The 57,671-nt window shown below is 60.5% G+C and carries 43 protein-coding genes, 3 tRNA genes and 2 pseudogenes (2 of these 48 running past the window's edge); 20 read left to right on the forward strand and 28 right to left on the reverse strand.

Going from position 1 to position 57,671, the window contains the following annotated elements; translation table 11 throughout:
• Nucleotides 1-739 carry the 5' portion of an HlyD family secretion protein gene (locus ACYAR8_RS24360; RefSeq protein WP_463581334.1) on the reverse strand. Its footprint begins 377 nt before the window's first position, so only the first 739 of its 1,116 coding nucleotides appear in the window; its start codon is at nucleotides 737-739; the stop codon falls past the left edge of the window.
• Here ACYAR8_RS24360 and ACYAR8_RS24365 point away from each other — a divergent pair.
• Nucleotides 705-887 carry a hypothetical protein gene (locus ACYAR8_RS24365; RefSeq protein ID WP_463581338.1) on the forward strand — a complete coding sequence of 61 codons (183 nt, stop codon included), beginning with the start codon at nucleotides 705-707 and terminating at the stop codon, nucleotides 885-887. The two genes, ACYAR8_RS24360 and ACYAR8_RS24365, sit on opposite strands and share 35 nt — an antisense overlap.
• On the opposite strand, the gene ACYAR8_RS24370 is transcribed toward ACYAR8_RS24365, so the two are convergent.
• Nucleotides 859-2,538, reverse strand: a complete 1,680-nt coding sequence (locus tag ACYAR8_RS24370) for an MFS transporter (RefSeq protein WP_463581300.1) — start codon at nucleotides 2,536-2,538, stop codon at nucleotides 859-861. The two genes, ACYAR8_RS24365 and ACYAR8_RS24370, sit on opposite strands and share 29 nt — an antisense overlap.
• A gap of 107 nt (nucleotides 2,539-2,645) precedes the next feature.
• The gene (locus ACYAR8_RS24375) at nucleotides 2,646-3,818 is read right to left on the reverse strand and encodes an XdhC family protein (RefSeq protein ID WP_463581301.1); all 1,173 of its coding nucleotides are present in this window, start codon (nucleotides 3,816-3,818) and stop codon (nucleotides 2,646-2,648) included.
• 469 nt (nucleotides 3,819-4,287) lie between these two features.
• Here ACYAR8_RS24375 and egtB point away from each other — a divergent pair, with 469 nt between their 5' ends.
• The 3 genes from egtB (at nucleotide 4,288) to ACYAR8_RS24390 (ending at nucleotide 9,108) form a co-directional block, all read left to right on the forward strand.
• Nucleotides 4,288-6,435 carry an ergothioneine biosynthesis protein EgtB gene (egtB, locus tag ACYAR8_RS24380; RefSeq protein WP_463581302.1) on the forward strand — a complete coding sequence of 716 codons (2,148 nt, stop codon included), beginning with the start codon at nucleotides 4,288-4,290 and terminating at the stop codon, nucleotides 6,433-6,435.
• 420 nt (nucleotides 6,436-6,855) lie between these two features.
• Complete coding sequence (locus tag ACYAR8_RS24385) at nucleotides 6,856-7,953, forward strand: enoyl-CoA hydratase/isomerase family protein (RefSeq protein WP_074891187.1); 1,098 nt, start codon at nucleotides 6,856-6,858, stop codon at nucleotides 7,951-7,953.
• Between the two features lie 3 nt (nucleotides 7,954-7,956).
• A complete protein-coding gene (locus tag ACYAR8_RS24390) occupies nucleotides 7,957-9,108 on the forward strand; it encodes an acyl-CoA dehydrogenase family protein (RefSeq protein WP_463581303.1) in 1,152 nt (383 codons plus the stop codon).
• Nucleotides 9,109-9,168: 60 nt separating this feature from the next.
• On the opposite strand, the gene ACYAR8_RS24395 is transcribed toward ACYAR8_RS24390, so the two are convergent.
• Both ACYAR8_RS24395 and ACYAR8_RS24400 read right to left on the reverse strand, forming a co-directional pair.
• Nucleotides 9,169-14,448, reverse strand: a complete 5,280-nt coding sequence (locus ACYAR8_RS24395) for a dermonecrotic toxin domain-containing protein (protein ID WP_463581304.1) — start codon at nucleotides 14,446-14,448, stop codon at nucleotides 9,169-9,171.
• Nucleotides 14,449-14,622: 174 nt separating this feature from the next.
• Complete coding sequence (locus ACYAR8_RS24400) at nucleotides 14,623-15,186, reverse strand: NADPH-dependent FMN reductase (protein WP_108121382.1); 564 nt, start codon at nucleotides 15,184-15,186, stop codon at nucleotides 14,623-14,625.
• A gap of 329 nt (nucleotides 15,187-15,515) precedes the next feature.
• Between ACYAR8_RS24400 and ACYAR8_RS24405 the strand changes: the two genes are divergently transcribed.
• Nucleotides 15,516-15,728, forward strand: a complete 213-nt coding sequence (locus ACYAR8_RS24405; protein ID WP_074891195.1) for a hypothetical protein — start codon at nucleotides 15,516-15,518, stop codon at nucleotides 15,726-15,728.
• An 81-nt stretch (nucleotides 15,729-15,809) separates the two neighbouring features.
• On the opposite strand, the gene ACYAR8_RS24410 is transcribed toward ACYAR8_RS24405, so the two are convergent.
• From ACYAR8_RS24410 to ACYAR8_RS24425, 4 genes are all read right to left on the reverse strand, one after another.
• Nucleotides 15,810-16,379, reverse strand: a complete 570-nt coding sequence (locus tag ACYAR8_RS24410) for a GNAT family N-acetyltransferase (protein ID WP_463581305.1) — start codon at nucleotides 16,377-16,379, stop codon at nucleotides 15,810-15,812.
• Nucleotides 16,380-16,437: 58 nt separating this feature from the next.
• The gene (gene dnaQ / locus ACYAR8_RS24415; protein ID WP_463581335.1) at nucleotides 16,438-17,184 is read right to left on the reverse strand and encodes a DNA polymerase III subunit epsilon; all 747 of its coding nucleotides are present in this window, start codon (nucleotides 17,182-17,184) and stop codon (nucleotides 16,438-16,440) included.
• A gap of 240 nt (nucleotides 17,185-17,424) precedes the next feature.
• Complete coding sequence (rnhA, locus tag ACYAR8_RS24420; protein ID WP_074891201.1) at nucleotides 17,425-17,877, reverse strand: ribonuclease HI; 453 nt, start codon at nucleotides 17,875-17,877, stop codon at nucleotides 17,425-17,427.
• 45 nt (nucleotides 17,878-17,922) lie between these two features.
• A complete protein-coding gene (locus ACYAR8_RS24425) occupies nucleotides 17,923-18,681 on the reverse strand; it encodes a class I SAM-dependent methyltransferase (RefSeq protein WP_463581306.1) in 759 nt (252 codons plus the stop codon).
• 99 nt (nucleotides 18,682-18,780) lie between these two features.
• On the opposite strand from ACYAR8_RS24425, the gene gloB reads away from it, so the two are divergent.
• The 9 genes and pseudogenes from gloB to fabI all read left to right on the forward strand — a co-directional run bounded on the left by gloB (nucleotide 18,781) and on the right by fabI (nucleotide 29,728).
• Nucleotides 18,781-19,560, forward strand: a complete 780-nt coding sequence (gloB, locus tag ACYAR8_RS24430) for a hydroxyacylglutathione hydrolase (protein WP_108121385.1) — start codon at nucleotides 18,781-18,783, stop codon at nucleotides 19,558-19,560.
• Nucleotides 19,561-19,659: 99 nt separating this feature from the next.
• Nucleotides 19,660-19,713, forward strand: a pseudogene (locus ACYAR8_RS24435) (lytic transglycosylase domain-containing protein); the annotation flags it as partial.
• A gap of 123 nt (nucleotides 19,714-19,836) precedes the next feature.
• A complete protein-coding gene (locus ACYAR8_RS24440) occupies nucleotides 19,837-21,273 on the forward strand; it encodes a lytic transglycosylase (RefSeq protein ID WP_463581336.1) in 1,437 nt (478 codons plus the stop codon).
• Nucleotides 21,274-21,484: 211 nt separating this feature from the next.
• Nucleotides 21,485-23,314, forward strand: coding sequence for an extracellular solute-binding protein (locus tag ACYAR8_RS24445; protein WP_463581307.1), 1,830 nt, complete (start codon nucleotides 21,485-21,487; stop codon nucleotides 23,312-23,314).
• Nucleotides 23,311-25,206 (forward strand): extracellular solute-binding protein, encoded by a 1,896-nt coding sequence (locus ACYAR8_RS24450; RefSeq protein ID WP_463581308.1) that lies wholly within the window; start codon nucleotides 23,311-23,313, stop codon nucleotides 25,204-25,206. The genes ACYAR8_RS24445 and ACYAR8_RS24450 overlap by 4 nt, the downstream gene beginning before the upstream one ends.
• 1 nt (nucleotide 25,207) lies before the next feature.
• Entirely contained in the window at nucleotides 25,208-26,281 is a 1,074-nt protein-coding gene (locus ACYAR8_RS24455; protein ID WP_074891212.1) for a microcin C ABC transporter permease YejB, read from the forward strand.
• A 1-nt stretch (nucleotide 26,282) separates the two neighbouring features.
• Entirely contained in the window at nucleotides 26,283-27,302 is a 1,020-nt protein-coding gene (locus ACYAR8_RS24460; protein ID WP_074891214.1) for an ABC transporter permease, read from the forward strand.
• 1 nt (nucleotide 27,303) lies between these two features.
• On the forward strand, nucleotides 27,304-28,914 hold the full coding sequence (locus tag ACYAR8_RS24465) for an ABC transporter ATP-binding protein (protein ID WP_463581309.1): 1,611 nt from the start codon (nucleotides 27,304-27,306) through the stop codon (nucleotides 28,912-28,914).
• A gap of 19 nt (nucleotides 28,915-28,933) precedes the next feature.
• Complete coding sequence (gene fabI / locus ACYAR8_RS24470) at nucleotides 28,934-29,728, forward strand: enoyl-ACP reductase FabI (RefSeq protein ID WP_037013635.1); 795 nt, start codon at nucleotides 28,934-28,936, stop codon at nucleotides 29,726-29,728.
• Nucleotides 29,729-31,281: 1,553 nt separating this feature from the next.
• Here the strand turns inward: fabI and ACYAR8_RS24475 are convergent.
• From ACYAR8_RS24475 to ACYAR8_RS24515, 9 genes are all read right to left on the reverse strand, one after another.
• Entirely contained in the window at nucleotides 31,282-33,156 is a 1,875-nt protein-coding gene (locus tag ACYAR8_RS24475; protein ID WP_463581310.1) for a SurA N-terminal domain-containing protein, read from the reverse strand.
• Between the two features lie 239 nt (nucleotides 33,157-33,395).
• Nucleotides 33,396-33,668 (reverse strand): HU family DNA-binding protein, encoded by a 273-nt coding sequence (locus ACYAR8_RS24480; RefSeq protein WP_003183171.1) that lies wholly within the window; start codon nucleotides 33,666-33,668, stop codon nucleotides 33,396-33,398.
• A 135-nt stretch (nucleotides 33,669-33,803) separates the two neighbouring features.
• Nucleotides 33,804-36,200, reverse strand: a complete 2,397-nt coding sequence (gene lon, locus ACYAR8_RS24485; RefSeq protein ID WP_074892773.1) for an endopeptidase La — start codon at nucleotides 36,198-36,200, stop codon at nucleotides 33,804-33,806.
• 201 nt (nucleotides 36,201-36,401) lie between these two features.
• On the reverse strand, nucleotides 36,402-37,685 hold the full coding sequence (gene clpX / locus ACYAR8_RS24490; RefSeq protein WP_037013640.1) for an ATP-dependent Clp protease ATP-binding subunit ClpX: 1,284 nt from the start codon (nucleotides 37,683-37,685) through the stop codon (nucleotides 36,402-36,404).
• Between the two features lie 115 nt (nucleotides 37,686-37,800).
• The gene (clpP, locus tag ACYAR8_RS24495) at nucleotides 37,801-38,442 is read right to left on the reverse strand and encodes an ATP-dependent Clp endopeptidase proteolytic subunit ClpP (RefSeq protein WP_122537614.1); all 642 of its coding nucleotides are present in this window, start codon (nucleotides 38,440-38,442) and stop codon (nucleotides 37,801-37,803) included.
• A gap of 91 nt (nucleotides 38,443-38,533) precedes the next feature.
• Nucleotides 38,534-39,844 carry a trigger factor gene (tig, locus tag ACYAR8_RS24500; RefSeq protein WP_427685299.1) on the reverse strand — a complete coding sequence of 437 codons (1,311 nt, stop codon included), beginning with the start codon at nucleotides 39,842-39,844 and terminating at the stop codon, nucleotides 38,534-38,536.
• 373 nt (nucleotides 39,845-40,217) lie between these two features.
• Nucleotides 40,218-40,302: transfer RNA gene (locus ACYAR8_RS24505), tRNA-Leu, on the reverse strand.
• A 57-nt stretch (nucleotides 40,303-40,359) separates the two neighbouring features.
• Nucleotides 40,360-40,435, reverse strand: a tRNA-His gene (locus tag ACYAR8_RS24510).
• 59 nt (nucleotides 40,436-40,494) lie between these two features.
• A tRNA-Arg gene (locus ACYAR8_RS24515) sits at nucleotides 40,495-40,571 on the reverse strand.
• A gap of 310 nt (nucleotides 40,572-40,881) precedes the next feature.
• Between ACYAR8_RS24515 and folD the strand changes: the two genes are divergently transcribed.
• Nucleotides 40,882-41,736 carry a bifunctional methylenetetrahydrofolate dehydrogenase/methenyltetrahydrofolate cyclohydrolase FolD gene (gene folD, locus ACYAR8_RS24520; protein ID WP_074892073.1) on the forward strand — a complete coding sequence of 285 codons (855 nt, stop codon included), beginning with the start codon at nucleotides 40,882-40,884 and terminating at the stop codon, nucleotides 41,734-41,736.
• 90 nt (nucleotides 41,737-41,826) lie between these two features.
• Here the strand turns inward: folD and ACYAR8_RS24525 are convergent, their stop codons facing one another.
• The 6 genes from ACYAR8_RS24525 to ACYAR8_RS24550 form a co-directional block, all read right to left on the reverse strand.
• A complete protein-coding gene (locus ACYAR8_RS24525) occupies nucleotides 41,827-43,632 on the reverse strand; it encodes an ABC transporter substrate-binding protein (protein ID WP_074892075.1) in 1,806 nt (601 codons plus the stop codon).
• A 155-nt stretch (nucleotides 43,633-43,787) separates the two neighbouring features.
• Nucleotides 43,788-44,060, reverse strand: coding sequence for a DUF2160 domain-containing protein (locus ACYAR8_RS24530; protein ID WP_074892077.1), 273 nt, complete (start codon nucleotides 44,058-44,060; stop codon nucleotides 43,788-43,790).
• Between the two features lie 11 nt (nucleotides 44,061-44,071).
• The gene (locus ACYAR8_RS24535) at nucleotides 44,072-44,872 is read right to left on the reverse strand and encodes a carbohydrate ABC transporter permease (RefSeq protein ID WP_074892149.1); all 801 of its coding nucleotides are present in this window, start codon (nucleotides 44,870-44,872) and stop codon (nucleotides 44,072-44,074) included.
• Between the two features lie 27 nt (nucleotides 44,873-44,899).
• On the reverse strand, nucleotides 44,900-45,766 hold the full coding sequence (locus ACYAR8_RS24540; RefSeq protein ID WP_074892078.1) for a carbohydrate ABC transporter permease: 867 nt from the start codon (nucleotides 45,764-45,766) through the stop codon (nucleotides 44,900-44,902).
• Nucleotides 45,759-46,889 carry an ABC transporter ATP-binding protein gene (locus tag ACYAR8_RS24545; RefSeq protein ID WP_463581311.1) on the reverse strand — a complete coding sequence of 377 codons (1,131 nt, stop codon included), beginning with the start codon at nucleotides 46,887-46,889 and terminating at the stop codon, nucleotides 45,759-45,761. Before ACYAR8_RS24545 ends, ACYAR8_RS24540 begins: the two co-directional genes overlap by 8 nt.
• Nucleotides 46,889-47,983: an ABC transporter ATP-binding protein gene (locus ACYAR8_RS24550; protein ID WP_074892082.1), complete on the reverse strand. Its 1,095-nt coding sequence runs from the start codon at nucleotides 47,981-47,983 to the stop codon at nucleotides 46,889-46,891. Before ACYAR8_RS24550 ends, ACYAR8_RS24545 begins: the two co-directional genes overlap by 1 nt.
• Nucleotides 47,984-48,338: 355 nt before the next feature.
• Between ACYAR8_RS24550 and ACYAR8_RS24555 the strand changes: the two genes are divergently transcribed.
• From ACYAR8_RS24555 to ACYAR8_RS24565, 3 genes and pseudogenes are all read left to right on the forward strand, one after another.
• Complete coding sequence (locus tag ACYAR8_RS24555) at nucleotides 48,339-50,192, forward strand: sigma-54-dependent Fis family transcriptional regulator (protein WP_463581312.1); 1,854 nt, start codon at nucleotides 48,339-48,341, stop codon at nucleotides 50,190-50,192.
• A gap of 192 nt (nucleotides 50,193-50,384) precedes the next feature.
• Nucleotides 50,385-50,624, forward strand: a complete 240-nt coding sequence (locus ACYAR8_RS24560) for a type II toxin-antitoxin system Phd/YefM family antitoxin (RefSeq protein ID WP_074892151.1) — start codon at nucleotides 50,385-50,387, stop codon at nucleotides 50,622-50,624.
• Nucleotides 50,621-50,999 (forward strand): annotated as a pseudogene (locus ACYAR8_RS24565) (type II toxin-antitoxin system VapC family toxin). The gene ACYAR8_RS24560 and the pseudogene ACYAR8_RS24565 overlap by 4 nt, the downstream one beginning before the upstream one ends.
• Nucleotides 51,000-51,195: 196 nt before the next feature.
• Here ACYAR8_RS24565 and cysS read toward each other — a convergent pair.
• Together cysS and ACYAR8_RS24575 are read right to left on the reverse strand one after the other, a co-directional pair.
• Nucleotides 51,196-52,578: a cysteine--tRNA ligase gene (gene cysS, locus ACYAR8_RS24570; RefSeq protein ID WP_272630987.1), complete on the reverse strand. Its 1,383-nt coding sequence runs from the start codon at nucleotides 52,576-52,578 to the stop codon at nucleotides 51,196-51,198.
• Nucleotides 52,579-52,588: 10 nt separating this feature from the next.
• Nucleotides 52,589-54,286 (reverse strand): glutamine--tRNA ligase/YqeY domain fusion protein, encoded by a 1,698-nt coding sequence (locus ACYAR8_RS24575; RefSeq protein WP_463581313.1) that lies wholly within the window; start codon nucleotides 54,284-54,286, stop codon nucleotides 52,589-52,591.
• Nucleotides 54,287-54,559: 273 nt separating this feature from the next.
• Between ACYAR8_RS24575 and ACYAR8_RS24580 the strand changes: the two genes are divergently transcribed.
• Complete coding sequence (locus tag ACYAR8_RS24580) at nucleotides 54,560-55,063, forward strand: peptidylprolyl isomerase (protein ID WP_074892092.1); 504 nt, start codon at nucleotides 54,560-54,562, stop codon at nucleotides 55,061-55,063.
• Entirely contained in the window at nucleotides 55,060-55,785 is a 726-nt protein-coding gene (locus ACYAR8_RS24585) for a UDP-2,3-diacylglucosamine diphosphatase (protein WP_463581314.1), read from the forward strand. The genes ACYAR8_RS24580 and ACYAR8_RS24585 overlap by 4 nt, the downstream gene beginning before the upstream one ends.
• A 209-nt stretch (nucleotides 55,786-55,994) precedes the next feature.
• Here the strand turns inward: ACYAR8_RS24585 and ACYAR8_RS24590 are convergent, their stop codons facing one another.
• Nucleotides 55,995-57,527 carry a DHA2 family efflux MFS transporter permease subunit gene (locus tag ACYAR8_RS24590; RefSeq protein ID WP_108121402.1) on the reverse strand — a complete coding sequence of 511 codons (1,533 nt, stop codon included), beginning with the start codon at nucleotides 57,525-57,527 and terminating at the stop codon, nucleotides 55,995-55,997.
• Between the two features lie 69 nt (nucleotides 57,528-57,596).
• On the reverse strand, nucleotides 57,597-57,671 hold the final stretch of the coding sequence (locus ACYAR8_RS24595) for an efflux RND transporter periplasmic adaptor subunit (protein ID WP_463581315.1). Its footprint extends 1,191 nt past the window's final position; only the last 75 of its 1,266 coding nucleotides appear in the window; its start codon lies beyond the right edge, outside the window; its stop codon occupies nucleotides 57,597-57,599.

Below are 57,671 nucleotides of genomic sequence, written 5' to 3' on the forward strand. Positions count from 1 at the left end.
GCGCGCCGGAATTGACGTACGCCCCCAGGCGCACCCCGACCTGCCCCAACTGCCCGTCCCGAGGCGCGATGATGCGCGTATTGGTCAGATCGATCCGCGCCAGCTCGATGGCGGCCTCGGCGTTCTTCACCGAGGCTTCCAGCGAGCCGCGATTGACGATCACCGTTTGCAGGTCCTGACGGGAAATCTCCAACGCCGCCCTGGCTTCGGCCAGCGCCGCTTTTGCCTGCGCATCCGCCGCGCGGGTCACGTCGAATTCGCTTTTCGAGACTGAGCCATCAGTGACCAGTGCCTTCCCCCGACGAAGGTCGGCAGCGGCCTTGTCACTCTGCGCCTGGGCATTCGCGATAGCGGCCTGACGTTGGGCAATGGTGGCTTCGGCGCTGCGGCGCTGTTGCAGATTATTGGCCAGCGCAGCCTTCTGAACGCCCAACTGCGCAATGCCCTGGTCGAGATGCTGCTGGTAGATCCGGTCGTCGATGCGCACCAGCAAGTCGCCCTGCTTGACCCACTGAAAATCCTGCACCGGCACTTCGTAGACATAGCCACTCAATTGCGGGCCGATGATCGTGGTCTGCCCGCGAATCAGGGCGTTTTCCGTGCTTTCGATCGGGCTGCTGAACGGCGGCAGCTGCCATGCGTAGAGCACGATGAGGACACCCGCCAGGGCAATGCCACCGAACAGAATCGAGGACACCAGGCGTATGCGCGCCGAACGCGGTTGCGTGGTCGCCGGCATCACCGCCGGCGCGGGCGCAGCGCCACTCGCCTGTGACGGCGAAGCGCTGGCCACAGAACCGCCTGAAGAGCTGCCTGAAGAGCTATCTGGAGCGTTGTCTGAAGGTTTACCGGGTTCTGTCATGAACGTTGAGCGCCAGAAGGTGTGAGAGGAGAAGCCGCAGGAGTCGCCGGAGTAAAAGGCGCGACCGGCTCGGTGGTGATCCACAGCCAAGTGGCGCGGCTGGTGATCCAGATCATGGTCAGCACCGCGATGACCGCAATCAGCATGAATACGTCGTTGTAGGCCAGGGTGTTGGCTTCCCGAGTGGCGGCGGTCGCCAGCGAGCGAATGCCCAGACTGTTGCGCGCCGCCGGGTCGGCGATGGCGGAAATATACGCGCCGCTCGCAGTTTGCAGTCGCGACTGCACCTGAGCATCGATCAGCGTGACGTGCTCGACGATGTGCGCCGAATGGAATTTCTCGCGCCAGACCTGAAAGGTGCCCAGCAGCGCCGAGCCGATCAGGCTGCCGACGTTCTGGGTGATCCCGAACATCACCGAAAAACTGACCATGTTGCGCGGGTTGCTGATCACCCCGCTGATGCCCATCACGAGGGTCGGCCCCAGGAAAAACGTGCCACCGAACGCCAGCAGAAACTGGCTGAAATACATCTGCGGTTCACGGGTCAGGCTGGTGGAAAAGCTGTCCATGCTCGAACCGATCGCCATCAATGCCAACGAAATGATCAGCGGCTTGAACAGATGCTGCGGATTGATCGTCAGCGCACTGACCGCCAGGCCCGCGACGCTGCCCAGCAGCATGAACAGGTACAGCGTGTGCAACTGCTCGGTGCCCTGATTCAGGCCCTGAAGAAAACCGACCGCGCCAGTGGATTGCTCTGACAGCACGATGCGCGTCAGCAGCACGCCGAAGGCGAAGCGGATCATCCGGCCACTGCCCAGCCAGCGAGTGATCAACAGCGGGCGGGTACGGTTGTGCTCGATGCACAGCCCGGCAAGGATCAGCACGATGGACGATGCCAGGGCGATGCCGATCCATGGCTCCTCAAGCCACCACTCGATTCGCCCCAGCGACAACGCCGCGCACAATGCCGCAAAGCCTGATGCGAGCAAGGCGAAGGTCAGGAAGTCGAGTTTTTCGAAGGCTTTGAAGCGATCGCCAGGCGGCAGTTTGAGAATCAGCACGCAACCCAGGGACAGGAGGCACATGCCCAGTTCAAACAGGTAAAGTCCGCGCCACTCGGCAATCTGCAGCAGGTCTTCGGACACCAGTCGCGCCAGCGGTGTCGCCAGCTGCGCCGTGCCGAGGCCCAGCACCAGCGCCTTCATCCGCCACTTCTGCGGGAAGGCCTGGATCATGTAATACAGACCCAGCGAACTCAGCGCCGCGCCGACCATGCCGTGGGCCGCCCGAACGGCAACCGCCGATTCGATGTCGTTGACGAACAGGTGCGCGAAGGTCACCAGCGCGTACAGCACCAGGAACACTTCGGTGAAGGCGCGCAAACCGAATTGCTGGCGAAACTTCACCAGTAGCAGGTTCATCGAAACGTTGGTCATGACATACGCAGCGGGCAGCCAGGCGATCTCGGCCTGGGTGGCGCCCAGGGCGCCTTGCAGGTATTGAAGGTTGGCGACCACCAGCGCATTGCCGAGCCCGCCGGTCAACGCCACGATCACGCCGACGATGGCATACGCCCAGCGCTTGGGCGTCGCGTGCAGGGGCGTCGACGGCGACCCCGGCAACGTCGGTCGCTCGTGGGGGGCCCAGTCGTGGGGTCTGTACTTGTCGTTCATTGAGCGGACCTGATGAATGCCTTGCAGTGCCACTGGGAAGCGATGGGGGCGGGTCTTCCAGGCGCTGCCCCCGTAAAAGCTAGCTGATTATTCTCAGCTGATCATTCTCAGCTGATCATTCTGAGCTCCCGCGCCTGTTCGAGAGTGACATCCACTGCGTGAATGCTCGCTTGCCGGTGTTTGAGCATTGCGCCGGTGCGGCCGTTGAACACTGCGTTGATCTCCGAAAGAATCGACAATGCCACGCTGTGCGGCGCGTCGCCGCCCAGGTCCAGACCGACCGGGTAATGCAGGCTGGCCTGGGCAGCGGCGTCGCGGAGCTGATCCGGCAGCTCGTCGAGCAAACGCTCGGTGCGGCTGCGCGGCCCCAACTGACCGATGTAGCGCGGCGTTGACTCGAGAACCTGCCCCAGCCAGTGCCGGTCCTGGGTCAGGCTGTGGGTCATCACCACCACGGCGGCGTCGGCGACCATCCCGTGCAATTCAGGCATTGGCTGCAGCGGCGCTGACAGCACCCGATCAGCCTCCGGAAAACGCTGGGGCCGGGCAAAGTGCGAGCGCGCATCGATCACCGTGATGTGCCAGCCCTGGAGCCGCGCCATGCTGACCAGCGGCATCGCGTCATGCCCGGCACCGAAGACCACCAGCCGGCGCGGCGCAGCGATGTATTCGAGCAGCACTTCAACGGCGCCGTCCGCGCTTTCGTAGGTTCGCGTGGCCGAGCGGCGAGCATCGAGCACCGTTTTCAGGTCCTCGGCCACGGCCGTCGCCAGCCAGCGTTCGCGCATCTCAATCTGCACCTGCCCTGATGAACGGATCGCCACCCGCTCGCCCAGCGCTGTGTGCCGCTCGCTCTGCGTACCGATCACCGTCGCCAGTGCAGCGCCGGTGCCGCTGGCCTTGACCTCACGCAACACGTCCACCACCAGACTCGCGGCGTGCGGATCTATCCGTTCGAAGAGGATGTGCACCGTGCCGTTGCAGCCCAGGCCGAAGCTGAGCTCGGCGTCTTCGAGCTCGTCGTCGTCCTCGCCGGTGCTGTACGTGCGCATGGACGGCTTGCCATTGGCGGTCAGCCACCAGGCCTTCTTGCTGACGTCGCTTTCCAGGCATCCGCCGCTGACGGTGCCGGTGGCTTCGCCCATCGGCGCAATAATCATGCGCGCACCCGGACGCCGGTAAGCCGAGCCTTCAACCTTGACCACCGTGGCGATCACCACTTCCTGCTGCCCGGTCTGCGCTTCATCGAGCGCCCCCAGCAGACTGGATAGATCATTCATGCGCGTCCCCAAAAACCGGTTCATTCATCTGACGTGATTCACTGTTTAACCTGACACTTGATCTGCAATGCCCTGCCCGCTCGGGCAAACATGCTGTTGTGCTGACTGTCAGTTGCCGCGCAGGTTCAGGTTTTGCCCGCAAGACGTGCGTCATGGGCAGCGCCACTGCGCGGAAAGGCCGGCAGGTTACCGCAGACAGACCGCCGACTGGCCATCGATCACCGACTGCGCGAATCCGCCCGCACCGGAGCTATACCGACGCTACACTCGCTGCGTGCCGTAGCCCCCTGCAAGACGCTGATGATTAAGGGCATCAGCGTACTCGTGGGCAGAGCTGCTCCTTCGTTTGGATATTTCGGTTGAACATTCCGGGCTTCACGAGCCTCAAACCCTGAATCGCCGTACCGCCTGGCTGCGTGGAATCACTCCACCGGGTCCACCGGGCATCGGCAACGCCGGAGAGCACCTGATGACGCGCCAACTACGCCAGCTTCGTGAAACATCCGCTACCCACACCCTGTGCCAGCGCTTTCAAAGTGTGCGGGAACGTACCGAATTTCTGGTCGAGCCACTGAGCGCCGAGGACATGGTGGTGCAGTCGATGCCCGACGCCAGCCCGGCCAAGTGGCACATGGCGCATACCACGTGGTTCTTCGAAACCTTTCTGCTGGCGCCGAACCTGCCGGGTTATGAAGCTTTCGATCCGACATTCGGCTACCTGTTCAATTCCTATTACGAAGCGGTCGGCCCGCGTCATCCCCGCCCCCAACGCGGGTTGATGACCCGGCCCAGCGTCGATCAGGTGCTGGCCTACCGCAGGCACGTCGACGAAAACATGACGACGCTGTTGATGACGCCGCTCAGCGACGAGATGACCAGCCTGATCGAGCTGGGTCTTGCCCACGAGGAGCAGCATCAGGAACTGCTGCTGATGGACATCCTCCATCTGTTCAGCCTGTCGTCCCTGAAACCTGCTTACAGCCCGCGCTGGCCGAAAGACCTGTCGGGCCGTCGCGGTCACTTCAAGCCGCTGAGCGCCGGCCTGACCGAGATCGGCCACGACGGCGGCGACTTTTCTTTCGACAACGAAGGCCCGCGCCACACCACATATCTGCAGTCCTTTGAGATCAGCGACCGGCTGGTGACCAATGGCGAGTGGCTGAGTTTTATTGCCGACGGCGGCTATCACACCGCTGCCTTGTGGCTGTCTGAAGGCTGGTCGCTGGTGCAGGAGAACGGCTGGAATTCGCCGATGTACTGGCAGCACGACGAGAACGGCTGGAAGCGCATGAGCCTGCGCGGCCTTGAGTCAATCGACCCGTCGGCGCCAGTCACCCACATCAGCTATTACGAAGCCGCGGCATTCGCGCTCTGGGCCGATGCGCGCCTGCCCACCGAAGCTGAGTGGGAAGCCGCGGCCCGCGCCGGTTTGCTGGAGCAAGTGGACGACGTGGCCTGGCAGTGGACGCAAAGTGCCTACAGCGCCTACCCCGGCTTCAAGCCATCGGTGGGTGCGGTGGGCGAGTACAACGGTAAATTCATGGTCAACCAGATGGTCCTGCGCGGCGGCGCCAGCGTCACGTCGCCCGAACATTGCCGACTGACCTATCGCAACTTCTTCCATGCCGACAAACGCTGGATGGTCTCGGGCCTGCGCCTGGCCCGTGACAGCCGTCAGCCCGGCGTGGTTGACCCGAACGACAGCGAATTCGCCCGAGACGTGGTGGCCGGTCTTGGCGCTGCTCAGAAAACCCTGTCGCCCAAGTATTTTTACGATGCAGCGGGTTCCGACCTGTTCGAAGCCATCTGCGAAACGGAGGAGTACTACCCGACCCGCGCCGAAACCGGACTGCTGAAAGGCATCGCCGGACAGATTGCCGCGACCATTCCACCTGGCGCAGCGCTGGTCGAGTTCGGCAGCGGCGCCAGCGAGAAGACGCGTCTGGTGCTGGATGCTGCGCCGCACATCGCCGTGTATGTGCCGATCGATATCAGCGCAACCGCGCTGAACAAGGCCGCCCGGTCATTGCGCCAGCGCTACCCTTCGCTGATCGTCGCGCCCCAGGTTGACGACTTCACCCGGGTGCTCACGCTGCCTGAAGAAGCCGACGGCCACACCCGCGTGGGTTTCTTCCCGGGCTCCACCATCGGCAACTTCAGCCATGAGCAGGCCGTGGATTTCCTCCACAGCGCCCATGAGGTGCTGGGTGAAAACGCGCACTTCATCGTCGGTGTCGACATGGTCAAGGATGAGCAGACACTGGTGGCGGCTTACGATGACGCCGAAGGCGTGACCGCGCAGTTCAACAAGAACCTGCTGACCCGCATCAATCGCGAACTGAACGCCGACTTCGATGTGTCCGCCTTCGATCATCTGGCCGTGTGGAACGCCGAACAGGCCTGCATGGAAATGCACCTGGTCAGCCGCAAACAGCAAAGCGTCACCGTGGCCGGCCACACCTTCCGCTTCGCCGCCGGGGAACGGCTGCACACCGAGAACTCCCACAAGTTTACGGTTGAGTCGTTCACCGAACTGGCGGCGCGCGCGGGATGGACCGTCAGCGAATGCTGGATCAGCGACGCACCGGAAATGGCCTTGTTCAGTTTGCAGGCGTAATGACAGCGGCCTGCGGGCGGCTGTGGTACGGCAGGCATCGGTTCGCGCCTGTATTCAGGTCAGGCACGAACCTGTAGGAGCGCGCTTGCCCGCGAATGCGGTGTGTCATCCACCGTTGATGCCACTGATATACCGCCATCGCGGGCAAGCGCGCTCCTACACCGATCTATGCCAGGCGCTGGGCGTGCGGCGTATTCAAATCATCTGTAGGAGCGTGGCTTGTCCCGCGATCCGGCGAACAGCGGCAGTAACCCTGCTAACCCGTCGCCCGTCCTACAGTCCATATCTGTGCTTGGCAAACCTGGCAGGATTCTCCGGTGTCATTTGCAAAATGGCGCTGGTAGCATCCATTGGCACCCTCACGGATCCCGGCTGTTCATCCGGGTATTGAGTACAACAATAATCAACAGGGAGTCAGCGATGACGGCTCAGGTACTACCTGCCGAATACGCGGGCCAGCAATCAGCCTGCGACAGCATTCTGTCCGACGTACGCAATCACATTGGTCACCTCACCCTCAACCGCCCCCAAGGCCTCAACGCCATCGACCTGCACATGGTTCGTCAGCTGCAATTTCAGCTCGACGCCTGGGCAAAGGATGACAACGTTTACGCCGTGGTCCTGCGCGGGTCCGGCGAAAAGGCGTTCTGCGCCGGCGGCGACATCCGCTCGCTGTACGACAGTTTCAAAGCCGGCCGAACCGAGCACCTGGATTTCTTCGCCGAAGAATACGCACTGGACCTCACCCTCCATCATTACCGCAAGCCCGTTGTCGTCCTGATGGACGGCTTCGTGCTGGGCGGTGGCATGGGCCTGGCCCAGGGCGCGGACCTGCGCGTAGTCACTGAACGCAGCCGCCTGGCAATGCCGGAAGTGGCAATCGGTTATTTCCCCGACGTGGGCGGCAGCTACTTTCTGCCCCGGGTGCCCGGCGAACTGGGGATTTATCTGGGCCTCACCGGCGTGCAGATCCAGGCCGCCGATGCGCTGTATTGCGGGTTGGCGAACTGGTATCTCCACAGCACGCGCCTCGATGACCTCGACCTGCAGCTGGATAACCTGAAGTGGAGCCTCACGCCGCTCAAGGATGTGCAGGGCGCACTGGCGAAACTGGGCGTGCAGCACCTCCCTGCCCCGCCGCTGGCCAAGCTGCGGCCGGCCATCGATCATTTCTTTGCCCTGCCGGACGTCCCGAGCATCATCGAACAACTGCTGGAAGTGAGCGTCTACGACACCCATGCCTGGGCCATCGACACCGCGCACCTGATGCAGACCCGTTCACCACTGGCAATGGCGGTCACCCTGGAGCTGCTGCGTCTCGGCCGGCATCTGCCGATTGAGCGTTGCTTCGCCCTGGAGCTGCATCTGGACCGCCAGTGGTTTGAACGCGGAGACCTGATCGAGGGCGTGCGCGCCTTGATCGTCGACAAAGACAAGAAACCGCAATGGAGCCCTTCCAGCGTGCAGGCCCTCGATGCCGAGCACGTGGCAAGCTTCTTCAGCGGTCATGAGGCGTGACCTATGCAAGATCTTGAACTGACCGAAGAACAAGTGATGATTCGTGACATGGCGCGGGACTTCGCGCGCAATGAAATCGCGCCCCATGCCCAGGCCTGGGAGAAAGCCGGCTGGATCGACGACGCGCTGGTGGCCAAGATGGGCGAGTTGGGCTTGCTCGGCATGATGGTCCCGGAGGAATGGGGCGGCAGCTACATCGACTACGTCGCCTACGCGCTGGCCGTCGAAGAAATCTCCGCCGCCGACGGCGCCGCCGGCACGCTGATGAGTGTGCACAGTTCAGTGGGCTGCGGGCCGGTGCTCAACTATGGCAGCGACACGCAGAAACAACAGTGGCTGGAAAAACTCGCGAGTGGTCAGGCCATCGGTTGTTTCTGCCTGACCGAACCCCAGGCTGGCTCCGAAGCCCACAATCTGCGCACCCGTGCCGAACTGAAAGACGGCGAATGGGTGCTCAACGGCGCCAAGCAGTTCGTTAGTAACGGCAAGCGCGCGCAGTTGGCGATCGTCTTCGCGGTGACCGACCCTGAGCTGGGCAAGCGCGGCCTGTCAGCCTTTCTGGTGCCTACCGACAACCCCGGCTACAGCGTTGATCGCATGGAACACAAGATGGGTATCCGCGCCTCCGACACCTGCGCGGTGACCTTGAGCAACTGCCGGATTCCGGCGGAAAACCTGTTGGGTGAGCGCGGCAAGGGGCTGTCCATTGCCCTGTCCAACCTGGAAGGCGGGCGCATCGGCATTGCCGCCCAAGCCCTGGGCATCGCCCGCGCGGCGTTTGAGGCTGCGCTGGCCTATGCCCGCGAGCGTGTGCAGTTCGACAAGCCGATCATCGAGCATCAGAGCATCGCCAATCTGCTGGCCGACATGCACACCCGCATCAACGCCTCGCGGCTGCTGGTCTTGCACGCCGCGCGCCTGAGAACGGCCGGTAAACCCTGCCTGTCGGAAGCGTCCCAGGCCAAGCTGTTCGCCTCGGAAATGGCTGAATGGGTCTGCTCGAAGGCTGTGCAGATCCATGGCGGCTACGGCTATCTGGAAGATTACCCGGTGGAAAGGTATTACCGGGACGCGCGGATCACCCAGATCTATGAAGGGTCCAGCGAAATCCAGCGCCTGCTGATCGCCCGCGAACTGCGGCACTACGCACTGTAAGCCTGAACCAGTCGGCGCTGAGCCTTGCCAACGCTCAGCGCCTGCTGGTCAGCCCATCACTTAATGGCCCGGCACGACAAAGTTGTGCCGGCCCAGCCGCAGAATGAGCAAGGTCACCGAGTCAGCGTTCTTCATCAGCACCCGACTTCGTTTTGTCGCATCGTGCAGGAACTCATCCCGCGCCTCGTCCAGCGTCATGGATTTAGTAAGATCAAGCACCGCAGTGCACGCCTCACCGTCTTGCGAGTCCAGATCCGACCACTCACCATCTTTCATGTGCAAAAACAGGTCGTCCCTTTCGCTGAAGTGTGACAGCCCCTCACGTTGCAAACGCTCCAGGTCGGACTTGAACTTGATCGTGTTGGTACTGTTGGCCAGCAGCAGGTCCGGAAATGGCGCGTTGGTTTCCAGGTACGCGATGTCGTGGGTGCGCAGCACCAGGTGGGACAGTTCGTGGATGAGCACTGCCGAACGGTAGTGCGCAGGCATGTCGAAGCCTTGCGGGGCATTCGAGACCCTGTACGCCGGCACTTGAAAAAACCGCTCGGTCAGAAACAGGCGCTTCTTGGGGTCCGACTTGATGATGAACCCCAGCGTGCTCTCATGACCGGGACGAGTGGATCCGACGACAAACCGCGGCGATGAGTAGGGCGACAACGAGGCGTCCATCACTTCATCGAACAGTGCCTTGACCGCGCGCTCGGTCTCGATCAACAGATCCTGGCCGGGCGGGTTCACACCGAAAAAGTCACCCAGGATCTCAAGCACTCGAGGGTCGGGCGGCGTTCCCGGCGAATGTACGTTGAGATTGTCCAGGCAATTTTCCAGGTAACGCTTGGCCTGAAGATGCGCCTGACCAATGGCCAGCGCTCTGTCCCGATACAACGTGCGGATTTCCTGCATCCCCGTCGCCTCAATGATCAAGGCATCTTCGGCGCTTCGCTGCGCACCCTCCGCGCGCATTCGGGTCACCAGCCCGCCTCCGCCCTTCAGGCCAATATCCAGTTGCCAGCGCTGACGACCATCAAGCCGCACGAGCGGGCCGGGCGTTCCGTCCTCGCCCACAATCATCCACTGCGCGTCTTCGCTGCGGCGCCGGATCTGGTAAACCGTGCCCCCAACCGCCGCGTAAAGCGTCTGGGTCTTGCTGTCGCGGTAAAGGCTCAGCAAGTCATCTCGCTTGAGGTCATTCAACGAAACATTGCGGGCTTCCAGGGCACGCAGCCGCTTCAACTGGTCGGCGGTCAGTGTCACGCCTGCCCACTCGAACGTTGTGGCCGACGACTCTTCGCCCGTCGCCGGCTCGCCTTCTACCAGGTCATCCTTGTCGGCCTGTTCCCTCGCCGTGACCATCACACCCAGCGCGGCGGAAAATTCGGAAATCGCCTCGCCCCAGCGGCGGCCCGAGGCTGACGCTGCCGACGCTTGCAACAGGCTATGACTCTGCCAAAGCGCCACCATCGTGGCCAACTTGCCAGGCATTATGCTCAACACCTGTTCGAGGCCCAGCATGCCGAGAAACTTCAGCGATGCCTGATCGGCCTGGGCGCTGCTTACCGTGTTCGCGACTCCAAGGTCGACCAGCAGATTGACGGTGTGGGTCAGCAGCAACTGCAGGGCGTTGCCCTTCACTTCCGCCAGCGACACGGTCACCGGCCCCGGCGTGTGAGTGGGCACGTCACCGAAACTCTCGGCAGCGAACGGCAGGTGAGGCTCAATGAAACCACCGTGTTCATAGCGTTTTCGGACCTCTGGGTCCAGCCGCTCCAGCAGCATCCGCTGCAAGGCCTCGTCGCTGCGGATATCGGCCAGGAGTGCTGCCATGTCGGGGTATTCACGGAAAACGAATGCCGGATGAATGATCGCGTGCAGGATCACCGGCCCTCGGCCGGCCCCGCGTGGGCAGATCAGATACGCGCCTTTGACGGTATCGGGAGTCATGCCTTCGTCAGCGATCAATCGTAGAGGGCTGATGATCACAGGGGTCTCGCCCACTGGCTCACGAGCAATGCCGTCCGGCATCTCGACCACCCGTGAGATATACGCGTACGCCTCGGCGCTCAGGCCCCCTTCGAGTTTCTGCTGCATCGCCACCGCCTGCATCATCGGTGGCAATTGCTCGGCGTAGAGACGCGAACGCCTTGGCCAGTCGGGGTTCGCAGGGTTGAGCGCCTGACGCAGTAACACCATGAAGCCGGCGCCGACGTCCAGGTGCCGGGTCATGGTGCGCAGGTAATTGGCGGTCAGCAGACCGACCGCGTCCGGGTGCTCGTCGGAGGTCACCGTCAGGATGCCGTCCTGAATGTCGACAAAGCGATTGACCGCGTAATCAGTCAGCGATTCGCTGTTTACCAGGGTCGCAGCGGGGATGCCCGACGGTATCTGGCCCACCCCGGTAAGCGCCGGGACGTAGCGACGCAGGGTCACCGTGATGTGATCCGGGTCCCACTGGCGGTCGGGGAAGTCCTTGGCTAATTGCTCGATCAGCCGATCCCGCGAGTAATCCTTGAGGCTGGGAATGTCGAACAGGAAGCTCTCATTGCCACTGCTGACCACGTAATAACGACGCCAGATCTCGTTGTAGGTTTTCATATCGGCGACTGACGCCGATTTCAGCCATTGCGGCAACAACTCCTCGAACAGCGTGATATCGATGCGCATGGCCAGGTTGTCGAGCATGCGGATCAATGGCTCGTCGACTTCGGTCGATCTGGCCAGCTCGATAAACAGCTGTGCTTCGAAGCGACAGCGCGTGGCGCGTGCACACAGCTGCTGAAGGTTCTGCAGTTGTCGATCCAGGACCGATTGCTGCAGGGCTCTGACCGCGTGCCCGTCCACTCGATGCAGGTGCACGCGCATCGCTTGGGCGGGCCTGCGCGCCAGGTGATTGCGCAGCAGCAACTGATCGCGCTCGCCGAGCAGACTGAGCCAGCGTTCAGCGTGCGGTCCCCGGAGCGCGCCGAGGACGTGCTCATTCAGCACCTCGACCGACGCGAACTGCCGCCAGCCTCGCGGCCCGGTCCACAGCATCGCTCCCGCCGCCGCGTTCGCCGGTTGCCAGAGCACGAGCGCGTCGCTGATCGCTGCGCCGGGCGCGTTCTCGCACTCGATCGCCAGGGTAAACACTTCGGTGAAAGTGGCGCTGCTACCTGACCTCAGGGAGCGGACGGGCGAGTCGAGCACCTGACTGACCACGGCTACGGCCGCCGCGCTAAGCTCCGCCTTTCGTTGCCTCAATGCCAAGTCCAGGCGCAAGGCATCCTCGCGCAGGGTAAAGGCTGTCGCGACCGGCTGAAGCTGGCGGTTTCCGAGGCGCGCTTTGCCGATCTGCGATTGTTCGTAATGCTCGACGTAACGCGCGGCAAAATCCGTGGCCGCCCGCTCAATCAGCAAATTCACCAGCTCCATGTCAAAGTTCGCCGCAGGACTCTCGGGTGGCACTATGATCTGGGCCGTGTCAGGAAGGGGGTGACTGCGGTGACCGCTCACGCGTTCCAGCAGCAACGACACCAGGTCGCTGGAGAAGACACGCAGGGTTTCACTCACCGCTACCGAGTTCAATGCCACATCTGACCCATCGGGCACCGATGGCTGCAACCAACGCAGCCGCACCTCTCGCGCCAGCAGCTGCGTGGGTGAAGCGACGCAGATGTAAGTCTGAAGAGCCGTTTCGGCATAGCTCACCAGTGCGTTGTCCAATTCGCGCAAGTGCTCGGCGCCCGCGTCGGAGACCTGGGATTGCTCCAGCCATGACGGCGCGAGCTGACTGGCAAGGGGCGCACTGGTACGAGCCCTGTCGTAAGGGAAGGTTACGATCTCGTCGGGGCCGCTGACCGAGTCGACCAGAACCAGATCATCAGTTCCACTCTGCTCCCACGTCCGGCCGAAATTCAGCGGCACGTTCGACGTCCATCGCCCTACGCTGAAATGCTGCTGCCGCGGGTCGATCAACTGACGCACGTCCAGCGCATCGTCGAACATCGCCGACATTTTCTCGGCCTGTGTGCGCAAGCGGCAGACGTGCTGCAGATTACGCAGCTGCATCGTGAAGATTGATTCCACCCGCTCGACCACCAACGGCTCGGCGATGTCCTCAAGTATCAGCTCGAATCCGTCAGCCCGCAGAAGAAGTGACTGGTCCGCCAGATCCAGGCTGGCGCTCAGGATATCGCCGCCTTCCGGGGTTGAGCAGAAGGCAGTTAGCGCCGAGAGACTCTCGAACTGCTTGAGCTCGTGATCCGGTGAGAACCAGAAAAGCGGCCCTTGTCCGGTCGGCCCCACGTCCAGAACAAACGTGCCGGCCAGGGTTCTTTGTGTGCCATCCGCCCACTGCAGGACGATCCGCTTGCCGGGCAGATCCGTATCGATTGCCCTGGTTGCCGCCCGATCCACAGGCCTCATGGCCTGGTACTGCGCCTCTGAAAGTGTGCCGTCCTGGACCCTGCTGTACAGCTCGTGTGACAGGCTGGTCCTATAGCTTTCGATGGCGATCTCGCAGAATGGACGACCGTGCGCCGGGTCTTTCCAAAACCGCTCCAGCGAGTGCGAATAGTGCGCGGGCAACTCGGTGACGGCATCGCTTAGAGCCCGCGCCATATGGACGGCATCCTGCTCGCCGACCAACCGGCCCTGCGCATCCAGAAACTGCCGCCTTACGCCGGGTAATTGGCGGAAGTCGCAAAAATCTTCGAACGCCGTCTGCGCAAGGGTTTGCGTGACCAGCACGCGTTGCTCGTCGGCGCCCGAAGCGGGCTGCACGATGCGCATCAAGTGCGTGGCCGGATCCACGCGGAGCGGCGGCGACAAGCGGCGCAACTGGACCGCCAGCGTGTCGGACAACACGGCGAACAGCGTCGGCGTCATTCTGAAACGCGCTGTGAGCTGTCGAGTCGAGGCGGCCTGAAACTCAACGATAGCCCGCATCTGGGCCGAAAACGCATCACCGTCGACCTTTTCGTATTCGAAACCCGTCGCTGCATTGCCGCCCGCAAATCGCGCGAACAGTCCCGTCAGCAGCGATTGACGATCACCGAACACGGCGAGACCGTCAGCGAGCGTGAGCAGGTACATTCTCGAGTCAGCCGTCTCGGAATGGCTGAATAACAATGCCGCCGACACCTCAAGGGAGGTGGGCAAAGCGTCGTTGAGCACCAGACGATCAACCCGCACCGGGTCAGGGTCGGCCGCTGCACCATGGTCGGGCGGCGTGAGCGTCAGCTTTCTGAGCCACGCCACCTCTTCAGGCCTCAGTCGACCGGCGTCGGCCGCCCGATCAAGTTCATGAATGAAGCGCTGCCTGAGGGACGCGCTGTGGAAATAAAGGGGAGTAACCGTGGACATTGCCGCTCCTTGAGCAAAACGCCCATGCCCGGCGGTCAGCCGGGCATGGGCAGGAATGCAAGAAGCGTAGGGAATAACCGCGCGGCATCTGCGTTACATAATGCTGTACACGGCGACGGAAATTCAGGCTTAACTGGCGAAGACGCGGCGCATCGGCGTCTCCCGCCCTCCCCCTTAAACCTTCAGCGTGCGCGCCACATGTCCGGCAAAGGCATCAATGATGTTCTGCAGGAATGGGCGCGTCTTCTCGTTCAGCTTGCCGTGTTCGTCAAAGAAGGTGCCCGCGTTGCCCAGGTACGCTTCCGGTTGCTGCATGCACAGCACGTCGAGGAACACGAAGCACTGGCGCAAATGCTGGTTGGCGCCAAAACCACCGATCGCCCCCGGCGACGCACTGACCACCGCCGCAGGTTTTGCACTGCCCCACGCGCTTTTGCCGTAGGGGCGCGAGCCAACGTCGATGGCGTTTTTCAGTGCGCCCGGCACTGAGCGGTTGTATTCAGGGGTGACAAACAGAAAGCCGTCGGCACCCTGCAGGGCCTCACGGAAGGCCGTGTAGGCGGCAGGCGGCGAATCTGCGTCGATGTCTTCGTTATACAACGGCAGGTCGCCAATTTCGACGATGCTCAGCTTCAGGCTGGACGGCGCCAGCTCAGCCAGTGCGTGGGCCACTTTGCGGTTGATGGAGTCTTTCCTCAAGCTGCCGACGATGACTGCAATCGAATGAACCTGGCTCATGAAACGGACCTTCTGCTATGGGAGGAGACAACAGTTATAGATGAAACATGTGCGACATTCTGTGTTGTTTTTCCGTTGCTAATCATCGAAAGGTTCGATGCTGTTGCGTGGGTCATCGGCTCATGCGTGGCGCGGGCCACGCTACCGTCGGTCGTGACTATTTTTCCGAGGGCCGAAAACTCCCCCTTAAAACGGCGGTCTGACTGCCTTAGGCGGATAAGGTCCTCATAGATATTTGGGAATTACCTTACAAGCGGACACGGTTTATTCACTCGCGGTGTTAGGATGCGAGCGAAAACGAGCAGTTATTTCCAGAGGTTACAAAGCAAATGGCTTCAGTTCTAGTTGGGCAATTTCATGCGAGGGATGCGGAGGGACGCGTTTACTCGGTGCATGAATTCCGTGAATCACAGCCTGACGAGGCTGATGGCAAGGAGCCCGTTTCCACTTATCGCCTGGCCATTGGCGACCGCGTCAAGCATTTGGGCGGAGAGGAATTCGAGTTGATTCAGGGCAAGGTCAAGCTCCTGCGAGAGCACTGAAACACCACTGCAAGCCCACCTCTTTCTACGCAGGCCGCTCACTTCGCGCGGCCACGGCTCAGGTCAGACGGGCTTGCAGCTTCACTCGATGCCCGGCGCGTCGAACAGCAGATACCAGAAAATCGCCGCCTCTTGCGTCAACGGATCTATCGCGCGATAACGCAGATGATCCACCCCTCCGACCACAAACCCGTAGCGCTCATATAACCGGCACGCCTCCAGATTATTGTTCTGGGTCTCCAGGGTGATGCCCGGCAGACCACGCTTGCGGCTCCAGAACTGCGCCACGTCCAGCAGCTTTTGCGCCACGCCATTGCGCCGCGCCCCGGCGTCGACCGCCAGTTCATCGATGTGAGCGAATCCGTTCCAGTGGTGACTGACCACCACGTGCCCGACCGGCTGCTCATCGAGCCAGGCCACCAGCACGGTGCTGTCGGCGGCGTCCCGATAATTGCAGAACTCTTCGGAATCGATGCCGTAGTTTTTCAGGTAAGGCTCGACCGCATCGACATGCCAGTGCGACACGGGCTCGCCGATCTGCACCCGGGCATAGCCGGTGACCATGAACGTGAATTCGCTATTGAGGATGTAATCTTCGAAGCACTCGTCAGCGACACGAATGCTGAAAGTCGGGCTGGACGTGTTCACCATGGGTCTCCTGCACGATTACCGGGATCGACATCACCTTCTATGAAGGCCGCTGCCGCCTTCAGGCTTCCGCCTGGGCCTGCGCTTCAAGCAACTGGGTCCACAGGGCCGGGGCACCGGCGGATTTGGCGATCACGGCCAGGCGCGCTTCGTGCTCCGCCAGCTCGGACTCGCTGGCGACGATGATGCGGCCTAGTGTTCGGTTGGCGATCCGGCGGATCTCGGAAGGACGGTCGGCACCGCCCTCGCCATCGTTGTTGCCCGCCAGCGACAGAGTCGTCTGGCCACCGGTCATCGCCAGATAGACTTCGGCGAGAATCTCGGAGTCGAGCAAGGCGCCGTGCAATTCGCGGCCGGAGTTGTCGACGTCGTAGCGTTTGCACAGCGCGTCGAGGCTGTTGCGCTGGCCCGGATGACGTTCCCGGGCCATGGCCAGGGTGTCGAGGATCGTGCAGTGATCGCTGATGTTGGCGCGATCGTTCTGGCCGATCAAAGCGAATTCGTTGTTCAGGAAGCCCACGTCGAACGCGGCGTTGTGGATGATCAGTTGAGCACCTTTGACGAACTCGAAGAATTCGTCGGCGACTTCAGCGAAACGCGGTTTGCCGATCAGGAACTGGTCGGTGATGCCGTGAACGCCGATGGCGCCCTCGTCACTCTCCCGGTCCGGTTGCAGGTAAACGTGGAAATGCCGCCCGGTCAGACGCCGGCCGATCAGCTCGACGCAGCCGATTTCGATAACCCGATGGCCGTCGGTGACGGGCATACCGGTGGTCTCGGTATCGAGGACAACCCTTCGTTCAGTGATGATGTTTTGTACAGTCATTGCCTACCGCCTCAGCTTCAGGCGCGGATATTAGCATGGGGATTTTGGGATGTGCGCGCGCGGCTATCGCCTTATGGCGACCCGCGCACGCTGGTGCTGCAGGAGCCGGCTTGCTGGCGAACGCGTTGTGTCAGGGATGAGGATGTCGGCTGAACGCATGCATTCGCCAGCAAGCCGGCTCCTGCAGTGCTCATCATCAGCGTCACCGCGACAGTGCCTTGATCAAGCGTGCTTGATGCCGCGCACTTCATCCACGCCGCGGTTGGCCAACTGATCGGCGCGTTCGTTGCCAGGATGGCCGATGTGCCCGCGCACCCACTTCCAGCTCACGTTGTGCCGGCTGACCTGCTCGTCCAGCTGCCGCCAGAGGTCGGCGTTTTTGACCGGTTCCTTGGCCGCTGTCTTCCAGCCGCGCTTCTTCCAGTTGACCATCCACTCGGTGATGCCTTTCATCACGTACTGTGAGTCGGTCACCAGAACCACTTCACACGGCCGCTTCAGTTCTTCCAGCCCGCGAATGGCGCCGAGCAGTTCCATGCGGTTGTTGGTGGTGTTGGCTTCACCGCCCCAGAGTTCTTTTTCGACGCCTTTGCACACCAGCAATGCACCCCAGCCGCCGGGACCCGGGTTGCCCTTGCAGGCGCCATCGGTGAAGAGTTCTACGGTATCGCTCATTACGATGTTTCCAGAAATTGAGAAAGCGTGGCGTCAGCCGGTGAATCAAGGCTCGGGCGTGCGCCGATTGACCTTGGCCATCGGCAGCGGCAGCAGTTTGCCCATCGGCTCGCGGCGCGGCATGCGCACGGGCCGCAGCCCCACACTCATCTTGCGCGCAATCAATAGATAGAAGCCGCCGCCGGGACTTTGCCAGCCATCGCCGAGACGTTCCATTCCGGCCAGACGAGCCTGCCACTTGGGCGAAGCGAGCGGCGGACGATAGCACCCGAAGCGGCGTTTCTCCAGCGCGAAGCCCAGCAGGTTGAGCCAGTCGCCGACCCGTGAAGGCGAGATGCAGCGGGCTTTGCGCAGGGCGTCGTTGGCGAAAAAATGCCGAATGCCCCAGGTGCTCCAGGGATTGATCCCGACGATCACCAGATGCCCGCCGGGACGCACGCTGCTGGCGGCTTCGCGCAACAGGCCGTGTGGGGACAGACAGAAATCCAGGCCGTGCTGCATGACCACCACGTCGGCGGCGTGCTCGCTCAGGGGCCAGGCCTGCTCTTCGCAGACGATCTCGACACCCGGCAACGGCGCGCCCAGTCGCACGTTGCGCTGCACTTGCTTTGCCGCCGGCGGCGTTTGTGCCGACGGGCCGTAATGCACCAGATACCCGCCGAAAAAACGCTCGAGCTCCTGCTCCAGCACGCGGCTTTCTTCTTCCAGCAACAACTGCCCCAGGGGCCCGGACAGCCAGTCGCGGGCGGCGCTGATCAGCTCAAGCCATTCGGGATCGGCCTGGGCGAACGCTTCATCGGTCATTTCCGGTCTCCATGAGAGGGTCATTGCGATAGAGACTCGCCTCGAGTCTGTTCAGACCCTAAGATGCTTCTCTATGTTTCCAGCCAAGCGAACCGAGCCATGATACAGGTCGATGCCCTGCCCGCTTTCAGCGATAACTACATCTGGTTGTTACAAGACAATGCCGTCAAACGCTGCGCCGTGGTTGACCCGGGTGATGCCGCTCCGGTCATTGCCTGGCTTGAGCGCAACCCTGACTGGCGCCTGACCGACATTCTCATCACCCATCACCACGCCGACCACACCGGCGGCGTCGCGCAACTGAAAACGCTGACAGGTGCCAAGGTCTACGGCCCGGCCAGCGAGAACATTCCGGCGCGGGACGTGGCCCTGTCCGATAACGATGAACTCACCGTACTCGGCCTGACATTTGCCGTCCATGCAGTCCCCGGCCACACCCTGGGCCACATCGCCTTTTACCATGCCGATGCGCAACAGCCACTGCTGTTCTGCGGCGACACGCTGTTCGCCGCCGGTTGCGGGCGGTTGTTCGAAGGCACGCCGCAGCAGATGCATCACTCCCTGAGCCGGCTCGCCGATCTGCCGGACAGCACCCTCGTCTACTGCGCCCACGAATACACACTGAGCAATCTGCGCTTTGCCGTGGCGGTCGAGCCGGAGAATGCCGACGTGCTGCAGCGCTTCGAGCAAGTGACGCAATGGCGCGCGCAAAACCGCATCAGCGTGCCGTCGACGCTGGCACTGGAGCGCAAGACGAATCCGTTTCTGCGAGCCGCTGTCATCTCCGTGAAACAAAAAGCAGACGAACGGAGCGGAACCCACAACGCATCGCCCACAGAGGTCTTTGCCGTGCTGCGGGCATGGAAAGATAAGTTCTAAACAGGCTGCGAATCGGCACGGAAATTCTGAAAGGTTGACCGTTCACCAGCCACTTTCTAGAATCGCCCGACATTTTCGCCTGGAACTATCCCCCAGCCAATGTCGTCATCTATACGCAAAACCTTCAATTCCGACACATTGACTCGGTTGGCCCAGGCAATCGCAGTGGTCGCGAGCGCGACACTGGCAGGCTGCCAGAGCACCGGCAGCCTCGAATCCGGGAACGGTTCCAGTGCCGCCCATCCCGTCGCCAGCACTAAACCAAAACCTGTTTATATCGCGCGCAAACCTGTGCCGCTCGCACCGCCCCATGATGTGTGGGAGCGCATGCGTCAAGGTTTCCAGTTGCAAGACGGCAACGACCAGAACCCGCGCATTGATCAGCAGCGTCTCTGGTACGCGAACAACCCTTCGTTCCTCGAAACCGCCGGTAACCGCGGCAGTCTTTACATGCACTACATCGTCGAGCGTCTGGAAGAACGCAACATGCCCCTTGAGCTGGCGTTGCTGCCGGTGATCGAGAGCGCGTACAACCCGATGGCCTTGTCGCGCAGCGATGCGGCGGGGATCTGGCAGTTCATTCCGTCCACCGGTCGCTACTTCAACTTGCGTCAGACCAATTTCTACGACGGCCGCCGCGACATCACTGCGTCCACCACGGCAGCGCTGGACTATCTGACCAAGCTGCACGACATGTTCAACGGCGACTGGCTGCTGGCACTGGCGGCTTACAACGCTGGCGAAGGCACGGTCAGCCGCGCCATCGAACGCAACGACAAGCTCAACCTGCCCACCGACTACTGGAACCTGCCGCTGCCGCAGGAAACCCGCGACTACGTGCCGAAGCTGCTGGCACTGTCCCAGGTGGTCATGTCGCCAGATGCCTACGGCGTCAACCTCAGCCCGATCGACAACAAGCCGTACTTCCAGGTCGTCGAACTGAATCAGCGCATGGACCTGTCGAAAGTCGCCGCCATGGCGAACATCGACGAAGACGAGCTGGTGCAGCTCAACCCCGCCTTCAAGAAGCGTCTGACCATCGACGGCCCCCAACACCTGCTGGTGCCGACGTCGAAATCCCAGTTGCTGACCACCAACCTGTCCAACATGAAGCCTGAAGAGCTGGTCGACTGGCAGCAATACCGCGTGCGTCCGGGCGACAGCCTGGCCAGCATCGCCAGCCGCTACAAGGTGTCGACCAGCACGCTCAAGGACATCAACAAGCTGTCTGGCAATCAGGTGAAACGCGGCCAGGCGCTGACGATTCCGGTGCAGCCGGGCATGCAGTTTGCGACGCCGGTGTTCGAAGAAGTCGCCGAGGTGGACGACAAGCCGGCGCGCACCCGCAGCTACAGGGTGAAGAAGGGCGACAACCTGGTGCAGATCGCGCGCATCAACAAGGTCGACGTCAAGGATTTGCAGCACTGGAACAAACTGTCCGGCCAGAACCTCAAGGTCGGCCAGACGCTGGTCATGCAGGACACCAGCAAACCGGCGAGAGCCAGTTCACGTGCAGTGGCCAAGGCCGACAACAGCGCCAGGGGCGAGAACGCCGGCAAGAAGTCGATGCAGTACAAGATCCAGAAAGGCGATTCGATGTACCTGGTCGCCAAGCGCTTCAACGTCGAAATGCAGCACCTCAAGCGCTGGAACCCACGCAGCGGCCAGGCACTCAAGCCAGGGCAGACATTGACGGTGTACCTGCCGCACTGATGAGTCGCAGGCAACGCCGATGCTCTTTGTAGGAGCGCGCTTGCCCGCGAACGCGGTGTTTCAGACACTGCTGTGCTGGCTGACACACTTTTATCGCGGGCAAGCGCGCTCCTACAGGTCGTGCAACGTTCAAGATGCCCCCCCGCCCCGCCTTTTTCCAGCCGATACAAGCTGTTACTGTGACCGACCGCTGCCTGGATCGACCGCCGACTTGATACGTCACCTGCTGCTGACTTTCAGCCTGGTCTTGAGCACGACAGCCGCCGCGACCATCAGCGAAAGCCATGGTTACGCACAATTCGGCGTCCTCAAGTACCCTGCCAGCTTTACGCATTTCGACTGGGTCAATCCTGAGGCGCCGAAGGCTGGCACCCTGCGAATCATGGCCAACGGCACGTTCGACACCCTCAACCCCTACACCTTCAAGGGCAGCAGCCCGATTTCGACCCCCAACTTCGGCCAGTACGGCGTCAGCGAGCTGAACGAACCGCTGATGGTCGGCACCGGCCAGTACGATCCCTCTGGCGATGAACCCACCTCCAGTTATGGCCTGATCGCCAAAACCGTCGAGTACAGCGAAGACCGCAGCTGGGTGGTGTTCAACCTGCGCCCCGAAGCGCGCTTTCACGATGGCAAGCCGATTACGGCGTACGACGTGGCGTTTTCCTACAGAACGTTGCTGAAGGACGGTCACCCGCAGTACCGCACCGCGTTGCAGGAAGTGCAGCGCGTGGACATCCTCAACCGCCACCGCATTCGTTTCGTGTTCAAGCGATCCGGCAACCCATTATTGATTCTGCGGCTCGGCGAGCTGCCGGTCCTGCCGCAGCATTACTGGAAGAACCGCGACTTCAAGGCCACGTCCTTCGAGGCCCCGTTGGGCAGCGGCCCCTACCGCATCACCCAGGTGCGGCCGGGCCGCAGTCTGGTATTCGAGCGGGTGAAGGACTATTGGGGCAAGGACCTGCCGGTCAACCGCGGCAAGTACAACTTCAACCGCGTCGAGGTGGAGTTCTACCGCGACGCCGACGTGGCGTTCGAAGCGTTCAAGGCGGGCGAGTTCGACATCTACATCGAGCATCAGGCGAAGAACTGGCTCACCGGTTATGACTTTCCGGCGGTGACCGAGGGCAAGGTGATCAAGGCGCAGATCCCGCACCAGATCCCCACGCAGACCCAAGGGCTGTTCATGAACACCCGTCGCGGCACGTTCGCCGATATCCGCGTGCGCGAGGCACTGGGGCTGATGTTCAACTTCGAGTGGACCAACCGCACGCTGTTCAACGACGCCTATATGCGCTCGACCAGCTACTACCCGAACAGCGAATTCACCTCCAGCGGCCTGCCCGCCGGCCGCGAATTCCTGATGCTCGCGCCATACCGCGAGCAATTGCCGGCCAAGCTGTTCACCCAGCCCTTCGCCGTGTCAAAAACCGACGGCGGTGGCGTGCCCCGCGACTCCATCCGCAAAGCGCTGAAACTGCTGGCCGACGCGGGCTGGACATTCACCGAGCGCGGCTTGACCAACAGCGCAGGGCAGCCGTTGCGTTTCGAAATACTTCTGGTCAATCCCAACCTGGAGCGAATCCTGCAGCCCTACATCGAAGACCTCACGCGGATCGGCATCGACGCGCACCTGCGCACCGTTGACCGCGCCCAGTACAAACAGCGGCTGGACCAGTTCGATTTCGACATGATTCTGATGACCCTCAACCAGACCCTCAGTCCGGGGCTGGAGCAATGGCAGTATTTCCATTCCAGCCAGGCCAGCATCAAAGGCAGCAAAAACTACGCCGGCGTTGCCAACCCGGTGGTCGACAACCTGCTCAACCAGTTGCTGGCGGCCAAAACCCGGGACGACCAGGTGGCAGCGACCCGCGCTCTGGATCGGGTGTTGCTGTGGCAGCACTACATGATCCCCAACTGGTACCTCAATAATCATCGTCTGGCGTACCGCAACCGGTTCGCCATGGTCACCACCCCGCCCTACACCCTGGGCCTGCGTGCGTGGTGGCTCAAGCCTTCGGAGAAAACCCAATGACTGCCCTGCGCTCCCTGACCCGCGCCGGCGGCCTGTTTCTGAGTCCGTTCGTGCTGGCCCCGCTGCTGCTCGGCGTGACTTGCGCAGCCCAGGCGGCTCCGCAACACGCCATCACCCTGTACAACGAAGCGCCGAAATACCCCGCCGACTTCAAGCATTTCGATTACGTGAACCCTGACGCCCCAAAAGGCGGAATTCTGCGCAGTGCCGGTTTTGGTGGCTTCGACAGCCTCAATCCATTCATCAGCAAAGGCGTGCCTGCCGACGACATCGGACTGATCTACGACACCCTCGCCCGCCAGGGCCTGGACGAGCCGTTCACCGAATACGGGCTGATCGCCGGCAAGATCGAAAAAGCGCCGGATAACAGCTGGGTGCGTTTTTATCTGCGCCCCGAAGCGAAATTCAACGACGGTCATCCGGTCCGCGCCGAAGACGTTGTGTTCAGCTTCGAAACGCTGATCAAGGACGGCTCGCCGCTGTACCGCAGTTACTACGCCGACGTGGATCAGGCCGTCGCCGAAAACCCGACCACGGTGCTGTTCAAGTTCAAGCACAACAACAACCGCGAACTGCCGCTGATCCTCGGCCAGTTGCCAGTGCTGCCCAAGCACTGGTGGGCCAGCCGCGACTTCAGCAAGGGCAACCTGGAAATTCCCCTGGGCAGCGGGCCGTACAAGGTGGTCGAGGTCAAGGCCGGGCGCTCGGTGCGCTACGAGCGGGTCAAGGACTACTGGGGCAAGGACCTGCCGATCAACAAGGGCTTCTACAACTTCGACCGGCTGTCCACCGACTACTACCGCGATAACACGGTCGCCCTCGAAGCATTGAAAGCGGGTGCTTTCGACTTCTGGCAGGAAATGGCGGCGAAGAACTGGGCGACGGCCTATGACGTTCCGGCGGTCAGAGAAGGCCGCCTGATCAAGGAAGAAATCCCCAACGGCAATCCCCAGGGCATGCAGGGCTTTATCTTCAACCTGCGCAAGCCAATGTTCCAGGACGTGCGTGTGCGCCAGGCCCTCAGCCTGTTGCTCGATTTCGAGTGGACCAACAAGCAGCTGTTCTTCGGCACCTACACCCGCACCAAAAGCTACTTCGACAATTCCGACATGGGCGCCAAAGGCCTGCCGACGCCTGCCGAACTGAAGATTCTCGAACCCCTGCGCGGCAAGCTGCCGGAATCGGTGTTCTCAGAAGAGTTCAAGCTGCCAGTCACCGATGGCAGCGGCATCATCCGCGAGCAACAGCGCAAGGCGTTTCAATTGATCAAGGAGGCCGGCTGGAAAATCGTCGGCGACAAGATGGTCGACACCGACGGCAAGCCCGTCACCATCGAGTTTCTGCTCGCCCAGACCGAATTCGAGCGCGTGCTCCTGCCGTACAAGCGCAACCTGGCCGACATCGGCATCGATCTGGAAATCCGCCGGGTCGACGTCTCCCAGTACATCACCCGCCGACGCTCACGGGACTACGACATGATCGTCGGCAGTTTCCCGCAATCGAGCTCGCCGGGTAACGAGCAGCGCGAATACTGGGATTCCTCGGCCGCCGACAAGCCGGGCAGCTACAACGTCATCGGCCTCAAGGACCCGGCCGTCGACACACTGGTCAACGGCTTGATCAACGCCGACTCGCGCCAGAGCCTGATCGACCACACCCGCGCCCTCGACCGCGCGCTGCTGTGGGGCTACTACGTGATCCCGAACTGGCACATCAAGACCTGGCGCGTGGCGTACTGGGATCACTTGGGCCACCCGGGCAAAACCCCGCTCTATGACATCGGCACCGTGACCTGGTGGGTCAAACCCGACGCGACGCCGGCCATTCCCGTGCAGGTCGCGCCAGATCAGATGCCGGCCGACGCCGAGTCAGCCAAAGGCACGGAGCAATAACATGCTGGCCTACATTCTGCGGCGCTTGCTGCTGATCATCCCGACCCTGTTCGGCATTCTGCTGATCAACTTCGTCATCATCCAGGCCGCGCCGGGCGGTCCGGTGGAGCAGATGATCGCCAAGCTCGAAGGCTTCGAAGGCGCCACCAGCCGCATCGCCGGCGGTGGTGCCGAGGTCTCGGTGGCCGGCTCGACCTATCGCGGCGCACAGGGCCTGGACCCCGGTCTGATCAAAGAAATCGAGCACATGTACGGGTTCGACAAATCGGCGCCGGAACGTTTGTGGATCATGGTCAAGAACTACGCCCATCTGGATTTCGGCGACAGCTTCTTTCGCGACGCCAAGGTCATCGACCTGATCGTCGAGAAGATGCCGGTGTCGATCTCCCTCGGGCTGTGGAGCACGCTGATCATGTACCTGGTGTCGATCCCCCTGGGGATCGCCAAAGCCACGCGCCACGGCAGCCATTTCGACGTGTGGACCAGCTCGGCGATCATCGTCGGCTACGCCATTCCGGCGTTCCTGTTCGCCATCCTGCTGATCGTGGTGTTCGCCGGCGGCAGTTATTTCGACTGGTTCCCGTTGCGCGGGCTGACATCAAGCAACTTCGACGAAATGAGCTGGCTGGGCAAAGTGGGGGACTACTTCTGGCACCTGGTATTGCCGATTACCGCGCTGGTCATCGGCAACTTCGCCACCATGACCCTGCTGACGAAAAACAGCTTTCTCGACGAGATCGGCAAGCAGTACGTGATTACGGCCAAAGCCAAAGGTCTGACCCAGCGTCGAGTCCTTTACGGCCATGTGTTCCGTAACGCCATGCTGCTGGTGATCGCGGGTTTCCCATCGGCGTTCATTGGCATCTTCTTCACCGGCTCCCTGCTGGTGGAAGTGATCTTTTCCCTCGACGGCCTTGGCCTGATGAGCTTCGAAGCCGCGATCAACCGTGATTACCCGGTGGTGTTCGGCACGCTGTTCATCTTCACCCTGCTGGGGCTGGTGGTGAAACTGATCGGCGACCTGACCTACACGCTGGTTGACCCACGCATCGACTTCGACCGCAGGGATCATTGATATGACGTTGTCCCCTCTCAATCGACGCCGTTTCGAACGCTTCAAAGCCAACAAGCGTGGCTGGTGGTCGCTGTGGCTGTTTCTGATCCTGTTCGGCGCCAGCCTGGGTGCCGAACTCATCGCCAATGACAAACCGCTGGCGGTGCGCTACGACGGCGAGTGGTACTTCCCGGTGTTCAAGCGCTACCCGGAAACTACCTTCGGCGGCGAATTCCCGCTGGAAGCCAACTACAAGAGCCCGTACATCAAGGAGCTGCTGGCGGCCAAAGACGGCTGGACGCTGTGGGCGCCGATTCCGTTCAGCTACCAGAGCATCAACTACGACCTGAAAGTCCCGGCCCCTGCCCCGCCTTCGCGGGAGAACCTGCTGGGCACTGACGATCAGGGCCGTGACGTGCTGGCGCGGGTGATCTACGGCTTCCGCGTGTCGGTGCTGTTCGCCCTGACGCTGACGATCCTCAGCTCGATCATCGGCGTCATCGCCGGGGCCCTACAGGGTTTCTACGGCGGCTGGGTGGACCTGATCGGCCAGCGCTTTCTGGAAATCTGGTCCGGGCTGCCGGTGCTGTACCTGTTGATCATCCTCGCCAGCTTCGTGCAGCCCAACTTCTGGTGGCTGCTGGGTATCATGCTGCTGTTCTCGTGGATGAGCCTGGTGGACGTGGTGCGCGCCGAGTTCCTGCGTGGCCGCAACCTCGAATACGTGCGCGCCGCTCGGGCGCTGGGCATGGAAAACGGCGCGATCATGTTCCGCCACATCCTGCCCAACGCGATGGTGTCGACCATGACCTTCATGCCGTTCATTCTCACCGGCGCGATCGGCACGCTGACCGCGCTGGACTTCCTCGGCTTCGGCCTGCCCGCCGGCTCGCCTTCGCTGGGCGAACTGGTGGCCCAGGGCAAATCCAACCTGCAGGCGCCGTGGCTGGGCATCAGCGCCTTCGCCGTGCTGGCGATCATGTTGAGCCTGCTGGTGTTCATCGGCGAATCCGCCCGCGACGCATTCGACCCGAGGAAATGAGATGAATCAGGACAATCTGATCGAGATTCGCGACCTCTCCGTCGAATTCGTGAACGGCACCAACGTGCAGCGGGTGGTCGAAGGCATCAGCTTCGACATCCGCAAGGGCGAAACCCTGGCACTGGTCGGCGAAAGCGGATCGGGCAAGTCAGTCACCGCCCATTCGATCCTGCGATTGCTACCCTACCCGCTTGCGCGCCACCCGACCGGAACGATTCGCTACGCCGGTGACGACCTGCTGAAGGTCAGCGAGAAGCGCCTGCGCGGCATCCGCGGCAACCGCATCGCGATGATCTTCCAGGAGCCGATGACCTCGCTGAACCCGCTGCAGTCCATCGAAAAGCAGGTCAATGAAGTCCTCGGGTTGCACAAGGGTTTGACCGGCAAAGCCGCGACGAGGCGCACGCTGGAGCTGCTGGAGCTGGTGGGCATTCCGGAGCCGGCAAAGCGCTTGAAGGCCCTGCCCCATGAACTGTCCGGCGGCCAGCGCCAGCGGGTGATGATTGCCATGGCCCTGGCCAACGAACCCGAATTGTTGATCGCCGATGAGCCGACCACCGCGCTGGACGTCACGGTGCAGCTGAAAATCCTTGAGCTCCTTAAGGAATTGCAGGCCCGCTTGGGCATGGCCTTGCTGCTGATCAGCCACGATTTGAACGTCGTCAGGCAAATTGCCAACCGAGTATGTGTCATGCAGCGCGGTTGCATCGTCGAACAGGCATCGTGCGAAGAGCTGTTCCGCGCGCCGCAGCATCCGTACACCCGTGAACTGCTCAGCGCCGAGCCCAAAGGCGGGCCGGCGAACAATCCGCCGGGCGCGCCAATGCTGGAAGTCGAAGACCTGCGAGTATGGTTTCCGATCAAGAAAGGCGTGTTCAAGCGCACGGTCGATCACGTCAAGGCGGTCGACGGCATCCACTTCAGTCTGCCCAAGGGCCAGACGCTGGGGATTGTCGGCGAGAGCGGCTCCGGCAAATCAACGCTGGGCCTGGCGATCCTGCGGTTGATTCGCAGCGAAGGCGAGATACGCTTTCACGGGCAATCGCTGGCGGAGATGAATCAGCATCAGGTCAGGCCGCTGCGGCGGCAGATGCAGGTGGTGTTTCAGGACCCGTTCGGCAGCCTCAGCCCGCGCATGTCGGTGTGTGACATCGTTGGCGAAGGCCTGCGGATCCACAAGATGGGCACGCCGGTGGAGCAGGAGGCGGCGGTGATCGAAGCGCTCAAGGAAGTGGGTCTGGACCCGGCGACCCGGCACCGCTACCCCCACGAGTTTTCAGGGGGACAGCGGCAAAGAATCGCCATTGCCCGGGCATTAGTGTTAAAACCGGCGCTGATTTTGCTGGACGAGCCGACTTCGGCCCTCGACCGCACCGTTCAGCGTCAAGTGGTGGAGCTGTTACGCTCCCTGCAAACCAAGTACAACCTGACGTATTTGTTCATCAGCCATGATCTGGCGGTGGTCAAGGCGTTAAGCCACCAACTGATGGTGGTCAAGCAAGGCCAAGTGGTCGAACAAGGTGTGGCAGAAGACATCTTCGCCGCACCGCAACATCCTTATACACAGCAGCTGCTGGAGGCCGCCTTCTTGGCGCCGGCAGCTGTCGATTAACCTGAAGAGGAACAAAACAATGGGTTTTCTCGCCGGTAAGCGCGTCCTGATCGTCGGTGTCGCCAGCAAATTGTCCATCGCATCCGGTATCGCTGCCGCCATGCACCGTGAAGGCGCTGAGCTTGCCTTCACGTATCAGAACGAAAAACTCAAGAAGCGCGTCGAGGAATTCGCCGAGAGCTGGGGTTCGAACGCTGATCTGTGCTTCCCTTGCGACGTCGCCAGCGACGAAGAAATCGCCAAGGTTTTCGAAGAGCTGAGCAAGAAGTGGGACGGTCTGGATTGCATCGTGCACTCCGTTGGCTTCGCACCGGGCGACCAGCTGGACGGTGACTTCACCCAAGCCACCACCCGTGAAGGTTTCCGTATCGCTCACGACATCAGCGCCTACAGCTTCGTGGCCCTGGCCAAGGCCGGCCGCGACCTGATGAAGGGCCGCAATGGCAGCCTGCTGACGCTGTCGTACCTGGGCGCCGAGCGCACCATGCCGAACTACAACGTGATGGGCATGGCCAAGGCCAGCCTTGAAGCCGGTGTTCGTTACCTGGCCCGCAGCCTCGGCCCTGAAGGTACACGCGTCAACGCGGTATCGGCTGGCCCGATCCGTACCCTCGCGGCTTCGGGTATTTCGAACTTCCGCAAGATGCTGGCGGCAAACGAGGCGCAGACTCCATTGCGTCGCAACGTGACCATTGAAGAAGTGGGCAACGCAGGCGCTTTCTTGTGCTCTGACCTGGCGTCCGGTGTCAGTGGCGAGATCATGTACGTCGACGGTGGTTTCAACACCACGGCGATGGGTGATCTGGAAGGTTGATGGTTGCTTGGCCGTCTTCAGAGTGATTACGCTCTGGAGACGGGTGCAGGACTTGTAAACGCCGGCTAGCTGGCAAAAGCGGTGGATCAGACGGCCATGGGGCTAGATGATCTGCCGCTTTTTTTCGCCTTGGGTTTCTTTGGTGAGATCGGCCCTGGAGTAGCGTGATAATTCCAGGCCGCGGGTGGCGCTGACAGGGTTCTGCCAGAGGCAGAACTGTTTCGCCTCCGGCGAGTTACTTGGAAAAGCACCCCAAGTAACCAAGGGTGCTTGCTCCTGGCTAGGCCCCTCGTTCCTCGGGGTTCCCTCACTCCGACGACGCTCCGTGGGCCCGCGCCGAACGGACATCCATGTCCTGGCGGCGCTCTCGCGGCATCCATGCCGCTCGGCCCACTCCGCGTCGTCTGCGTTCGGCCTGCACCCAAGTCGCGATAGGCGTCGTCTGGGCTTTATGTGCTTGAAGATCAAGATCAAAAGCAAAGCAGGCAGATCAGAGGCTTCCCGGCTAAAGCCGGTCCCACGAAAAGCACCGCGTTCACCTCTTGGGACCGGCTTCAGCCGGGAAGCTGTTGATCTTGATTGCTTTGATCGTTCCCTCGCTCTGCGTGGGAATGCATCCCGTGACGCTCCGCGTCACCTCCCCGGCCTGAATATGCGTCGTCCGAGGGACGCAGAGCGTCGGGGGCGGCGTTACCACGCGGAGCGTGGGAACAATCAAAGCCGGCCCCACGGAAGCACCGCGGGCACCTAGTGGGACCGGCTTTAGCCGGGAAGCTTTTGACTTTTGATCGTTCCCTCGCTCTGCGTGGGAATGCATACCGTGACGCTCCGCGTCACCTCCCCGGCCTGAATATGCGTCGTCCGAGGGACGCAGAGCGTCGGGGGCGGCGTTACCACGCGGAGCGTGGGAACGATCAAAGCCGGCCCCACGGAAGCACCGCGGACACCTAGTGGGACCGGCTTCAGCCGGGAAGCTTTTGACTTTTGATCGTTCCCTCGCTCTGCGTGGGAATGCATACCGTGACGCTCCGCGTCACCTCCCCGGCCTGAATATGCGTCGTCCGAGGGGCACGGAGCGTCTGGGGCGGCGTTACCACGTGGAGCGTGGGAACGATCAAAGCCGGTCCCACGGAAGCACCGCGGACACCTAGTGGGACCGCCTTCAGCCGGGAAGCTGTTGATCTGCTCTAGATGTGCTTTTGATCTTCCTACGCAAAAAGTCCAGTCACCGCCAATCGCGACTTGGGTGCAGGCTGAACGCAGGTGTCGTGGAGTGGGCCGAGCCGCATGGATGCGGCGAGAGCGCCGTCAGGACATGGATGTCCGTTCGGCGCGGGCCCACGGAGCGAGACCGGAGTGAAGGAACCCTGACGAAGGAAGGGCCCAACCAGGAGCACAAGCCCTTGGTTACTTGGGGCTTTTTCAAGTAACTCGCCGAAGGCGAAACAGTCTGCCCTTAGGCAGACGCTCTTGATCTTGCCCCACCCCAGCGAATACAAAAAAGCCCCGACTCTCGCGAGTCGGGGCTTTCTGTTAACAGCGTTCTGCGTCGATCAATACTTCTCGATCTTCGCCGCCGCTTCCAACTGCTTACGGTAGGCCGCGAAATCCTGCTGCCCCTCACGGGAGGACAGGAAACGACGGTACTGACTCTTCTCCTCATCCGACGCTGGCGCCGCCTGATTCACGCCATTCAGACGCACAATCACAAAGCTGCCATCCGCCGCCGTCAGGCTGCCATAAACCGGCTTGTCCTTGCCTTCCGGCTTAGGCATACGGAACACAGCCTGCAGCACCTGAGGATCGACACCCTCCTGGCTGCGTGACGCCGCTTCCACGACCTTCCAGCTCTGACCTTCCTGCTTGGTCGCCGCATACGGCACCTTACCGTCACGCAGGCCTCCCAACAGCGCCTCACCTTTCGCATTCACCGCATCGCTGGCATGTTCTTTCGCCAGCTGCGAACGAATCGGCGACGACACCGCTTCCAACGGCAGCTGCTCAGGCTGACGGTGCTCTTTGACATGCACCACCACCACGGTTTCAGGATCCAGCTCCAGCGCAGAACTGTTGGAACCCTCTTCCATCACTTCCGGGCTGAAAGCCGCCTGAATCACCGCACGGTTGGCTGCAACGCCTTCGCCACCCTCGCGACCGAACGGCGCAGTCGTCTGCACTTTCAGACCCAGGTCCTGAGCCGGCTGGGACAGATCCGACGCTTCAAACGCCGCGTCTTCCAGCTTCTTGCTCGCATCGACGAACTTCTGCTCGACCTGCTGAGATTTCAGCTCGTGGGTCAGCTTCTCCTTCAAGCTGGCGAACGTCGGCACCGATGGCGCTTCAACGCCCAGCAGCTTGATCAAGTGCCAGCCGAACTGACTGCGAACAGGCGCGGAGACCTGATCCTTGTTCAACGCGTACAGCGCGTCTTCAAAGGCCGGGTCATAGACACCCTTGCCGGCGTAGCCCAGGTCACCGCCCTTGGTCGACGAGCCCGGATCCTGAGAGAACTCCTTCGCCAGCGCAGCGAAATCTTCGCCTTTGGCCACACGCTGCTGGATTTCTTCAATCTTGGCTTTCGCCTGCGCGTCCGTGGTCTTGTCGTTGACTTCGATCAGGATGTGCGCCGCGCGGCGCTGCTCGGCCAGGTTGGCAATCTCTTTCTGATAAGCCGCCTGCAGGTCTTCATCCTTCACAGACACCTTGTCGAAGAAGGAAGACTTCTTCAGCTCGATGTAGTTGAGTACCACTTGCTCAGGACTCAGAAACTCTTTCGCGTGCTGATCGTAGTGCGCCTTGATTTCGTCGTCGGTGACTTTCACGCTCGACGGATCGGCCGGCAGGGTCAGCGTAGCGAAATCGCGGGTCTGTTTTTCCAGGCGGGCAAACGCGTCGACCTGCGCGTCAGTGACGAACGCACTGCCGCCGATGCCGGCACGAATCTGACCGATCAGCATTTCCTGGCCCAGGATCTGGCGGAATTGCAGACGGGAGTAACCGAGCTGGCGAATGACCTGATCGAAGCGATCAGCACTGAATTTACCGTCGACCTGAAATTCAGGGGTCAACAGCATTTGCTGATCCAGCGCGGCTTCGGAGAAACCGAACTTCGAATCGGCGGCGCCCTGCAACAGCAGCTTGCGGTCGATCAAGCCTTTGAGGGCCGAGTCACGCAGCATCTTTTCGTTGAGCATCGCAGGATCGAAATCCTTGCCCAACTGTTGCATCAGCTGGCGGCGTTGCATTTCAACCGCTTGACCCAGTTCAGCCTGGGTGACTTCCTCGCCATTGACCTTCGCAGCATCCTGCGAGTGGCTGGTAGCCCGGAAAATGGCATCGAACCCGGTCAGGGCCATCAGAGCGATGATGACCCCGATGATGGTTTTGGCAATCCAGCCCTGTGAATTGTCCCTGATATTCTGCAGCATGTATCCCCCAGAGGGTTGTACTCGACTCACCAGGCTGCTGCACACGGTAACGCGGAGCGTGGGTTGAATCCGGATAGAAGAAAGGCGCATCCGAGGATGCGCCTTCTCGTAACTTGCAAAGCGGACGGGGTTCGATGTGCGTTCCCCGAGTGACAGTCCAGCGCTTGACCAACCGCACGTGCCGCTTCACGCCCCGAACAGAGATAACGCTGTTCCGGGCGGGCAAAGTAAAAAGAAACTTAGTTGACGGCTTCTTTCAGAGCTTTACCGGCTTTGAAGCCTGGTTTCTTGGCCGCTGGAATTTCCAGGGTTTTACCGGTCTGAGGGTTACGGCCGGTACGGGCAGGACGATCAGTGACGGAGAAAGTGCCGAAGCCTACCAGTACAACAGAGTCGCCAGCCTTGAGAGCGCCAGTGACGGATTCGATTACAGCATCCAGCGCACGGCCGGCAGCAGCTTTCGGGATGTCAGCGGATGCGGCGATGGCATCAATCAGTTCCGACTTGTTCACTCTAAGTCCCCTTATATATTTGAGTATTTCTAAGTTTTTTTTGGTGAAACCAAACGAACACGAGCGGCCTGAACAGGCTTGAAGAGCCGCTTTATAGCAAGGGCTCCAAAAACCTGTCAAGGAAGGCCTCCCAGCCTAATGCGTGCTGATCCTCTCCTTGGCGTCAGACTCGCGCTTTTCATCCTTGGCAACCATCTCGGGAGCCACATCCGGCAAGGGCTCCGGCGCGTATTGCAGCGCAATTTGGAGGACCTCGTCAATCCATTTAACCGGTTTGATCTGCAGGTCTGCCTTGATGTTGTCCGGGATCTCCTTCAAATCACGAACGTTCTCTTCGGGGATGATCACTGTCTTGATGCCACCACGGTGAGCGGCCAGCAATTTCTCCTTGAGACCACCGATTGCCAGCACCTGTCCACGGAGGGTGATTTCACCTGTCATGGCCACGTCGGCGCGGACCGGAATCCCCGTCAGTGCGGACACCAGCGCCGTGCACATGCCTACGCCTGCGCTTGGGCCGTCTTTCGGCGTCGCGCCTTCCGGCATATGGATGTGCGTGTCGCGCTTCTCGTGGAAGTCCAGAGGGATGCCCAGGCTCTTCGCACGGCTGCGCACCACCGTCAGCGCGGCAGTGATCGACTCGACCATCACATCGCCCAGCGAACCGGTCTTGATCAATTGACCCTTGCCCGGAACAACCGCCGCCTCGATGGTCAGCAGCTCGCCGCCTACCTGAGTCCAGGCCAGACCGGTCACCTGACCGACCTGATCCTGCTGCTCGGCCAAGCCATAACGGAATTTGCGCACGCCCAGGAAGTTCTCGAGCATGTCCGCCGTAACGGTCACGGAAAAACGCTTCTCGTGGGCGTGTTCCTTGACCGCCTTGCGGCAGACCTTGGCGATCTGACGCTCAAGGCTACGCACGCCCGCTTCACGGGTGTAGTAACGGATGATGTCGCGAATGGCCTCGACTTCGAACTCGATCTCGCCTTTCTTCAAGCCGTTGGCAGCGATCTGCTTGGGCGAGAGGTACTTGGTCGCGATGTTGATCTTCTCGTCTTCGGTGTAGCCAGGCAGACGGATGACTTCCATACGGTCGAGCAGCGCCGGCGGAATGTTCATCGAGTTGGCGGTACACAGGAACATCACATCGGACAGGTCGTAATCGACTTCCAGGTAATGGTCGTTGAAGTTGTGGTTCTGCTCGGGGTCGAGCACTTCCAGCAACGCCGACGCCGGGTCACCGCGCATGTCGCTGCCCATCTTGTCAATTTCATCGAGCAAGAACAGCGGGTTGCGCACGCCGACCTTGGTCATCTTCTGGATCAGGCGACCTGGCATCGAACCGATGTAGGTACGACGGTGGCCGCGAATTTCAGCTTCATCACGCACGCCGCCCAGGGCCATACGGACGAACTTGCGGTTGGTGGCGTGGGCGATCGACTCCGCCAGCGAGGTTTTACCCACACCAGGAGGACCGACCAGGCACAGCACCGGGCCGCGAATCTTCTTCACGCGCTTTTGCACGGCGAGGTATTCGAGGATGCGCTCTTTGACTTCGTCCAGACCGTAGTGGTCTGCATCAAGGATGTCCTCGGCGCGGGCGAGGTCCAGACGGACCTTGCTCTGTGCCTTCCACGGCACCTGGACCAGCCAGTCGATGTAAGAGCGAACAACGGTGGCCTCGGCAGACATCGGCGACATCTGCTTGAGCTTGTTCAGCTCGGCGGTGGCTTTGGTCATCGCGTCTTTGGGCAGGCCGGCAGCATCGATGCGCTTTTTCAGCTCTTCGATTTCGTTGTGGCCTTCTTCGCTGTCGCCGAGCTCCTTCTGAATGGCCTTCATCTGCTCATTCAGGTAGTACTCGCGCTGACTGCGCTCCATCTGCTTTTTCACGCGACCGCGGATGCGCTTCTCGACCTGCAGCAAGTCAATTTCGGCATCCAGCAACGCCAGCACGTGTTCGACACGGGCAGACAGGTCAATGATCTCGAGGATTTCCTGCTTCTGCTCGATCTTCAGCGCCATGTGGGCGGCCATGGTGTCAACCAGACGACCCGGCTCATCGATGCTGTTAAGCGAGGACAGCACTTCCGCCGGGACTTTTTTCCCCAGCTGTACGTACTGCTCGAACTGCGCCAGCAGGCTACGGACGAAGACTTCCGATTCACGATCCGGGGCATCGACTTCATCGATCAGCGCCACTTCGGCGCGGCAATGGCCGTCGACCTCGATGAAACGCTCGACAGAGCCGCGCTGCTCGCCTTCGACCAGAACCTTCACGGTGCCGTCAGGCAGCTTCAGCAGCTGCAGCACGGTGGCGACGGTACCCACGTTGTACAAGGCGTCTTCACCGGGATCGTCGTCGGCCGGATTTCGTTGCGCCAGCAGCAAGATCTGCTTGTCGCCGGTCATCGCCGCTTCAAGGGCCTCGATCGACTTCTCGCGCCCCACGAACAGCGGGATAACCATATGCGGATAAACCACAACATCGCGCAGTGGCAAGAGAGGCAGTTCAATAGTCGTCTTCATGATTTCGCCTCTACGGCGGCCTTCAGGCCAAGGACAGATATAAATAAGCTGAAAATCAAGATGGGGGTTGAACCTTAAAAAAACAAGCGTCGCTTTGAGTTAAACCGAAAGCACGCTGAAACGCAGACCGGCTTTGAAAGAAACGCGAAAAGGGCCCGAGGGCCCTTTTCGTTTCCAGTCGCCCGGTGCGTTGCCAGCAGGCTACGCGTCGGGTGCCGCCTTGGCAGGTGGCTCGCTGTTTTCGTAAATCAACAGCGGCTTGGAGGTGCCCTCGATGACGCTCTCGTCGATCACCACCTTGCTCACGTCGGATTGCGACGGGATCTCGTACATGGTGTCGAGCAGAACGCCCTCGAGGATGGAGCGCAGACCGCGAGCACCGGTCTTGCGCTCGAGCGCACGACGGGCAACCGATTTCAACGCATCCGGGCGGAACTCGAGGTCCACGCCTTCCATCTCGAACAGCTTGCCGTATTGCTTGGTCAGCGCGTTCTTCGGCTCGGTCAGAATCTGCATCAGCGCAGCTTCATCCAGCTCGTCCAGCGTCGCCAGTACAGGCAGACGGCCCACGAACTCCGGGATGAGACCGAACTTGACCAGATCGTCAGGCTCGACTTCACGCAGGGACTCGCCGACCTTCTTGCCCTCTTCCTTGCTGCGTACTTCGGCGTTGAAGCCGATGCCGCCTTTGGTGGAGCGATTCTGGATGACCTTTTCAAGGCCAGAGAACGCACCGCCACAGATGAAGAGGATATTGCGCGTGTCCACTTGCAGGAATTCCTGCTGCGGGTGCTTGCGACCACCTTGAGGCGGGACGGAAGCCACGGTGCCTTCAATCAGCTTCAGCAACGCTTGCTGCACGCCTTCGCCCGACACATCACGGGTGATGGAAGGGTTGTCGGACTTGCGCGAAATCTTGTCGATTTCGTCGATGTAGACAATGCCCATCTGGGCCTTCTCGACATCGTAATCGCACTTCTGCAACAGCTTCTGAATGATGTTCTCGACGTCCTCACCCACGTAACCGGCTTCGGTCAGGGTGGTGGCATCGGCGATGGTGAACGGAACGTTGAGCAACCGAGCCAGCGTTTCCGCCAGCAGCGTCTTGCCGGAGCCCGTTGGGCCGATCAGCAGGATGTTGCTTTTGCCCAGTTCAACGTCGTCGTTTTTCTTGTCACGCTGGTTCAGTCGCTTGTAGTGGTTGTACACCGCTACTGCGAGAACCTTTTTGGCACGTTCCTGACCAATGACGTACTGGTCAAGGATGCCGCTGATTTCTTTAGGCGATGGCAGTTTATGCGCGCTGCTCTCGGCCTGTGCTTCCTGCACCTCCTCGCGGATGATGTCGTTGCACAGGTCGACGCACTCGTCACAAACAAATACCGAGGGGCCGGCAATCAACTTGCGCACTTCATGCTGGCTTTTGCCACAGAAGGAGCAATAAAGCAGTTTGCCGTTGTCCTCGCCGTTGCGGGTGTCAGTCATTCGATCGATCCAATCCGGTAGGCTTGCAACACAAGATGAGGGCAATTGCTCGATTTTTCAAGTCCGCAGGCGGCACGGAAGTAGCAACCGCCCGCGATCATTGCCCTTCACGCAGTCATTTGGTCATTTGACGCCGATCAATGACCGAGTCCACCAGACCGTATTCAGCAGCGCGTTCGGCGCTCATGAAGTTGTCGCGGTTGGTGTCGCGCTCGATCGCTTCCAGCGTCTGGCCGGTGTGGTGCGCCAGCAGCTCGTTCAGACGTTGACGGATGAACAGGATTTCTTTCGCGTGGATGTCAATGTCCGACGCCTGCCCCTGAAAACCGCCCAACGGCTGGTGAATCATGACGCGAGAGTTCGGCAGTGCGAAACGCTTGCCCTTGGCACCACCGGCCAAAAGGAAAGCGCCCATGCTGCAGGCCTGGCCCATGACGGTCGTGGAAACGTCCGGCTTGATGAACTGCATGGTGTCGTAGATCGCCATGCCCGCAGTCACCGAACCGCCTGGGGAGTTGATGTAAAGATGGATGTCCTTGTCCGGGTTTTCCGCTTCAAGGAACAGCAGCTGCGCCGAGATGAGGTTGGCCATGTAGTCTTCAACCGGACCGACCAGGAAGATGACGCGTTCCTTGAGCAGGCGGGAGTAGATGTCATAGGCACGCTCGCCACGGGCGGACTGCTCGATAACCATCGGGACCAGGCCGCCAGCGGCCTGGATGTCAGAGTTCTGCTGAATATAAGAATTGCGGGACATGTCTCGCATTCACTCCCAAATAGTCATGTCTTGAATACGCATAAGCCAGCGCGAAGGCTGGCTTATGGTGTTTTCGAACGAGAGAAGGAAATCAGTCGGCTTGCGGAGCTTCAACCGGCTTGACTGCCTCTTCGTACGAGACCGCTTTATCGGTCACGCTCGCTTTCTGCAAAACAGTATCCACAACTTGTTCTTCCAGCACAACCGAACGAACTTCGTTCATTTGCTGTTCGTTCTTGTAGTACCAGGCCACAACCTGCTCTGGCTCCTGGTAAGCGGAAGCCATTTCCTGAATCAGCTCGCGAACGCGGGTGTCTTCAGGCTTGAGGTCGAATTGCTTGACGACTTCAGCCACGATCAGACCCAGCTCGACGCGGCGCTTTGCCTGCTCTTCGAACAGCTCTGCCGGCAGTTGGTCAGGCTTGATGTTGCCGCCGAACTGCTGAACAGCCTGAACGCGCAGACGGTTCACTTCGTTTTCCAGCAGCGCTTTAGGCACTTCGATCGGGTTGGCGGCCAGCAGACCGTCCATTACCTGATTCTTGACCTTGGACTTGATGGCCTGACGCAGCTCGCGCTCCATGTTCTTGCGAACTTCGGTGCGGAAGCCTTCGATGTTGGTTTCCTTGATGCCGAACTGCTTGAAGAACGTTTCGTTCAGCTCAGGCAGCGTCGGTGCCGACACGGTGTTGACAGTGACGGTGAACTCGGCGGTTTTGCCAGCCAGTTCCAGATTCTGATAATCCTCCGGGAAGGTCAGGTTCAGAACGCGCTCTTCGCCGGCTTTGGCGCCAACCAGACCGTCTTCGAAACCCGGGATCATGCGACCCGAACCCAGCACCAGCTGAGTACCGGTGGCCGAACCGCCAGCGAACGCTTCACCGTCGATCTTGCCGACGAAGTCGATGTTCAGCTGGTCTTCGTTTTGTGCAGCACGGTCGGCTACTTCAAAGCTGACGTTCTGCTTGCGCAGGATTTCCAGCATGTTGTCCAGATCGGAATCAGCGACGTCAGCCGACAGACGCTCGACGGAAATGGACTCGAAACCGGCCACGGTGAACTCAGGGAATACTTCGAAAGTAGCGATGTACTCGAGGTCCTTGCCCTTTTCGAAGGTTTTAGGCTCGACGGAAGGTGCACCAGCCGGGTTCAGCTTTTGCTCGACCACTGCTTCGTAGAAGGTCGCCTGGATCAGGTCGCCCAGTGCTTCTTGACGAGCACCGTCTTCGTAACGCTGGCGGATCACGCTCATAGGCACTTTGCCTGGGCGGAAGCCCGGGATCTTGGCTTTACGTGCGGTCTGCTGCAGACGCTTGTTGACTTCAGTCTCGATGCGCTCAGCGGGCACGCCAATGGTCATGCGGCGCTCGAGAGCGGAAGTGTTTTCAACAGAAACTTGCATTGATATTCCTCGTTGCACAGACGTTAGCCGGCCGTTTCCGACCCCAGAATCAAGGGCAAGCATTCTAGTGGGTCAAACTCAAGAAGTCACCCTGCTGAATGAGGGTAAATAAAGTGGCATGCAGCCCGGGAGTCACAGACGACTGTTTCAGCCTGCGGGAGGTGTCTGGAACGCACCTGATATGCCCCTATATAAAGGAAGCAAAAGGACGACCGAAACATGACCCAGTCCCCTGGAAGCACACCAAACGAGCCCTGTGTCGTGGACTCGCCAAGCTCGCACCGCATTAAATGCAGTACGCTGAAACAAAAAAAGCCGCACAAGGCGGCTTTCTTTCAACCCTCAACACCCAAGGTGTTGCGAGACTTGTAACTGGTGCGGACGGAGAGACTCGAACTCTCACACCTTGCGGCGCTGGAACCTAAATCCAGTGTGTCTACCAATTCCACCACATCCGCGTTTTGAAGCGCTTAAAGCAAAGGCGCCAGATTATGAATCTGGCGCCTTTTCGAATATGGGGTGGACGAAGGGGATCGAACCCTCGACAACGGGAGTCACAATCCCGTGCTCTACCAACTGAGCTACGCCCACCATATTGCGTTGTAACCGACGCATTCAAGCTGAATGCTACTTGTGCCAAAGCTGCCTAATGGCGCACCCGGCAGGACTCGAACCTGCGACCATCCGCTTAGAAGGCGGATGCTCTATCCAGCTGAGCTACGGGCACTTATTTCATTTGCCTTCGTGAGACTGCAAATTAAGAGCTTTCAATCACGCTGAGCAGATCTTAACTCTACCTGACTTATTCAACCTTTCGACCTGATCCGCCGCTTCCGGCTTATCCTGTGTGGGGTTGTGCCCGACAAGTGCGACGAATCTTATAGACGGCCCAAAAGGTCGTCAACACTTTTTTCAAAAAAATTCAGTTAATTAAAGGGGTTAGCTTATTAAGCGGACCAACCGTCTTTGCCCTTGCGTCAGGTCATGCGAGAATGCGCGCTCTTTTTCCCTCCCCTTCCGATGGTTAATCACGCGTAATGACTGCAAAACTAATAGACGGCAAAGCGATCGCAGCCAACCTGCGCCAGCAGATCGCTCAACGAGTCGCCCAGCGTCGCGAGCAAGGCCTGCGCACGCCCGGCCTCGCGGTGATTCTGGTCGGCAGCGACCCCGCCTCTCAGGTTTACGTCTCGCACAAACGCAAAGACTGCGAAGAGGTCGGCTTCATCTCCCAGGCCTATGACCTGCCCAGTGAAACCAGCCAGACCGAACTGACCGATCTGATCGATCGCCTCAACGACGACCCGGCCATCGACGGCATCCTGCTGCAACTGCCGCTGCCCGAACATCTTGAATCCTCCAGCCTGCTGGAGCGCATCCGCCCGGATAAAGACGTCGACGGTTTCCACCCCTACAACGTGGGCCGGCTGGCCCAGCGCATTCCGCTGCTGCGCCCGTGCACCCCCAAGGGCATCATGACCCTGCTGGAAAGCACCGGTGTCGATCTGTACGGCAAGGACGCGGTCGTGGTGGGTGCTTCCAACATTGTCGGTCGTCCGATGGCGATGGAGCTGCTGCTGGCGGGCTGCACCGTGACCGTGACCCATCGTTTCACCCAGGATCTGGCCGGACACGTCGGTCGCGCCGATCTGGTGGTCGTAGCAGCGGGCAAGCCGGGCCTGGTCAAGGGCGAGTGGATCAAGGAAGGCGCCATCGTCATCGATGTCGGCATCAACCGTCAGGATGACGGCAAGCTGGTGGGCGACGTAGTGTACGAAACCGCCCTGCCCCGCGCCGGCTGGATCACGCCGGTGCCAGGCGGCGTTGGCCCGATGACCCGCGCCTGCCTGCTGGAAAACACGCTGTATGCGGCTGAGACGCTGCACGGCTGATTTCCCAAGCCCTGAGCAGCAAAGCGCGCACATGAAAAACGGCACCCGAGGGTGCCGTTTTTTTATGCGCCGAACGTAGAAGCGTGCAGGTTACTTCTTCGCGGCTTCCCAGCTCTTCAAGAGGTCCGAGTATGCGATGGTTTCGCCCTTCGGTTTCTCGTTGGCCAGTTTGCGTTGCGGCGCGAGGAAGGCACCGTTGCTCTTCTCGGCTTTGGTGTACCACTCTTCGGCCGAGGTTTCCGGGTTCATCTTCGGTGCGCAACCACTCGCGTCCTGCACCTTGGAGCGCTCGATGCGAGTCATGATAGCGTCCTGGTCCTTGGCCAGACCGTCGAGGGCCGCCTGGGCGGTTTTCTCGCCGGTGACGGCTTCAGCCACGTGACTCCACCACAGCTGTGCCAGCTTCGGATAATCCGGAACGTTGGTGCCGGTTGGCGACCATTGCACGCGGGCCGGGCTGCGATAGAACTCGACCAGACCACCGAGTTTCGGCGCCAGAGCGGTCATCTCTTTGGAGTTGATGTCCGATTCGCGAATCGGCGTCAGGCCCACGATGGTTTTCTTCAGCGAGACGGACTTCGACGTCACGAACTGCGCGTAGAGCCAGGCGGCCAGGCGCTTCTTCTCTTCGGTGGACTTCAGGAAGGTCCAGGAGCCCACGTCCTGATAACCCAGCTTCATGCCCTCTTTCCAGTAAGGACCTTTTGGCGACGGCGCCATCCGCCATTTCGGCGTGCCGTCGGCGTTCATGACTGGCAGACCTGGCTTGGTCATGTCAGCGGTGAAAGCGGTGTACCAGAAGATCTGTTGAGCGACGTTACCCTGGGACGGCACCGGGCCGGACTCGGAGAATGTCATGCCTGCTGCTTCAGGTGGTGCGTAAGCCTTGAGCCAGTCGATGTATTTCTGAGTGGCGAACACGGCTGCCGGGCCGTTGGTGTCGCCGCCGCGGGTAATGCTCGAACCGACCGGGTGGCAGTCTTCTACACGGATGCCCCACTCGTCGACCGGCAAGCCGTTCGGCAAGCCTTTGTCGCCGCTGCCGGCCATGGAGAACCAGGCATCGGTGAAGCGCCAGCCCAGGGACGGGTCTTTCTTGCCGTAGTCCATGTGCCCGTAGACTTTCTTGCCGTCAAGTTCCTTGACGTCTTCGCTGAAGAACTTGGCGATGTCTTCATAGGCGGACCAGTTCACCGGAACGCCCAGCTCGTAACCGTACTTGGCCTTGAATTTCGCTTTCAGGTCAGGACGCTCGAACCAGTCGGCGCGGAACCAGTACAGGTTGGCGAACTGTTGGTCAGGCAGCTGATACAGCTTGGCCGGCGTGACGACTTTACCGGAAGCGTCTTTGACTTCAGGCGACGTGGTGAACGAGGTGCCGATGAAGTCTTTGATGTCGAGCGTCGGAGAGGTGACCTTCGAACCTTCCGGGCTGGCCATCAGGTCGGTCAGAGACATTGCCTTGCCGTAGCGGAAGTGGGTACCGATCAGGTCGGAGTCGTTGACCCAGCCGTCATAGATACTCTGGTTGGACTGCATGGCAGTCTGCAGCTTTTCAATCACGTCGCCTTCCTGCAGCAGGTCGTGGGTGACCTTGATGCCGGTGATTTCGGTGAACGCCTTGGCCAGGGTTTTGGATTCGTATTCATGGGTGGTCAAGGTTTCGGAAACCACCTTGATGTCCATGCCGCGGAACGGCTCGGCCGCCTTGATGAACCACTCCAGCTCCTTGAGCTGATCGGCATCGGACAGCGTGGTCGGCTTGAACTCGCTGGAGGCCCACTTCTTGGCGGCATCCTCGTATTGATCGGCCCAGGCCGACACGCTCAAGCCACTGAGCATTACCATCGTCGCTACCGTCACACTATGTCGCAGCTTGTTTTTCTTATTGAACATAGACACCTCTTGTGTTGATTCTTATGTGATCCAACGTGCTCGCATTTTCATCTGTAGGAGCGCGCTTGCCCGCGAATGCGATCCGCGTATGCAGGACGAATGGCCTGACACACCGCCATCGGGCAAGCGCTCCTACAGCTACATTTCGCTTTTCTTCAACCCCAACGCATCACCACCAACAGCCAGACCAGAGACAACCCTGAGGCCACCCAGATATTCCAGCTCGTTGCGCCGATCACCATCAGGTGCAGGTAAGCGCTTCCGAGCAGACCGATGAACAGACGATCGCCGCGTGTGGTGGCAATCGGTAGAAAACCACGACGTTCAATGCTCGCCGAACGCAGTTCCCAGGCCGTCATCGCAACCAGAATCGCAGCGATAGACGCAAAGAAAATAGCAGTTGGCAGGGTCCAGGACATCCACTCCATTTTTCGACTCCTCAGACACGACCAAGAGCGAAGCCCTTGACCACGTGATTACGAACGAACCAGATCACCAGCATCCCCGGCAGAATGGTCAACACCCCCGCCGCTGCCAGCACCCCCCAATCAATACCCGACGCCGAAACGGTACGGGTCATGACCGCTGCGATCGGCTTGGCGTTGACCGAGGTGAGCGTGCGCGCCAGCAGCAATTCGACCCAGGAGAACATGAAGCAGAAGAACGCCGTCACACCGATACCCGAGCCGATCAGCGGGATGAAAATCTTGCCGAAGAACTTGGGAAAGCTATAGCCATCGATGTAGGCCGTTTCGTCAATCTCCTTGGGAACGCCGGACATGAAGCCTTCCAGAATCCACACCGCCAGCGGCACGTTGAACAGACAATGTGCCAACGCTACCGCAATGTGCGTGTCGAACAGGCCGATGGACGAGTACAGCTGAAAGAACGGCAGCAGGAAAACCGCAGGTGGCGCCATCCGGTTGGTCAGGAGCCAGAAGAACAGGTGTTTGTCGCCGAGGAAACGATAGCGTGAAAACGCATAGGCCGCAGGCAATGCGACGCTCAGCGATATCACCATATTCAGGCAGACGTAGTACAGCGAGTTGATGTAGCCGCTGTACCAGCTTTCGTCAGTGAAGATCACCTTGTAGTTCGCCAGCGTGAAGTCCTGTGGGAACAGGGTCAGGCCGCCGAGGATTTCGGTGTTGGTCTTGAACGACATGTTGACCAGCCAGTAGATCGGCACCAGCAGAAACAGCAGGTAGATCCACAGCGGTATGAGCTTTTTGAACGACACTTTCTCGCGCTTGTTCATGGGCGCTCCTCAGTTCTTTTCGCTGTGGGTCATGGCGGTGTAGAACACCCACGACACCAACAGAATGATCAGGAAATACACCAGCGAGAACGCCGCCGCAGGGCCCAGGTCGAACTGGCCGAGGGCCATGGTTGTCAGGGTCTGGCTGAGGAAGGTCGTCGAGTTGCCCGGACCGCCACCGGTGAGCACGAACGGCTCGGTGTAGATCATGAAGCTGTCCATGAAACGCAGCATCACGGCGATGAGCAGTACGCTCTTCATCTTCGGCAGCTGGATGTGTCGGAACACGGCCCAGTTGGACGCCCGATCAATTCGCGCTGCCTGGTAGTACACGTCCGGAATGGCGCGCAGACCCGAGTAGCACAGCAATGCCACCAGCGAGGTCCAGTGCCAGACGTCGATGACCAGCACGGTCACCCAAGCGTCCGACGCGTTGGCCGCGTAGTTGTAGCTGATGCCCAGCACATCGTTGAGCATCCAGCCCAGCAGACCGATGTCGCCACGGCCGAAGATCTGCCAGATGGTGCCAACCACGTTGAAGGGGATCAGCAGCGGAATGGTCATCACGATCAGGCACACCGATGACCAGCGCCCCTTGGTCGGCATGGTCAGGGCGATGCCGATGCCCAGCGGGATTTCGATCAGCAGTACACAGGCGGAGTAGATGAACTGGCGCAGCAGCGAGTCATGCAGACGCGGGTCCTGCAGCACTTGCCGGAACCAGTCGGCGCCGACGAAGTAGCGGCTGGACTGGTCGAAGATGTCCTGCACCGAATAGTTGACCACGGTCATCATCGGAATGATGGCGCTGAACGCCACCAGCAGGAACACCGGCAGCACCAGCCACCAGGCCTTGTTATTTTGCACTTTAGTCATGGGACACCTCGCTGGCCGGCAGTGTGTTCGCCGCGGCCTCCAGCAGAAATTCATCGGCGTAGAGCATCAGCCATTGCGCCGGGAAACTGATCCAGGCCTGCCCCTGGGGCACCGGCTTGTCTTCCTGCACGCGTACTTTCAGCAACTGACCGGCCAGCTTGAGGGTGAGGATCTTGTAGGTCCCCAGGTCCTCGACGTAGGTCACGTCGGCTTGCATGGCGTCATCGTTGGGGCTGTCCCAGACGTGCACGAACTCCGGACGAATCCCGACTTTCAACGTGCTCCACTGAGTGGCGGCCAGACGCTGCTGCAAGGCCTCGGACAACGGCAGGTGGATGCCGCCGAAACCCACGCCGCCGGCTTCAGGCTTGACCTCGATGAGGTTCATGCCGGGGCTGCCGATGAAGTAGCCAACGAAGGTGTGGTGCGGTTTTTCAAACAGCTCGCGCGGGGTGCCGAACTGGACGATCTGGCCGCCGTACATCACCGCGATCTTGTCGGCGAAGGTCGAAGCCTCCAGCTGATCGTGGGTGACGTAAACCATGGTGATGTTGAACTGCTCGTGGATCTGCTTGAGCTTGCGGCGCAGTTTCCACTTCAGGTGCGGGTCGATCACGGTCAGCGGTTCGTCGAACAGAATTGCCGATACGTCATCGCGAACCAGCCCGCGGCCCATGGAGACTTTCTGTTTCTCGTCAGCGGTGAGGCCTTTGGCTTTCTTCTTCAGCAACGGCTGCAGATCCAGCACGTCGGCGATCTCCTGCACCTTGATCTTCACTTTCGCTTCCGGCATGCCCTGATTGCGCAGCGGAAACGCGAGGTTGTCGTACACCGTCATGGTGTCGTAGACCACCGGAAACTGGAAAACCTGAGCGATGTTGCGCTCCTCCGGGGACATGTCGTTGACCACGGTGGTGTCGAACAGGACCTTGCCTTCGGACGGGCTGAGCAGGCCGGAGATGATGTTGAGCAGGGTCGATTTGCCGCAGCCGGACGGGCCGAGCAAGGCATACGCGCCGCCCTGCTCCCAGATGTGGGTCATTTCGCGGATGGCATAGTCTTCAGGGCCGGTCGGATTGGCGCTGTAGCTGTGCGCGAGTTGTTGCAAGCGGATCTCGGCCATCAGGCAACCCTCGCCATGCGCAGGCCCGGCGCCTGAATCAGGCCGCCCTGCTGATCGAATACGAACAGTTTGTGAGTCGGGATGTACACGCGAATCGGCGTGTCCACGTCGTACTCATGGACGCCCGGCAGATGCAGCACCAGCGAGAAATGCTCGTTGCGCACGTGCAGGAATGTTTCCGAACCGCTGATCTCGGCGAGCTCGACGGTCACCGCCAGCTCGAGGTCGTCGTCGTTGGACGGCACCAGGCTGAGATGGCTCGGGCGCACGCCAAAGCGGTATTCGCCGTCACCGATGGTGCGCAGGTCGACGTTCAACGGGAAGTGCACGAAGTTGGCGAAGCTGACTTCGTTGCCTTCGATGCGACCGGGCATCAGGTTGATCGGCGGCTCGGAGAACAATTCGGCGGCCAGCACGGTTTTCGGCTGGTGATACACCTCGGGCGTGCGGCCGCTCTGGATCACACGGCCTTCGTGCAGGATCGTCGTAGTTCCGCCCAGCGCCAGCGCTTCGTTCGGCTCGGTGGTGGCATAGATAGCGATGGTATTGCGCGTCTCGAACAACTGGCGCATTTCCTGACGCAGCTCTTCGCGCAGCTTGTAGTCGAGGTTGACCAGCGGCTCATCGAACAGAATCAGTTCGGCGTCCTTGACCAGCGCCCGCGCCATGGCCGTGCGCTGCTGCTGGCCGCCGGACAATTCGAGGGGGTGGCGGCTGAGGAATTTTTCAATGCGCAGCATCTTCGCGGTTTCGCGGACGCGGCGGTCGATTTCGTCCTTCGACATCTTGGCCTGGCGCAGTGGCGAGGCGATGTTGTCGTAGACGGTCATGCTCGGATAGTTGATGAACTGCTGATAAACCATGGAGACATTGCGATGACGCACCGCGACCTGGGTGACATCTTTGCCATTCATCAGTACCCGGCCGCTGTCTGGCTTGTCCAGACCGGCCATCAAGCGCATCAGGCTGGTTTTGCCTGATAAGGTGCGCCCCAGCAATACGTTGAATGAGCCGGGTTCAAAGCTCAGCGAAGCATCGTCGATCCAGATCTGACCGTCGACGGCGCGGCTGACGTGCTCAAGCGTGAGAGACATGGCGTGCCCTTTTTATTTGTTTTGTTCGGGGTGTTGCGTGTTTGCCCTATGGCAGGTCGTGACATCCGGTGACCGACTGTGCTGACCGATTGTTGGATAGCGACAATCGTGCCAACCGGACCGCTCAAGAGCTTTCTGGCTGTAATGTGCGGACTAGAGCGGTTGCGACAATTTGCCGCAGAGATCGGCATTCGTTGATGAACATAAATGAACAGGAAAGGCTGAACACCTGAACAAAATGAACATTGACTTTGAACAATCCTGAACAACAATGGGTGGACGTTTTCGAGCAGGGATGCTCTGCCTAGCGGCATCTCGACAACAATAAATAAAAGTACTCGGACGGAGCCATTTCATGGCCACAGCAGGCGCATCCCCCAGCCACGACACCATCATTCAGGACTCATGGGCCCGTTGCCGCGAGTTCGGCCTCGACCACCAGTCACGGCCGTCCTTCGGTCGCCTGCCCGATCAGCAGGTTTCGCAACTGCTCGAGCGCCACCATTCGCTGGTGCAGACCACCCATCAGCAGGTGCTGCCCTTCTACGAGAACATCCTGAGCAATTCCAACTGCCTGATCCTGCTCGCCGATCAGCAGGGTCGGGTGCTCAATTCCTGGGGCAACAAGCGCTTCGTGGAACCGGATCAACAGCCGGGTTTCGTCGCCGGGGCCAGCTGGCTGGAGCAAAGCGCCGGCACCAACGCCATCGGCACGGCGCTGGCCTGTGAACAGGCTGTTCACATTGAACACGATGAACACTTTCTCAAGGCCAACCGTTTCATGACCGGCTCGGCGGCACCGATTTTCGATGCGTCGCGGCGGATGATCGCGGTGCTCGATGTGTCCAGCGACAGCTTCCTGCCGCCCTCCCATACCCTTGGGATGGTCAAGATGATGAGCCAGACCATCGAAAACCGGCTGATCCTCGACCAGTTCCAGCACAGCCATTTTCAGCTCGTGTTCAATACCGGCCTGAACAACCTCGACAGCCAGTGGGCCGGCCTGTTGGTGTTCGATGAAAGCGGCCGTGTGCTCTGCGCCAACCGTCGCGCCGACAACCTGCTGGGTCTCAGCCTGCTCAACGCCAACATCGAAAACCTGTTCAAGGCACCGATCGCCGATCTGCTTGATCAAATGGAAGGCCAGCCCTTCCCACTTCAGGCCTCTGGCCACAACCGTTTTCATTGCGTATTGAAGCGGCCGAAGGCGCCGGTGCTCAAGCTCAGGACGGTGCCTGCGCCTGTCCCGATTCAGTCCCGATCAATCACGGTAGGCGCCATTGAGCCCGGCATGGGTGACGAACGGATCGAGAAAGCCGCGCGTCAGGGGCAGCGACTGCTGGAGAAGAATGTCCCGCTGTTGATCCTGGGTGAGACGGGTGTGGGCAAGGAAGTGTTCGTCAAGGCCCTGCACCGCGCCAGCTCCCGCGCCGATCAGCCCATGATTGCCGTGAACTGCGCGGCGATCCCGTCGGAGCTGGTCGAGGCCGAACTGTTTGGCTATGAAAAAGGCGCGTTCACCGGCGCTCACCATAAAGGCAGCATCGGGCTGATTCGCAAGGCCGACAAGGGCACGCTGTTTCTCGACGAGATCGGCGACATGCCGCTGCCGGTTCAGGCGCGTTTGCTGCGGGTGTTGCAGGAACGATGCGTGCAGCCGGTGGGCAGCAGCGAGTTGTATCCGGTGGACATCCGCGTGATTTCCGCGACCCATTGTTCGCTGCGCGAGCATGTGCAGAACGGGCGGTTTCGTCAGGATTTGTACTACCGCATCAGTGGCTTGAATCTGGAGTTGCCGCCGCTGCGGGATCGCAGCGATAAACCCGCGCTGGTTCGCGCGATCTGGGAGCAGCACCGCGAACCGCAGCAGACAGCAGGCTTTGAGCCGCAGGTGATGGAGCTGTTCGAACGGCACCCTTGGCCGGGAAACCTGCGGCAGTTGAGCAACGTGATTCAGGTGGCGTTGGCCCTGGCCGATGATCAACCGATTTCCACCGAGCATCTGCCGGAAGACTTTTTTGCGGACCTGGCGATGGGCTGTGAGCGCGTCGAGCCCGAGACAGTGCTCAACCGCAAGGCTGCGCTGGACACGCCGGAGGAGTTGAGCGAGTTGTTGCAGGCGGCCGGCGGGAACATCTCGCAGTTGGCGAAACGCCTGGGGGTGAGCCGGAATACGCTGTACAAGCGGCTGAGGGAACAGGGGTTTTGAAGGCTTAGATGGTTCCCACGCTCCGCGTGGCAACCCGCCGATGACGCTCCGCGTCAAATTAGACGCGGAGCGTCAGACGAGTTGTTCCCACGCAGGGGGTCGCCACAATCAGCACAGAATTGTAACGGTGGCTTGGGCAAGAAGAATTATATGGCTATATTTGGCCAATATTTCCGAATGCGAGCATACGTCATGATTATCGTCCCTCTCGGTGAGGCCAAGGACAATCTGTCAAAACTGGTAGATGACGCTGCGGCGGGCCAGACTATCACGATCGCTAAACATGGTCGCGCAATGGCGCGCCTCGTCCCGATCGGGCGGCCCACCGGTAAACGCATCGGTGCTATGAAAGGTATTCTTCAACTACCGGACGACTTCGATGCACCGCTTTCTGCCTCTGTGCTGGATGATTTCGAAGGCAGTCGCCCATGAGGATACTGCTGGATACTCATATTCTTCTGTGGGCTCTGACTGACGACCCGAAGCTTTCTCCCAAAGCAAAAAAAACTGATCGAAACCGCTACTGAGGTTTACCTCAGCGCCGCCACGTTTTGGGAGATGTCGATAAAGATTGGCTTGGGGAAACTAACGGCCGATCTTGAGGAGATTCGCGAGTACTGCCGAGACAGCGGCTTTATCGAGCTCCCTGTCAGCGTTGAACATGCAATCGCAGTCAAAGATCTGGAACACCATCATCGCGACCCATTCGATAGGCTAATCGTTGCTGCCGCCATCACTGAACCGATGAAGCTAATTACGTCAGACGCGATGGTTGCCAGGTACACGTCGCTCGCAGTGCTGGCTTGAGGCGCCCAAGCGCGAACGGCAGCAGGCCAGTAGAAATCAACAATTTGCCAAACGACCTTCGGGACGCTGATCGTTCCCACGCTCCGCGTGGTAACCCCGCCCAAGACGCTCCGCGTCAACGAAGACGCGGAGCGTCTGGCGAGGCATTCCCACGCGGAGCGTGGGAACGATCAAGCGATTTAACACGCGCGGCTGATCAATCCGCCAAGCGCCAGGTCGTGCTGCCTTTGCTGTCTTCCAGCACCACGCCCATGGCGGTGAGTTGATCGCGGATGCGGTCGCCTTCAGCCCAGTTCTTGTCAGCGCGCGCCTGCAGGCGTGCGGCGATCAAGGCTTCGACCTCGGCCGCATCCACACGACCTTCGGCGCCGGCGCGCAGGAAGTCATCGGCTTCCAGCTGCAACACGCCCAGCACACTGGCCAACTCCTTCAAACGCGCCGCCAGACCTGCCGCTGCGTTGACATCGCTGTCACGCAGACGGTTGATCTCGCGGACCATCTCGAACAACACGGCGCACGCTTCCGGCGTGCCGAAGTCGTCGTTCATCGCCGCCGAAAAACGCTCGACGTACGCTTCGCCACCCGCTGGCTCCGCAACCGGCAGACCCTTGAGCGCGTGATAGAACCGCTCCAGCGCGCCTTTGGATTCTTTCAGGCTGTCTTCGGAATAGTTGATCGCGCTGCGGTAGTGGCTCGACACCAGCAGGTAACGCACCACTTCCGGGTGGTATTTATCCAGCACGTCGCGAATGGTGAAGAAGTTGTTCAAGGACTTGGACATCTTCTCGCCATTGATGCGGATCATGCCGCAGTGCAGCCAGGCGTTGGCGTAGGTCTTGCCGGTCGCGGCTTCGCTCTGGGCAATCTCGTTTTCGTGATGCGGGAATTCCAGGTCGCTGCCGCCGCCATGAATGTCGAAGGTCTCACCCAGGCAGCAGGTGGACATCACCGAGCATTCGATGTGCCAGCCCGGACGCCCCGCACCCCACGGCGATTCCCAGCTCGGTTCGCCCGGCTTGACGCCTTTCCACAGCACGAAATCCAGCGGGTCGTCCTTGGCTTCGTCAACCTCGATCCGCGCGCCGATGCGCAGGTCTTCGATCTTCTTGCGCGACAACTTGCCGTAGCCGAGGAATTTGCCGACGCGGTAGTACACGTCGCCATTGCCCGGGGCGTAGGCATAGCCCTTGTCGATCAGGCGCTGGATCATGTCGTGCATGCCGCCGATGTAATCGGTGGCACGCGGCTCCATGTCCGGCTTGAGGATGTTCAGGCGCGCTTCGTCCTCGTGCATCGCGTCGATCATGCGCGCGGTCAGGGCGTCGAACGCCTCGCCGTTTTCACGGGCGCGGTTGATGATCTTGTCGTCGATGTCGGTGATGTTGCGCACGTAGGTCAAGTCGTAGCCGCTGAAACGCAACCAGCGGGTGACGACGTCGAACGCCACCATGCTGCGGCCGTGGCCCAGGTGGCAGTAGTCGTACACGGTCATCCCGCAGACGTACATGCGCACCTTGTTGCCATCCAGCGGCTTGAAGACTTCTTTGCTCTTGCTGAGCGTGTTGTAGATAGAAAGCACGTTGCCTACCTTAGCTCCACGAGTCGCGGAGCGTCACAGTCCGGTTAAAGACCGGATGACCGGGTTTCGAGTCCTTCAGATCCGCGCTGAAATAACCTTCGCGTTCGAACTGGAAACGGTCTTCCGGCTGAGCGTCAGCCAACGACGGTTCAGCGCGACAACCGGTCAAAACCTGCAAGGAGCCTGGGTTGATGTTGTCCAGGAAGGTCTTGCCCTCTTCTGCTTTCTCAGGGTTTGCCGACAGGAACAGACGGTCGTACAGACGCACTTCGCACTCGATGCTTTCCGCTGCCGGCACCCAGTGCACAACGCCTTTGACCTTGCGGCCTTCAGGGTTCTTGCCCAAAGTTTCCGGGTCGTAGGAGCAGCGCAGCTCGACGATGTTGCCGTCGGCGTCCTTGATCGCTTCGTCGGCGCGAATCACGTAGCTGCCACGCAGGCGCACTTCGCCGTTCGGCTCAAGACGCTTGTAGCCTTTCGGCGGCTCTTCCATGAAGTCTTCACGGTCGATGTAGATCTCGCGGGAGAACGGCAGCTTGCGCACGCCGAGCTCTTCCTTCTGCGGATGGCGCGGCAGTTCGAGGTGGTCGACCTGGCCTTCCGGGTAATTGGTGATCACGACTTTCAACGGACGCAGCACGCACATGGCGCGCGGGGCGTTGTGGTCCAGGTCCTGACGGATGCTGAATTCCAGCATGCCGAAATCGACCACGCCGTCAGAACGGTTGGTGCCGATCATTTCGCAGAAATTGCGGATCGACGCCGGGGTGTAACCGCGACGGCGGAAGCCCGACAGCGTCGACATGCGCGGGTCGTCCCAGCCATGCACGTGCTTTTCATCGACCAGTTGCTTGAGCTTGCGCTTGCTGGTGATGGTGTAGTTCAGGTTCAGGCGCGAGAACTCGTACTGGCGCGGCTTGCACGGCACCGGCAGGTTGTCGAGGAACCACTCGTAGAGCGGGCGATGGCTCTCGAATTCCAGGGTGCAGATCGAATGGGTGATGCCTTCGATGGCGTCCGACTGACCGTGGGTGAAATCGTAGATCGGGTAGATGCACCACTTGTCACCGGTCTGGTGGTGGTGGGCGTGTCGAATGCGGTAGAGGATCGGATCGCGCAGGTTCATGTTCGGCGACGCCATGTCGATCTTGGCGCGCAGCACACGGGCGCCGTCTTCGAACTCACCGGCTTTCATGCGGCTGAACAGGTCGAGGTTTTCTTCGACGCTGCGATCGCGGAACGGGCTGTTCTTGCCCGGCTCGGTCAGGGTGCCGCGGTATTCACGAGCCTGCTCGGGGGTCAGGTCATCGACGTAGGCATTGCCCGTTTCGATCAGATGCACCGCCCAGGCGTAAAGCTGGTCGAAGTACTGCGAGGCATAACGCACTTCGCCGGACCACTCGAAGCCCAGCCATTTGACGTCGGCTTCAATGGCGTCGATGTATTCCTGGTCTTCCTTCGCCGGGTTAGTGTCGTCGAAGCGCAGATGCGTGACGCCGCCGAATTCCTGAGCCAGACCAAAGTTGACGCAGATCGACTTGGCATGACCGATGTGCAGGTAGCCGTTGGGCTCCGGCGGGAAGCGGGTCACGATCTGGGTGTGCTTGCCCGAATCCAGGTCTGCCTGCACGATGGGGCGCAGGAAGTTGGTTGGAATGGCAGGGCCTGCCTTGGAATTCGCAGCGGCATCTTGAGTGGGCTTGCTCATAGGATCCTTGTACGGGTCGCGGCCAGGAAGGCCGGTTAAATCAAAGCGCCTATCATAGCCGAAGCTGTCAAGCCCCTGACAGCGCGCTGTGACAAAACTGCCGAGATGGACGCGGTGTCAGCGGCAACCGCCGGCGCAATCGCAGCTACCCGAGCAGCGGCTACCCTCTGTAAACTGCCCGCCTGGTGTGAATCAGCGGCACTGGCCTCGCACCCCGATGGCCGACTGCCGCGATCACTGCCTTTCACCAAGACTTCAAAGAGCGAGCTGACCATGTCGAAAGTAAAGCTGACCACCAACCACGGTGAAATCGTTCTGCAATTGAACGCAGAGAAGGCGCCGCTCACCGTCGCCAACTTCATCGAATACGTCAAAGCCGGCCACTACGAAAACACTGTATTTCACCGCGTGATCGGCAACTTCATGATCCAGGGCGGCGGTTTCGAGCCCGGCATGAAAGAGAAGAAAGACAAGCGCCCGAGCATCCAGAACGAAGCCGACAACGGCCTGCCGAACAAGAAGTATTCGGTGTCCATGGCCCGCACCATGGAGCCCCATTCAGCCTCGGCGCAGTTCTTCATCAACGTCGCCGACAACGACTTCCTCAACCACAGCGCCAAGACCGTACAGGGCTGGGGCTACGCCGTGTTCGCTGAAGTGGTGGAAGGCACAGACGTGGTCGACAAGATCAAAGGCGTCGCCACCACGTCCAAGGCCGGTCATCAAGATGTGCCGACTGACGACGTGATCATCGAGAAAGCCGAGATCGTTGAGTGATATTGCTGATCTCCGATCTGCACCTGGAAGAGGAACGCCCGGACATTACCCGGGCGTTTCTCGGTCTGCTGAATGGGCGCGCTCGTGGGGCCGAGTCGCTGTACATCCTCGGGGACTTTTTCGAGGCCTGGATTGGCGATGACGCCATGTCGCCCTTCCAGCGATCGATCTGCCAGGCGTTGCGCGCGTTGAGCGACAGCGGCACGCGGGTGTACCTGATGCATGGCAATCGCGACTTCATGATCGGCCAGGCGTTTTGCAAAGCCGCGGGCTGCACGCTGCTCAAGGACCCGAGCGTCGTGAATTTCAACGGCGAACCGGTGTTGCTGATGCACGGCGACAGTCTGTGCACGCGTGACGAAGCCTACATGCGCATGCGCCGTTATCTGCGCCACCCGCTGACGCTGTGGGTGCTGCGGCATCTGCCGTTGAGCACACGGCACAAGCTGGCGCGCAAGCTGCGCAACGAAAGCCGTGCGCAGACGCGGATGAAGGCCAACGACATTGTCGATGTGACGCCTGAAGAAGTGCCGCGGGTGATGAATGCGTCTGGCGTGAAAACGCTGATCCACGGTCACACCCATCGGCCTGCGGTTCACGACGTTCAACTGGGTGAGACCAAGGCGCAGCGCATCGTGCTGGGGGATTGGGATCGCGAGGGATGGTTGCTGCAGATCGATGAACAGGGCTTTCATCTGGAGTCGTTTGCGTTTGAGGCCTGACCCGGGTTTGGCGACACGTAAGGATTAATGCGGACTATCGTCGGACTTAGAGCCTGTAGGAGCGTGGCTTGTCCCGCGATCTGGCGCCTGGCGGCAGTAGACCGGTAAAACGCGATGCACCTGATACACCGCGCTTGCAGGTTTACGACCGGCTCCCGGCCGATCGCGGGACAAGCCAGGCTCCTACCGTCTGCGCCCGATAGCTGTGATCAATGCCCTCCCCCAGGCGCCGCCTTCGCGGTAAACGGCGGTTTGGCCAGCCAGATGATCAGGATCAACGCCAGGAATACCCAGCCCATCATGTAGAAGTAGTCCACCGTCGACATCATGTACGCCTGACTGGTGACCATCGAATCGAGCTGCGCGTACGCCTGATTGCTCGCCCCGCCCAGGGTCTCCAGCGCATGCCGCGTGGTCGGGTCGTAGGCGTTCACGCTTTCGCTCAGGTACGCATGGTGCTGATCGGCGCGGCGTATCCAGATCCAGGTGGTCAAGGACGCTGCGAAGCTGCCGCCCAGGTTACGCAGGAACGTCGCCAGGCCCGAGCCGTCGGCAATCTGCGACGGCGGCAGGTCAGAGAGCAGAATACTCAAGGTCGGCATGAAGAACAGCGCTACACCCGCCCCCATGAACAACTGCACCAGCGCGATATGCTCGAAATCCACCTGACTGGTGAAATCCGCACGCATGAAGCAGCTCAGGCCCATCGCCAGAAACGCGATGCCGGCCAGCAGTCGCAGGTCGAATTTGTGCGCATAACGGCCCACGAAGGGCGACATCAACACTGGCAGCACCCCGAGTGGCGCCACCGCCAGCCCGGCGTAAGTCGCCGTATAGCCCATCTGGGTTTGCAACCACTGGGGCAGGATCAGGTTGATCCCGAAGAACGCCGCATACCCCCCGATCAGACAGAGCGTCCCGTAGCGAAAGTTGCGAAACGCAAACAGCCGCAGGTTGACCACCGGGTGATCATCCGTCATCTCCCAGATGACAAATGCCGCCAGACCAATCGCCGAAATCGCCGAACCGATAATGATGAAGTTCGACTCGAACCAGTCCAGATCATTGCCTTTGTCGAGCACAATCTGCAGCGCACCCACGCCGATGATCAGCGTGATAAGCCCCACGTAATCCATGGGCTGGCGACTGGTGCTGACCGGCCGGGTAGCCATCTGCTGACGCACCACGAACGCTGCGAACAGACCGATCGGTACGTTGATGAAGAAGATCCACGGCCAGCTGTAACTGTCGGTGATCCAGCCGCCGAGAATCGGCCCGGCAATCGGCGCTACAACCGTCACCATCGCCAGCAATGCCAATGCCATCCCCCGTTTCGCAGGGGGATAAACGGCGATCAGCAGCGTTTGCGTCATCGGGTACAACGGCCCGGCAACCATGCCCTGCAATACCCTGAAACCCACCAGCTCAGGCATCGAAGTGGAGATGCCGCAGAGGAAGGAGGCCATCACGAACAGCAGCGTGGCCCAGAGAAACAGTTTCACCTCGCCGAAGCGCCGGCTCAGCCAGCCGGTCAGCGGCAGCGCGATGGCATTACTGACCGCGAACGAGGTAATAACCCACGTGCCCTGCTCTGAACTCACGCCGAGGTTGCCGGAGATGGTCGGCAGGGCCACGTTGGCGATGGTGGTGTCGAGCACTTGCATGAAAGTCGCCAGCGACAGGCCGATGGTGGTCAGCAACAGGCTTGGCGGCGTAAAAGAAGCGGGAGCGTTAGTACTCATCGCGAATCCTTTGACACTCGAAGATCACCCCGGCCGGCAGAAGCGGGCCGGGGCAGATGGATTGGCGAATCAGCGCTGGGCCGTCTTGCCGCTGGTTGGCGCGCTGTTCTCGTGGATTACGCGGGCAATCATCGTGTCGGCATC

Source organism: Pseudomonas sp. HP_01, from assembly GCF_055284355.1.

Coding starts and splice junctions, on each gene's coding strand:
- ACYAR8_RS24365 (WP_463581338.1), top strand. CDS start 705: ATGCGCGCCGAACGCGGTTGCGTGGTCGCCGGCATCACCGCCGGCGCG.
- ACYAR8_RS24370 (WP_463581300.1), bottom strand. CDS start 2,538: ATGAACGACAAGTACAGACCCCACGACTGGGCCCCCCACGAGCGACCG.
- ACYAR8_RS24375 (WP_463581301.1), bottom strand. CDS start 3,818: ATGAATGATCTATCCAGTCTGCTGGGGGCGCTCGATGAAGCGCAGACC.
- egtB (WP_463581302.1), top strand. CDS start 4,288: ATGACGCGCCAACTACGCCAGCTTCGTGAAACATCCGCTACCCACACC.
- ACYAR8_RS24385 (WP_074891187.1), top strand. CDS start 6,856: ATGACGGCTCAGGTACTACCTGCCGAATACGCGGGCCAGCAATCAGCC.
- ACYAR8_RS24390 (WP_463581303.1), top strand. CDS start 7,957: ATGCAAGATCTTGAACTGACCGAAGAACAAGTGATGATTCGTGACATG.
- ACYAR8_RS24395 (WP_463581304.1), bottom strand. CDS start 14,448: ATGTCCACGGTTACTCCCCTTTATTTCCACAGCGCGTCCCTCAGGCAG.
- ACYAR8_RS24400 (WP_108121382.1), bottom strand. CDS start 15,186: ATGAGCCAGGTTCATTCGATTGCAGTCATCGTCGGCAGCTTGAGGAAA.
- ACYAR8_RS24405 (WP_074891195.1), top strand. CDS start 15,516: ATGGCTTCAGTTCTAGTTGGGCAATTTCATGCGAGGGATGCGGAGGGA.
- ACYAR8_RS24410 (WP_463581305.1), bottom strand. CDS start 16,379: ATGGTGAACACGTCCAGCCCGACTTTCAGCATTCGTGTCGCTGACGAG.
- rnhA (WP_074891201.1), bottom strand. CDS start 17,877: ATGAGCGATACCGTAGAACTCTTCACCGATGGCGCCTGCAAGGGCAAC.
- ACYAR8_RS24425 (WP_463581306.1), bottom strand. CDS start 18,681: ATGACCGATGAAGCGTTCGCCCAGGCCGATCCCGAATGGCTTGAGCTG.
- gloB (WP_108121385.1), top strand. CDS start 18,781: ATGATACAGGTCGATGCCCTGCCCGCTTTCAGCGATAACTACATCTGG.
- ACYAR8_RS24450 (WP_463581308.1), top strand. CDS start 23,311: ATGACTGCCCTGCGCTCCCTGACCCGCGCCGGCGGCCTGTTTCTGAGT.
- ACYAR8_RS24455 (WP_074891212.1), top strand. CDS start 25,208: ATGCTGGCCTACATTCTGCGGCGCTTGCTGCTGATCATCCCGACCCTG.
- ACYAR8_RS24460 (WP_074891214.1), top strand. CDS start 26,283: ATGACGTTGTCCCCTCTCAATCGACGCCGTTTCGAACGCTTCAAAGCC.
- ACYAR8_RS24465 (WP_463581309.1), top strand. CDS start 27,304: ATGAATCAGGACAATCTGATCGAGATTCGCGACCTCTCCGTCGAATTC.
- fabI (WP_037013635.1), top strand. CDS start 28,934: ATGGGTTTTCTCGCCGGTAAGCGCGTCCTGATCGTCGGTGTCGCCAGC.
- ACYAR8_RS24475 (WP_463581310.1), bottom strand. CDS start 33,156: ATGCTGCAGAATATCAGGGACAATTCACAGGGCTGGATTGCCAAAACC.
- lon (WP_074892773.1), bottom strand. CDS start 36,200: ATGAAGACGACTATTGAACTGCCTCTCTTGCCACTGCGCGATGTTGTG.
- clpX (WP_037013640.1), bottom strand. CDS start 37,685: ATGACTGACACCCGCAACGGCGAGGACAACGGCAAACTGCTTTATTGC.
- clpP (WP_122537614.1), bottom strand. CDS start 38,442: ATGTCCCGCAATTCTTATATTCAGCAGAACTCTGACATCCAGGCCGCT.
- tig (WP_427685299.1), bottom strand. CDS start 39,844: ATGCAAGTTTCTGTTGAAAACACTTCCGCTCTCGAGCGCCGCATGACC.
- folD (WP_074892073.1), top strand. CDS start 40,882: ATGACTGCAAAACTAATAGACGGCAAAGCGATCGCAGCCAACCTGCGC.
- ACYAR8_RS24525 (WP_074892075.1), bottom strand. CDS start 43,632: ATGTTCAATAAGAAAAACAAGCTGCGACATAGTGTGACGGTAGCGACG.
- ACYAR8_RS24530 (WP_074892077.1), bottom strand. CDS start 44,060: ATGGAGTGGATGTCCTGGACCCTGCCAACTGCTATTTTCTTTGCGTCT.
- ACYAR8_RS24540 (WP_074892078.1), bottom strand. CDS start 45,766: ATGACTAAAGTGCAAAATAACAAGGCCTGGTGGCTGGTGCTGCCGGTG.
- ACYAR8_RS24545 (WP_463581311.1), bottom strand. CDS start 46,889: ATGGCCGAGATCCGCTTGCAACAACTCGCGCACAGCTACAGCGCCAAT.
- ACYAR8_RS24550 (WP_074892082.1), bottom strand. CDS start 47,983: ATGTCTCTCACGCTTGAGCACGTCAGCCGCGCCGTCGACGGTCAGATC.
- ACYAR8_RS24555 (WP_463581312.1), top strand. CDS start 48,339: ATGGCCACAGCAGGCGCATCCCCCAGCCACGACACCATCATTCAGGAC.
- ACYAR8_RS24560 (WP_074892151.1), top strand. CDS start 50,385: ATGATTATCGTCCCTCTCGGTGAGGCCAAGGACAATCTGTCAAAACTG.
- ACYAR8_RS24575 (WP_463581313.1), bottom strand. CDS start 54,286: ATGAGCAAGCCCACTCAAGATGCCGCTGCGAATTCCAAGGCAGGCCCT.
- ACYAR8_RS24580 (WP_074892092.1), top strand. CDS start 54,560: ATGTCGAAAGTAAAGCTGACCACCAACCACGGTGAAATCGTTCTGCAA.
- ACYAR8_RS24590 (WP_108121402.1), bottom strand. CDS start 57,527: ATGAGTACTAACGCTCCCGCTTCTTTTACGCCGCCAAGCCTGTTGCTG.